Source organism: Lysinibacillus parviboronicapiens, assembly GCF_003049575.1.
Taxonomy (GTDB): Bacteria; Bacillota; Bacilli; order Bacillales_A; family Planococcaceae; genus Lysinibacillus; species Lysinibacillus parviboronicapiens.
The window spans coordinates 1-57,671 of the sequence record NZ_PYWI01000021.1 but is presented as its reverse complement, the minus strand read 5'-3'; the positions used below and the strand labels follow the sequence as shown (position 1 = coordinate 57,671).

The window sequence follows — 57,671 nt, the reverse complement described above, 5'->3', positions numbered from 1 at the left end:
TTTTCTTCTTCCAACTAGTAAACCAGCTTTCGGTTTTCTCATTCGGTTCTAGAGCTAATTGCTCCTCTAGCATTTTTTGCAGCGCTAAGATTGTTTCTCCACAGCAATGGTATTGTTTAATGCTTCATACAATTTCATAAGTGTAAAGTAACTATCCTCTTCGTCTGGGTGAATAAACTGTCGCCTTTCCTCTATTTTTACGGCAGCCCATTTTTCAAAATACGAACATGAAATGGTGGCTACTGAAATAAATTCTCTTGTAACAAGTCGTTCACACATTCTAATTGTTGATGATGATGCTGTTAATTTGCAGATACTAGCCAACGTGCTATCTACAGAGCCCTATGATATTGAAACTGCATTGAGTGGTACTGAGGCGCTTAAAAAATTGGAAGAAGGAACCTTTGATATGGTCATTTCTGACTTGAAGGTTCTATCCGTCCCCTTCCACCATTCTATCCGTCTCTCCAGTTATGAAAACAGCAGGCTACGGGAAAAATCCATAGCCTGCTCATTATTCTATAAAATTTCATTGTTCATAATAGTATATAAGATACACTTTCCATCAAAAAATATACAAACCATCTACCTATTCATCCAAAAAATGCATAAAAATATCCTAAGCTATGATAAAATTAGTAATTATAGAAATAGGAGGTTCTCCCATATTATGAAACATAAAAGAAGCCTTGCCTTATTTGCTTTAGTAGCAGTTCCTTCGCTCATTTTTACTACACCTACTACGTCAGCATCTGCTGCTGGTATCTCGGCAAATTCAAAGACAGCTTACATATACAATTACAATTACAATTACTATTATTACAACTCTAATGTTTCGAACGTTATTCAGCTCATTAATAACATTAATGATACTGCTTCATCATTCCAACCAACATTAGAGGCAGCTAACAAAGCCTACAATGCTTTAACAGAAACAGAGAAGCAATACGTAACGAATTACAGCACACTGTCAAATCACCAGCAAACAAGGGTGGCCTATCGTCGACTGGCGACTCAGATTGAAGAAAAGTTAGCTTCTGTCGAATCGACATCCATTAATTACTATCAAAACGTGATTGAAACGAGAGATTGGTATAACACATTAAATGCCGCACAAAAGTCCTTTGTTAGCGCAGATACACAAAAAATACTGACATCTTCTATCGCGCCCAATACATCCGTTGATAAAGTTGTTAATAAAATCCAATTATTGAATTCGTCTCGCATTAGCTTCCATAAAGATGTCGCAGAAGCACGAGCTGAATACAATGCATTACGTAGATTTTCAAATGTTTCTTTCCCTAGCGGTACTGAAAAACTATTACTAGATGCTGAACAACTTGTATTAAAGGATAAAGCAGCAGCTAAAGAAGTTGAAAACGCCATTGCTGCTTTATCGCCAAAGACTTCCACTAATCAAGATGTCCAAGCAGTAAAAACAGCCTTTGAAGCGTTAACACCTGTTCAACAGCAGCTTGTGCCGAATGTAGGGACATTAGTAGACTATGTGAATGGCAAATACAAACTTCCAGCTAAGGGGAGTACGATAAAAACCCCTATATTATCGGACACAGCAGCAGTACCAGGTAAAAATACAGCTATGGCCAAAAGTAGAAATACCTATAAAGCAAAAATCAATGTTGCTGACTCTGAAATCAGCACAGAGCGCTTTGTTTTGACGACAAAAGCAAACATGACCGTCATCGTTCCACCACTAGGGACGCTAGTTAATGGGGACGCTGGCGTAATGGATATCCAGCTCACAAGAAATCTAAATCGTATTACCTTCCAAGCAACTTTGAATAAAAAACCTGTAGAATTCGTGGCAGATATGGAAATAATCATTGAGAATTTACCAAAGGATGCTTCTATTGTTCGTATCAATGAATTCGGTGATCACGAACCGGCTTCTTACTCAGTCAATGACAATCAACACATCATTCAAACGAAAACATCTGGTACGTTCCAAATCATTAGAAATTAACATCCCTGTAAAGCGCCAATATCACAATCACAAATTGAGGAGAGTATAATGCATGCCCTCCTCTCTTTTTACATTCACTATTTGCATCTAAACATTTTCTTTGAAGATGGTGCTTGATAAATTTCACATGTAGGGTAAATCAAATTATTTTATTCCAAATGAAAAGAAGCACCATCTGCCATAAAGCTAACAATGGTGCTTCTTTTTCAATTACTCTACTTCTAATCACTAATTTTAATTTTTTGATTTGTTAGCCACATTGTTAATTCCTCAACCTGAGCTAAAACAGCGGTCGGATCGTAGTACCAAGAACGCTCCTCCGGCCAAACATAAAGACGATCGTTTTTTACCGCAGGCAAAGTTCCCCATAGTGGATCCGCCTTGAAATCTTCAACCGTTCGACTGTTAGAAGTCATAATAATATAATCACCTGCATAGCTTGTCAACAATTCCTCTGAAATTTGAGCCCATTGTTTCTCCATAATTTCATCTGCTATATTTGCAGGAGGCTTACGTCCAAGCGCTTGATAGATGGGCTGTCCCCCACGACCGAAATTATCTCCATACACATAAGTCTCCTTATCAGTGTATTCCATGATAGAGAAGCTTAACCCTTCGTCAAGAACTGCATCAATCTTTGCTTTAGCATCTGCAATCTTTTGATCGTAATGATCTAACCATGCTTCAGCTTCTTTTTCTTTTCCGAGTAATTGACCGAAATAAGTTAGTTCTTCATGAGCATTTTTTAGTTCACCATATGGCACAACAACTGTAGGGGCTATTTTACTTAACGCCTCATAGTTATCTCCATTCCCAGTTATGATTAAATCTGGGCTAAGCGCAAGAACACTTTCAGTAGATGGCGCGCTGTAATCACCTATATCGTCAATTCCAGTTAGCGCATCTTTGAAATAATAATTTTTAAGCGTTAATCCAGGGGCTCCTACTGGAATTATGTCTAATGCGATTAGACTACCTATGTATTCCACGGCTACAATACGCTTCGGGTGAATAGGGATTGTCACCTCTCCATTTACTGTTGTAATCGTTTTTGTCACGGCAGTTTCTTGTGTTTCTTCACTTGCTTTAGGTTTCCCCGTATTATTTGTTTCTCCACATGCCGTTAACATTAATAGCAAGCATAGAAATAACGGAACGATGAATTTCCTATATTGATATTGTTGTAAGCGCAATTTAAACCCTCCATTTCTAACTATTGATAACGATTCTCAATTGTTATTGTAAATTGGCGAGTAAACATTGTCTATGCACTAAAATGATTTATTACCGTTCATTATTATGATGTTAACACCTTCATTAGTTCATATAGCTGTGCTTTCGAAGACAACGGATCATAGCCATAAAACATGTTTGATTGGTTAATCACATATACTTGCTTCCGCTGCACAGCCTCCATCTTAAGCCAAGACTCTGATTGAAACAAATGACTCACACGCTTTTTGCCTGCTTTATTCAATGGAAGTGCTGTAATAAATATATGATCAGCGGGGTAATTTGCGATAGCTTCAATATCTATCTCAATATAGCCACTTTTTTCTATATTATGATGAAGCATAGAAGTAGGTAAATGAAATCCCATATCGTCATACAAAATTTGGCTTCCTCTTCCAAAGCTGCTATTTATACAATATGCGATATTTTCACCGATTTCCCACACAATGGCTGTCCCCCTTATGCCCAGATAGTGATCAAGTTGCTCGTTACATTGCGAAACCAATTGATCATATTGGCTAAACCAAGCCTCCACTTGTTGCTGTTTATCTACAATATCTGCAATAAGGCGAAACTGTTCGCGCCAACTGATATGCATAAAAGGAATTTCAAGTACAGGAGCCACTGAAAGTAAAGACTTATTGTTCTTAGCTGTATTATAGTTGATGATTAAATCAGGTCGAACTGCTGCGATATTTTTATAGATGGATGTTGTATCCTGTTCATAATTATTTAGCTTGTATACGGGACTTACTTGCTTAACATCGTCTAGCCACTCAGAATACACCCCCAATTCAGGTATAATACCAAGTGCAAGTAGACACGCAGTATGATTCGTATTAAGAGAAACCACTCGCTTTTTCTTATTATAAAAAGCGGAAGGAGACATCCCCACTAACTGCTTAAATTTGCGGCTTAAATAGGTACCTTCTTTGTAGCCGACTTCCTGCGCCAGATTATCTAATTTAGGCATGTTATATAGCAACTTCTGCTGAGATTCACGAATCCGTAGTAAGGCAAGATATGCACTAAAAGTTAGGCCTGTCTTTTTACGAAAAGCACGTGAGAAGTGCTCTGGGCTGACTTGTGCTAATTGGGCAATCTGTTCCCGTGTTAAATCTTCATGAAAATGTCTATCCATATAATTGAGTATTTGTTCTAGCCAGGAATCACTAGGTCGAATTCTATCTTCCATTTCTTTGTAAAGTGCTTCAAGAAGTTCTAAAAATAATTTTTGAAAATGAAATGGGTTACTGTTCATAGATTCGCTCGATATTATTTCTAACTCTGAAGCCATACGAATTATCTCGTAAGAGCAGTCCGAAAGCGGTTCGGAATGCTTCAATATGCTCGGTTCAGATTGGTCGTTCGTTAAACCATGGTATTGGATTAGCGTTCCTCGAAGTCCAGCATGTAACTTGGTTGTGATGTCTAATTCTTTTGCATTATGCCAAAGTACCACGCATCCACGTGATAGCCTGTATTGTTCTCCCTTTAAAGTAAGAAATCCATGTCCTTCATAAATAACTAAAATAGATGGTAACGAAGAAATTTCCTCAGATTTACTAACGACCTTTTCTAACCTAGCAATTTGTATCGGATAATAAAATGTTTGCGATAAAGGTGTTGCATCTTGTGAAATCAGATTAGCCATCTATGTCCTCTACAATCCTTTTACCTCTAACAAAATTGCTAGGATTGATTCCATATTTATCTTTGAAAGTTTGTGCAAAATAACTAGGGTTAGCGTAGCCTACTTGACTAGATACTTCATTCACATTCATCTTCCCTTCCTGTAATAATAAATACGCCTTTTCCAAGCGTTTTTCTCGTAAATAACCAAAAACCGTTGTGCCAAACATCTCTTTAAAGCCCTTTTTTAATTTAAAATCGTTAAGTCCTATTGAACGTGATAATTCCATTAATGTAGGCGGATCTATCATGTGTTCAATAATCATGGTCTGAGCTAGTTTGATTTTTGATATATCACTTTTTGAGAATTCTGATGGCCTTGGAGAATTATCTAACAGGAAAGAACGAAATGTCATAGATAGTAGTTGTAATGCACAACATTCTAACTCTAGATTTGTCATATGTTTGCTGTCTACTGCATCCAACATTTGCTTAACAATAATAGATACGGATGGTTCCATTTTTTCTTGAAAAATTCGGTACGATTTCTCTCCAATAACATGGGAAAATTTTTTCACACTACCTCTACCGCCACCCGTTGCTTGCATAAAATGATTGAAAGTTGAAACCGGCATACCAATCCCTACCATTTTATAACATTCATTTTTATGAAAAGAAAAATTTGCTGCTACTTGCTCTATAAATTGAAGAGAGCATGTCCCTGAAGCCATTTCGTGCTCTAATCCCGAAATCTGAATTCCTCTAACACCTTGCATACAAAAGCTAAGTTCAATCATTGGCTGTTTCGTAGACATTTGCATCTGATAATTTTGATAAAAAGCATAGTCAGAGATGACCACTTCTAAATCTGAACGCGGAATCAAGCGATGTATCGTTCCCTCTTTAACATTGGATTGGAATGCCATATACTCTGTTGGGGCGCCGTGTTTCTTTGATATGTCCAACGCATTGAAAAAATGGCTAAAGTTCTGATGAAAGTTAGTTGTCAATGTTTCATCACACCCTTCACAACTCTTGTTGAGAATGATTTTCATTATCTGTTGAAAGTATAGCAAATTCAAAACTCTTTTGCTATTAAATAAAAATAAAAAAGGAATAGGTCAGAGTGCTTTATTGTTACTAACAATGCCTTTACTGCACTTCTTTCGATTGAATCATCATGGCAAGAAGTACACACAAGAAGAACATAACTGCACCGAAACCGTATGTAGATATATAACCACCAGCGTATTCTATTAGTCCACCAGCAAGCACAGGGCCAATCATTTGGCCAACTGCATAAAAAATAGATATAAAACCAATTGCAGTCGCAACATACTTAGGTTGCACTTGTTGACTGGCTTTCATTTGAATTAGCACTAGAACACCACCAAGTGAAGAACCCCAAATAACTGCTGATACAATAAATCCTGCTATAGTTCCGTATACAATTGGAAGAATATCTCCAACCACAGACATTATTAAAGCAGCAAGTAACGCTGTTTTTACACCTATTCGATCAGCGAGCATTCCCCATAACGGAGCACCTCCAATTGAAACAATACCCGCTATCGCATAGGTTCCTGCCATTGCGTTAGAAAGTCCAAGCTCTTTCATATAACTTGTTTGATATAAATTCGGTATTAAATAGACAATACCAACAATAAAATAGAGCACTGCAATGAAATACAGTTCTTTACTTCTCCACCCCTTCGTTTTTTCGTCACCATTTACATTTTCGTGTGATGCATGTGGAGTTTTTAAAACAAACGCTGCAAGTAGCACTACGATGATTGTTATGCTTGCAAATATTAGCCAAGGGCCTCGCCATCCAAGCTGTGGCAATTGCTGTAACATTAATGGCACAAGTATTCCAGATAATAGCATCCCAATACCTGCCCCACTCATTAACAGTCCCATCACTGTTCCTCTTTTCTTTGGAAACGAGCCAACTGCTATTGATAGAAGAGGTGTATAAACTAGTGCACTACCAGCGCCTGCTAAAAACAAACTTATAGCTGCCCACCAAAAGTCCGTGACAAATACAAGACCTGCTAATCCTGCAACAACAAGTCCACTACCTAACAGCAGCACTTTTTTCGCCCCTATACGCAGCGTCAAAATGCCTGCCATCCCTACAGTTAACAAATAACCTAAAAATAACATTGTTCCTAATAATCCAGACTCTGTCGTAGTGAGTGACAGACCCACCTGCATGAAAGGTAATATAATTCCATAGGCCATCCTGGCGAAACCCGTGGTTGTAATGATTAAAAGCATACCTGTCAAAACGAACATCCAAAAGTGTTGCCTTTCTTTCTTTAATTGACTATTCATTTCTCAATTCCTCCTATACTCTTACTACAAATAACAATGTAAACATTGTTATCGTACCCCCTTACTTATTTGTTCTCTACCAATTGATGGATAAAATAGTGGTTTGCTGGTTTTTTATGATTTAGCAATTTCCATAGCAACAAAAAAGCTCCCATACCTTATGTAGGCACGAGAGATTTTTAAAGGCTTATTCCTTTTTAACTAAACATATTATTTTCCCTTTCCAGTAAACTATTCACAATAAATTCAAGCTGTTTATCTAAGGAAATAGGATCACTGAAGAAAGAATCATATTCATCTATGATGAATACACGGTTATTTTTTATAGCCGGCAGGTCCTTCCATAAAACCCCAGATGTTGATTTTTCAAAATCGGCGTTATCTTCAACAAATATATAATCTCCTGCAAACTCTGGGAGTCGTTCTAAAGAAAAGGAAACCCATCCACCCTTTAAATCGATTGCTTCTTTTTGAATTAGCTCAGGCGCCTTTAAACCAAACTCTCCGTACATGATTTCTCCGCCTCTTCCAAATTTATCACCATATGCATATATTTCTTTTTCACCCACACCGAGAATTGCTATTGTTTTATTGCCTACTTTCTCTTGAATAAGTGGTTGGTACTCTGCAATTTTTCTATTCCAATTAGCAATCCATTGTTCTGCAACTTCTTCTTTCCCAAACATTTTTCCAAATTCAAGGAACTGTTCTTTAAAATCCTTTTCTTTCGGCTTAATGGCAATGGTTGGGGCTATTTTTTGTAGGTTTTCAATATTTTCGGAGGACGTTTTTGTAATAATTAAATCTGGCTTTAATTCGAGAATTTTTTCGAGTGATTCATCATCTCCAATATTCTCGACACCATCCACTAGTCCATCAAAGTATCGATTTCTTAAACCAAATTGAGACAATCCAACTGGTTTTATGCCAAGTGCTAGTAAGTAACCAGCATAACTTTCTGCAGTGACAACAATTCTCTGTGGATTTTCTGGGATTTCAACTTCGCCATTACCAGTATTGACAATTTTAGTTCTTGTTTGGACTTCTTCGGACTGAGAAGTTGTTGTTTTTATGCTTCCGTTTGTTGAACTATTTTCTATTGCTCGCTCAGAACATGCACTCAATAACAAAGAGAAGCATAAAAATAAAGTTGCGAGCATGTGCATTTTTGTAGGTTTAACCATTAATAAGTCTCCTTTTTCAGTATATTGATAATGATTATCACCAATATATCGTTGAGAGGCTTGTCCAACAATGGAGAATTCTATGCAATTATCTGGAGAATCTTCTGTTTTTCGCTGATTTAATGTTATTTTTCTATATTTTGCAGGTGAAACATCTTTATATTTTTTAAAAAGGCGGCTAAAGTAATACGAGTCTTTATATCCTACACTTTTGGCAATCTCACTGACAGTCGCATCTGTTTCAACTAACATCATTTCAGCCTTTTCAATTCTGGTGAAGATTAAATATTCAATTGGGCTAAATCCCGTCCTTTTTTTAAATAGAGAAGATAAATGAGGCACACTGTAATTCAAATTTTCTGCAAGGGATTCCAACATGATGGACTCAGCATAATGCTCTTGAATATAGACAATGACTTGATCGGCAAGCTCTGGTTGCTTCACCTCAACCCCCTGAACGTGGAGCTGTTCCAAAACACTATACGTAAATTGATAGAATAGTGTCTTCACATGGAATCGACCAATCGGCTCTGGTTGTTGCCATCTTTGATTCATCAATTTCACATGATAAAAAAGGGTGCTAGGATAATGCGGCAAAAAACTATATTGCATATGGAATGGATTACTTTTCTCCATCTTCTCTATGATGTTCTTTGCACATGGTAGTGGTATTGTTGCTCGATAATATATCATATAAAACTCAAATTCTGCTTCTGTTAAGGATATGCTCAGGTGAATTCCTTTGCCGCTATGTATCACTTGAAATTTTCGGGAAATATATTCAATTTTATTCAGTTGCACCACAGCACTGCCGCGTGTTGCAAAAAGAAATGCACTAGCAGGCAACTTATAGGCATCCAAAGATTCACCCTTTTTTAACCTATTATGACGTACATCCAATACTTTAATAGAGGCACGATTCCATAGAAAAATATGATGATTAATGTCCAATGCATTCACTCATTTCTTTTGTTTACAATTACTAGCATAGCCATTATAAATGATAATGATAATTATTATCAATTATTCATATAATCTTTCCATTAATGTACGTCTACCTTTTTTAGAGCATTTTGTATAAAGATTAATTAGACTACTTTAGTTTCTCCATTGTGCAAAATAACCGGCTACATTATGCTGTCTTATATCGATAATGATAATCATTATCTATTTCATTTTTATACGGAGGAACTCACATGAAAAAGTTAAATCGATATATGCTTATTTGTAGCGTACTATTAATATTCGGGGTATTGCTAACTGCTTGTGGCTCAAAGAACGCAGCAACAGATAAAGAAGAAACTCCAGTGGAAGAAGCAAAAGTACGCGTTTATAAAGACACTGTAGGACATGAGGTTGAAATTCCTGTTTCACCGGAAAGAGTGGTTTATGATGGTGAAGGCTATGGTGATTTACTTGCTTTAGATATTAAGACAGTAGGGGCTGGCTTCTCATGGATTACCAATTATGCATGGGCAGATCGTGTACAAAATGTAGAGGATGTAGGCTTCCCTATCAATGTAGAAAAAACATTAGCTTTAAAACCTGACCTTATTATCATTGCAACTACTGATGAAAAAACGTATTCACAGCTTGCTAAAATAGCTCCAACTATAGTGATCGATACATTTGCTCCTTTAGACAAACGTTTATCCGTACTTGGTGATATATTTGGAAAGAAACAACAAGCAACAGAATGGTTAAACAACTATAATGAAAAAACTGAAAAAATGTGGAAATCACTAGTTGATGACGGCACAATACAACCCAATGAAACAGCTTCAATTTTGACTTATTATCCTGGCGATCGTTTATTTGTCATGGCTCGTACTGGACTATCACAAGTACTTTACGATTCGAATGGTGGCTTTAAACCAGGTAAAAATATTCAACAAATTCTTGATGAAGAGAAAGGCTTTGTTGAAATTTCCACTGAACTTCTCCCTGAGTATGCCGGAGACCGAATCTTCATACTGACACCAGTAGATGATGAAGCGAAACAGTCAACTAACGATATGATGGAAAGCAATATGTGGAAAAATCTACCTGCGGTCAAAAATGGACATATCTACACGATTGATATCCAAAAGAGTGACAGTGATGCTTTTACAAGAGAATGGTTATTAAAAGAAATCCCTGCTATGTTAAAAAAATAAATAAAATATAAAGGGGCATTTCACCTAGTTGAAATGCCCCTTTATATTTTATACAATACTATTAATTGATAATCATTTTCATTTACATAAAGGAGCGAAAAAGTTGGACCATAAAAAGCCGATTTCTTACGAAACAGCATTGCTTTTTCATCTATCCGATATTGACTATTTTACTCGCTCCGTACAATGGAGTTGCCAGCAAATATTGGCTAAGCAACATACGTTAATTATTTTTACTACGGGCTGTGGAACGCTAACTATTGACGATAATCCATACGTTGTTGCACAGGGTAAAATTTTTCTCCTCCCACCTGATTCCGTCATGGATTTTTCAGATATAGATAAGCATCATTATAGTTTTTATAAAATATCATTTACGACTATTCAATTACAACAACAAGTACCTTCTACATACAAAGAAAGTCTATTTTCTAACCTGATAGAGTATCCAATCTATCCTTACGCTCGCTTAATTCGACTCGCTGAGGAGCTTTACAAAACACATCTTAATCCAATCAAACAACAAAGTCTTTTATATGAATGCCTTAGTGTTTTGTTTGACTATCAACTTCAAAAAGATCATACATTTGATGCATCAAAAGCTGTCGAGCAAACCATCGAATATCTACATGAGCACTTTCAAATGCCGCTAACAGTCAAACAATTAGCAAGTTTAGCTCATGTTGCTCAATGGCAGTACAGTACAATCTTTCAAACATTAACAGGTAAAAAACCGCTTGATTATTTAACTGAATTACGATTAGAGCACGCGCAAGTACTACTTCAACAAACAAATGAACCGTTAAAGGATATTGCGCAGCTGGTAGGCTTTAACGATGAATATTATTTTAATCGACGCTTTAAACAAATTATCGGTATACCACCAAAGCAATTTGCCCGCAAGCAAAAGCAAAAGGTTGTTGTACAGGACTGGACCGGTCATGAGGTTGAAATCCCTTCCTCTCCTAGCCGTGTTATTTATCATGGCGAGACATTTGGAGATATGCTCATTTTTGATATACAACCGATTGGTGGAGATAAAACTGCCATTAATAAATCGTTCTATAGAAATCGTGTTCCACTTGTTCAAGATGTAAACTTTCCGATTGATTTTGAAAAATCCTCTGAATTGAATCCTGATTTAATTATCTTTACAAATGCTGACGAACAGCAATATCGAGTTTTATCAGAAATTGCTCCTACTGTTACGCATAACTCATGGGACACCCTTGAAAAGCGTATTGCTCTATTAGGACAATGGCTTGGCAAGGAACAAGTGGCGCAAGATTGGCTTTATCGTTTCAAAGAAAAGGAAGTTATGATGTGGCAACAATTACAAACAACTCTTGCACCTGGTGAAACAGCCTCTGTTTTTATTTTCGACCGAGGGAAACGTCTATTTGTGATGGGATGCACAGGTCTATCAACTGCTCTCTATCATCCATATGGTTTTCAACCAAACCACTTAATTAAAAATTTAATTCAATCCGGCGAAGGCTATGAAGAAATACCGTTAAATTTAATGCCTGCCTATGCAGGTGATCGAATCTTTCTGCTGTTCTCAGATAATCTTGAATCAAGACTAGCTACAGAGGCACTCATCAACAGCTCCCTCTGGAAAAGCCTACCTGCAGTGAAGAAAGGTAATTTTTATTTAGTAGACGCGAGAAAATGGAATTATAGCGATGCTTACACAAGGGAAAAGTTACTTGGGGCTTTGCCTCGATTGATTGGATATTGAAAGTTACTCAATTAATGCCGCCAATATTTAACCTGATTATAGATTTTTGGCTGAGAGGTGGATTCGCATGTTGCATAACGAGAAAACTCATAGCACTAAAATCGGGGACGTTGTACAGATGTCTCTAGACGATGTGCGAATTTTTATGGCAAATCATTTTGATCTACCATTAACTATTGATTATCTAGCGTTGATAACAGGCTTGAGCCCAAACTATTTTGGCGAAGCGTTTAAGAAATCATATGGACAAAGTGCTACCGATTATTTGACCGAACTTCGTATCGGACAAGCGAAACAGTTGCTTCGTGAAACAGATTTTTTGTTACGAGACATTGCACAAAAAGTCGGCTATAACGACGAGTTTTATTTCAGTCGAAAATTTAAGAAAGAAGTTGGTGTTTCTCCATCCTTATATAGTAAGGCTTTTCGAAAGCGAATTTCTACCTTTTGCGTTTCAGTAATCGGTAACCTACTAGCACTCGGTGTCATACCAGTAGCTGCCCCACTCAACGCTAAATGGAGTCCCTATTATTACTACTATTACCAGTCTAAAATTAACATCCACTTAAATATTTTTGATGCTGAGTCACAGGAAAATTTTAAAAAGCTAGCATCTGCGAAACCAGATATTGTTATTGTTCATGAAAAAACCTCTGTAAGTATGACTAATTGGCTTGAAAAGGCAGGTATCCAAATAATCAGTATAGGTAATGGAAATTGGAAAACACAGCTTAGAGAAATAGCTTTTGAAGTAAAGAAACAAAGTCAATGTGAAGACTTCATTCAATCTTACGAACAAAAAGCTTTGCAGGCACAGAAGGCTATTAAACACAATGTTGGAGAAGATCGTTTTGCTGTTCTCAGATTATCAGGAGATAAACTATATTTATATAGCAACAATGGGATACGAGATGTTATTTCTCAAGATTTACAGCTAAATATCATCGATGTACAGAAGGAACCCTGTAATGAGCAAATCTCCATTGACCAGCTGCTGGAGTTGAATCCTGATCGTCTGCTAATTCTCCTTTGCCCAGACACTGATACTCGGGTTTATTGGCTTTCGCTACAGCATCTTATTCACTGGAAAAAACTGAAGGCCGTACAAAATGGTTATGTTTATCTCATACCGTCTAATCCTTGGTTCGAGTATTCCGCCATTGCCATAAATCGGATGCTGGACGAAATGCTGTTAATGTTAACCGAAAAAAATCCAAATCCCTTTCCTGTTCCCGTCCATGGAGTCTTACCTAACACTGATTTATAATTCTATGTGAGAATCATTATCAGTGAAGGGAGATTTTAATTTTATATGCACCAAATTCTTAGCAATAAATACAGTTCGATTTTTAGGGCTTTCTGCATTCTAACAACCCTGTTAATTACACTCGTAATGCTCACTGCCTGCAACTCTAAAACAGTAGATCAGGAAGATACATCAGCCAACGCAATGGAAGCATCAACGGTTAACAATGCCGAGGAAAAAAACATCTATCCACTGACGGTAACAGACGAGCTTGGCAACGAGATAACACTCACGACTAAACCAACTAAAATTTTTGCACCTGTGATGGAGGACTCCTTGCTTGCTATAGGAGTTAAGCCGATTGTGCAATGGTCGAACGGTGTTAAGCCGCAACTCTATTTACAAAATCAGCTAAATGATGTTCCAGAGATTAGCTTTGCAAGTGGCCCCCCATCTGCAGAAGCAATTCTGGCTTATCAGCCCGATTTAATTATTTTGCACAACGCCAATTATGCCGAGAAAGGTGTATATGACAAATATGCAAAAATTGCCCCGACCTACGTGTTCAAAAACGCACCTAGTGATTTAAACAATTCTATTAAAATTTTGGGCCAACTAGTCAATGAACCAAAAAAGGCAGAACAAGCTCTACAACGTTATCGGGAAAAGGTTGATGCTGCGAAGAAAAAGCTGACTGCTGTGGAAGGGAAGAAAGTAGCTTTAATGCGATTTAATGCAAAAGGTATGTTTTTTATGAATGATGACTATTTTGGAGGCTATGTGCTAACACATGAATTAGGATTTGAACAAAGCAACTTAGTGAAAAGCGGCGCCTTTGAAGTATCGTTGGAAATATTACCTGAATTGGACGCAGATTATATTTTCCTTATTAATGACGGAAATCTAGGCGATGAATACTTAACAGAATTAAAGGAAAGTAGCATTTGGCAAAGTACAGCTGCCGTCAAAAACAATCAAGTTTTTGAAACTTCAGGTGATTACTGGCTGAATGGCGGAATTCAAGCTCAAGGCGAAGTGATAGAAGACGTATTGGAGTTCCTAGCGCCATGAGTAACATGACTGGACTACCTTATAGACAAGAGAGCTATTTTGAACTGCAAATGACATCCCGTAGGAAACTTGACTACAGAATTTTGGTCGCGGCTCCAATGGATGAACCCCCTCCCAATGGCTATGCAGTTATCTATGCCTTAGACGGGGATGCCCTTTTTCAAACGCTTGCCGAAGCAGTAAAACTACAAACAAGAAAACCTAAAGGCTTTGATCCGATAGTAGTGATTGGTATCGGCTATCCTTCGCGTGAACCATTTGATATGGATCGACGATGTCGTGATTTTACAATGCCAGTAAATGAAGCTAGCCTACCATCCCGTTCTATAGGCAAACCATGGCCAACTAGTGGCCATGCTGATGACTTTCTAGACTTTATTGAGCAGGAACTAAAGCCTGCAATTGCCAAGGAATGGCCAATTAATGCTGGAAAGCAAGCTATTGTTGGTCATTCACTAGGCGGGCTTTTCACATTGCATGCACTGTTTGCAAGACCTCACTTATTTACCCATTATGTAGCCGGTAGCCCCTCTGTTTGGTGGGGAGAAAATGAAATACTAAAGGAATTAGACATGTTTAAGGAAACATGGAAAGGTGAGTATCCACTCAACCTTCTGTTAACGATCGGCGCGGAAGAGCTACCGGATATGCTGGATGGAGCCGAGCAGGTTTTTGAGCGAATGAAGGGTCTAGCGGCCAGTGACATTCACACGAACTATGTAAAATTTGCTGAAGAAGAACATGTTAGTGTGCTCCCTGCAATGCTTAGCAGGCTTCCTCGATTTCTAAATTCCTAATGCAGGACAAAACCCAAGTGGCGGTGACTCCACTTGGGTTTTTACACTTCAAAATATTGTCGACTGTTAACCTCGCTCAAAGTATATAGCACGAAACAATCTGGGTTTAATCCTGAATACCTGTTACTTTTGATGGCATTAAAATGTTGGAAATAGCGTAGGACTAACGCTATTTCGCTAACATATTCGGCAATTCCTCCAACAACATTTCACTCGTTGTCATATCATCATAATTCCATTTATCCTCTATATAATATACTTGATTGTTTTTTACGGCAGGCAAAGAGTTCCACAAGGGCTTGTTGTAATTCTTCAAAAGCTTTTTGAGCTTCTTTATCCGCAGAAAGTAATACAAATAATTAATTACCAACAAGCGTATCATGCATGGATTCTTCAGAAATGTGAATATACGGCCCACTGTTCGGCTGTAACGCTTGTACCTTTTCATCCATAGCAAAACCTTCAGGTTGATACAATAAATCAGCTACCCCACCTGTTTTCATCACATACATATTTTATTCCAAAAATATTGAAGTACCACAGCAGTTTCGCCTTCAGCCACTGTACCATTTATACGAAGCTTCTGCATCTTCTTCATACTGCTTCAGTTGTTGCTTTCCTTCTGCTTTTTTACCAACAATATCAGCAATAATAGGGAAACGTTCCTTTAATGGGAGCATACCATCGAAAAAACGACCATTTTACTAGTTGCGACATTTACTCATGATAAGTAAGCGGTTTATTCCCCACGATCGAATATGTCGCTGTACTTCTGCCTCTTTGACCAACGAGCAATAAGGTTTATCACAACAAACTTTTGCATAAAAATTAAATTCTAGTGGTCTAAGTTGATATCATAAAATAGTATTTACTCATGTACATTACGCCGTTCTTAAACTGTATGGTGAGTATAACGAGATTTAATCTTGAAGAAAATCAAAAAACCCGAATAGTCCACTTTAAGTGTCCACTATTCGGGCTCTGTCCGTAATGAGATGAATGTCTTGTTATATTGTCTACTTTATAGGGTTTAGTTTATTATTAGCGACTTATAGCCTTTTCGATTTCCTAGTTAAATCTTTATATACTATAATCCACTATACCCAAAAAGGAATGGGTATTATTTCGATATCTTATCCTGCACAAGATGCTTATTTCCATATTTATCAACTATAACGATGACAATATAATCTCCCTCAATGAATGGGAATATATTATTTGTAATAGGCTGCACTGTTCGACCATTTGTAAGTGGTGTTTTGCCTTTACCATCACTGAGGCTTGTTAATGCGCCTGAAGTGTTTGGATCAATGACCTCAATTGGTTTTACTTTATCGATGTCGGATTGTGAATATGTCTTACTGTATACTTTGTAGTAGAAGTTGACCTCTTCTCCTGGTTGTACAGAAGGATCAGCAAACGTAAAGTCAAATGTTGCATTAATTTTATTACTTCTATCTACAGAAATTGGTTCTTGAAGTTTAGCACTTTCAATATTCGTCGTAAGGGTTCTATAGATATAAGATGCCGTTGGTTTACCATTCGCAAATGGTAGTTGTGTATTTGCAATCACTGCACTGCCTTTATCGGTAATATTCGCATTAACCGTTAAAGCAAAACTTTGATTCACTTCACTATTAAAGGTAATAATCATCTTACGTGGCTTCCATGTTTCTCGTGTCGAAGCACCATCTTCCCATGCCCATGCATAGCTTGGTAAGGTAGCTGTTGTCCCATCTAAATTAGTTAAATTAAAGATTGGTTGGTTGTTAGCAATGATGCTTCCTGGACTGGATGGGTCACCAACTGCTTCAGAGAATGTGATCTCAAATGTTTTCCCATCGATTCGCTTGAAGATAGGGTCTTCTACACGCGGTGCTGTGCCATCTGAGTAGAAATCTTGCTTCATCCAACCTGCATTCGTTTCATCATGATTGTCTCCTGCTGCATTGGCTTTGTAGACCGTGATATTACCGTAAGTATCCTCTGCACCTAAATAGACAACGTAGTCTGTATGTGGCGTTGCTGTGAAACCTGAGGCCTCTGTTAATGGGAATGTCCCTTTACCACTCTTTGTCACAGATGGACTAGATTTAAGTTTTTCCTCTAAGAATTTGCGTTCTGCCGGCGTGTTAATTGTTAAATTAGCTGAATCATTTGTTGTGCCATCTGTATTTTTTTTCGGTACAAACCAATAATGGAGTTTTGTCGTTTCATCGGTATTGAAACTAATCATAGCCTTTGTATCATCGTTTTCCTTTGGTTTCACTACTATATCTTTAATTAATGGTGCTTTCGTATCGCCAAGTATTTCTTTTGATGCTATTTTCGAGATTTCCCCACCACGATCCTTTAAGACCATATAAACAGAATAGCTTAAGAATGGATTAAGTTTGTCTTTTGAAATAGAAATTGGGAATTTTTTTGTTTCTTCCTCTAAATCTGCTGGCCCAGAGCCACGTTCAATATAAATATCCTGCCCGCCAAGTTGGAAGTAACCAGACTTTAATGATGATTCAATCGCAAATTCATTAACGAAATCGCGCTCTGTAATACCCTTATCTGTTAAATATTGCTTAAAGGTTTTTGTTTCACCATTGTCTACGACTATATCCGGTAACACCATGTAATAGTACGTACCAGCCTTGTTTGGTTTAAATTCAACTTCTACACGTTTAAAATTATCAGATTGGTCGGGTTTGCTAACAACATTTTCAATTGAAATAACTGGCATATCTAGTTTTTCATGCACGTATTCCGCATAGTTTCGAATATTTTTACCAGGCTGAACTGTATTTGCATTTTCAAAATCATTATCCGCTAAATCTTTTACGCTAGGTAATACCGTTACCCTTAATGTATCACCATAGACAAACCCTGTTCCAGATGGGATTGTTAATAATACTTTTTTATCGCCTTCTTTATATTCCACTGCAGAAGGCTTAATTTTATTTTGACCAGTTGTATTTACAATGACTGTTCCAGATAAATCATAGTTATTTACATTTCGGGCACTTTCAGGATCTAATGCTTCGTTAAAATACACGTAGAATTGGTTTTCCTTACCGGCTGGTTCGAGTTTCGTATTTTCCACAAACGGATGAATATTATCCAATGCACCTGTCTTGAATTCTTTTACAGCCTCTTTTGGAATCGGATCTACTGAGTTATTTCCAGAGTTGTCCTTCATTACTACATAAAGTTGATATTCTGTTTCAGCCTCTAAGCCTGTTAGAATTTCCGTAATTGCTAAATCACCTGCAACTGCCTTACCTTTTCCTGTTGGATTGGCAATGACATCTGCGGTTGTCGGATCTGCAGCGGTTGTTTTCTTACGTACATAGTAATAGTAATCTCCTGGCTCACTTGCTACGAATTTCATTTCCGCCCGTTTACCACCATGAAGAGGTAACACGGTTAAACTACTCACTTTCGGCGGCGAAGCATCCTTCATTTGGAATGTTTGCGATACAATGTCGGAAGCATTTTTCGCACCGTCAACTACCATCACGTAGATGACATATTCTTTTTTCTCTCCTAAATTAGATACTTTGATGGTATTCGTGCCGTTTACTGCTGCACCTGTTCCGTTCGCCACATTCTCAACAGAATGACGGTTTACCATTTCTCGTTTTGTCGGTACTTCAGCGCCTTTTTCACGGACAATATAGTAGTACGTACCGACTTCGTTGGAGTGGAAGTCTGCTTGAATCTCACTGCCGTTCAGTACCTTGACACCTGAGATGCTAATAATTGGTTTCGTTTTATCTGACGGTTTTTGATTGTCGATATCGTCCTTATCGATCGGTTTGCCGTCTGGGTCAGTAATACTTCCTACGTTATCTTTGTCTTCTAGGAAATCATCGAATATATTATTTGGTGATTCGCCCTTCGGAATAATGACTTTGTCAATATACGTATAGTCGCCGATATCAATCCAACCATAGGCATTATCAACGTATAACGTACCTACTCGACCATCTATGTATAGCTCTAAATCTGTAAAGCTATTGTAATTGATCCAGTCGATATTACTATCTCCGTATATTGTCAGCTTTGTCTCTGTATCAAGATTGAGTGTACCAATATTACCTTGAATTTCGAATTCACGGACATTGCCGATAATGTCTACACGCGGTAATTTTGTATTCGTTTCGATCTTCGTACCACTTTGAGACACGACAAGGCGTGACACCGAGCTATTGTAAAATTCGATGTGCTTTTCAACATTTTTCATCGTCACCTTATCTTTTGACCAGTTGACAAATGGCTTGTCTTTATCAGGGTTCTGATTTGTCCAATTTTGCAGATCTGTTGATGGATTATTATTTGTCGAATTATCCTCTTCTGGTTTTTCTGGGTTAGACCAGTTGATAAATGACAGATTATTGCTTGCCACACGGCCAATGGCTAATGGCTTATAGGTAGAAACATTTAAATGTAAAGGTGGACGTACAGTTTCATTGACAAGCATGGTGCCTGTTAATGTTACATTGGAGAATTCAATATAGTTGCCATTGACAACGATTGTCGCGCCAAAGGATCCATTTTCTCCATCTAGCTCTAAAAATCTTGAACTCGTTCCGCTTGCATTTAACGTTAACTTGGATACAGAGTACAGCGTTTTACCTGAGAGGTCCCCCTCAATAAGGGCACCCTTTAGCACATCTGCATTATACTCGTTAAAAATATGAGCAAGGCTTTCTGGTACTGTGTATGGTTCAGCATTTATGTAGATAATGTCATCTTCAACACCTGTAACCTTGTACGATGTGGCATTACTCTTTTTGTCTTGAGAACGCACTATAAATGATGCAATTTGTCCACGTGTTACCGCATTGAATGGAGAGAATGTGACAGGTGTTGTCCCTTCCGTCACTTTTAAATCTACTAGAGTTTGAATATAGGCTGCGTTACTTGTTTGACTCGTGACGTCTTGGAAACTGTGGTTGTAATTAGAAGCCACTTCAAATTTAAAGCCAAGTACTAAAATTTTTGCTAATTGCCCTCGTGTTACAACTTCATTTGGCATAAATGTTCCATTTGAATAACCAGACATAATTCCTGCATTTTGAAGAGCAGCAACATATTTATAGTATTCGTTACTTTTTGGAACATCTTTAAAGTAGGGATCTTCGACATTTTTTACATCCAATTTTAACACCGTCGCCAGCATTTTAGCAGCTTGGCCTCGTGTTACATTTTGATTTGGACGGAAAGTTTTATCTGCAAATCCACTGATAGCACCCTGTGAGTATAATTTTAAAATATTTTCATAATGGCTAGAATACTGGTTAATATCTATAAAGGGTGAAGTAGCAGCCGCTGCCTTTTGCGGTGGGGGTATCACAACTGCAATTCCACTTGTAGCAAAAACAGTCGCAATAAGCGCCTTGTTTACTTTTTGGATTTTTGTTTTATCCATCTCACTCTTCCTTTCGATTAAAGATTGATGCGTGCAATATTATTTTCATCATACCCTTTATATCGACAGGTTGATAGCGTACCTTCATAGATAATTCTAAAATAATAGTAGGAAAAGCAAGGATACTTTCCTAGGTGTAAGTGGATTTTCTACCACCTTGCATTAGCTAATAAAGCTGTCGTTCCTAGCCAATAAAAAAACAGTTTGGACACTGTACACCGCAGTAATCCAAACCGTTCCACTAACCAACCACTTATCTTTTCCCGTATTTTAATCCCTTCAATCTAAATATACATCAGCCTGTATTGCACCAAGAGAATATTCCGATAGCTGTCCGAAAATGGCTAAATCGAGTTACACGAGTTTTTTGTGCAATATAAAAAGCCAAGAAGCATCGGTGCTCTCTTGGCCTTTACGATATATAGGCATACATCTAGTCGTCCTTGTAATGTCATAAGGGAAAGGGGGATAACCTTACGTCTTGCCAAGTCGATCGAGAGATGTGTCCCGAGTTTACGTATTATTTGAACGAAGTTATGAAGTCATCTGGTGAATGACTAAAAATAGCTTGCCCAAATGATCGCCGCATTAATCATGTACCCCATAATTAGAGATGTAAGCCTATCTATTTTCATTATTTTGCATTTGGTGTTGTCCGGGCCACCATAACTTGATTTCGTCCAGCCTGTTTTGCTCGATATAAGGCACCATCTGCAGCCTCGATAAGCCCTTCAATCGTATCAGCCATCTGCGGATACACAGCAATCCCTGCTGATAACGTTACTGGGCGGCCACAAGGACTTATGGAATTAGCTAAATTTCCACGTAGTTGCTCTGCCACTTGTGCCGCTTCCTCAGCTGTTGTATTAGGCAATAGCATGATGAATTCTTCACCACCGTAACGACAACAAATATCTCCATCACGTGCAACGGTCTTCATATTTTGCGCTAAATATTGTAGTACCTTGTCCCCCACGGCATGACCATACGTATCATTGACACTCTTAAAATGATCTAAATCCAACAAAATAATTGCATGTGGTAACAGTTCTTCCTGCCATTTTGCAAGTACAGTATCCATTGTCCGGCGGTTTGTTACACCTGTTAAAGGATCAGTAGTAGATTGATCCTTAAAGTAAGACACTTGTCCCTGTAAAAACGACAAGCTTCTAACCAGCGCACTTTTCAAATAATAGGCTTCAAAATACCAGCTGCGAACAGATTTCAATCCCTCTACATTTTTCTTATTCAAGCTCTCCTCTGTTAATGTCGCTAATTGTTGCAATGGATGTGCAATACGTGTTGCTGCCCAAAGTACAATAATGATGGACACCAACATAAGAGGTAACGCTTTTATCCCTACATCCTGTACCCGATCGAATGACGGTTCTAATGCAACATTTAATGGTCGCTGTGAGACGACACCCCAGCCTGCTAACGGAACTGCACTATAACCTGCAAGCATTTCCACACCTTTTGTATTAACAACCTGTTGTGACCCGTTGTTTCCAGCAACCACCGCCTGAACAACTTTATTTTCAATCGCGATATCATTAATGCGGCTAGGATTTTGGTGATAAATAATACGTCCATCCGCGTCCACTACATACACATAAGAGCCATCATGGTAAAAATGCTCTCCAAGGAGGGAATAAAAGACGTTTTGCTCCTTCAAATAAATTGTTCCAGCCACCATCCCTAAGTATTCATCCGTCTCTGAAAAAATCGGATACGAAATAAAAATAATCAGTCGTCCTGTTAGCCCCTCATAGGGCTTGGAAACAAGAGGTTTTCGCTTAGATAATGCTTCTTTTGCTCCAACAGAAGTTAACACTTCCCCCTTCACTTCGACAGAAGGTGGAGAAACCGATAACACAAGACCGTCTGCATTGGTGACAAGCACTGAATTAAACATATTATTTTGCATTTTTAGGCGTTCTGTTACTTCATTTAAAGCATTTTCATCATCCATTTTAGACTTAATGGTACCAGCACTATAGCCTAAGATCTGAAACGATTCCTCTAAATACGAACTCGCAGTTGTCGCTAACTTTTGCGCATATACACGATTTGTTTCTAGAGAATTTTCCCTTATGGAATCGACATTCATACGATAGCCGCTCCAAATGCTACCTATACTCGTGAAAAAGAATGCAGCCATCGCCACACTCATTATCAAATGCTTCAATTTTATTTGTCTTGATTTCATCTCTATTCTATGCCCCTATTTATAGTATTTCATTTAATGTATGATCATCTTTCCATAATAAAAATTCCGAAAATCTTTTCACTATTCCTCTATTAAAACACAAAATATTCCCAATTAAGCACAATTCATTGTTTTTTGTAGAAAAGAATATGTCAAAATAGTGTTGTTTTTAGAATGATGCTATAACCAAAGTCATATAGTTGGAGAAATACCAAAATCTTTTTATCGTATATCAGGCAAAAATATAGTAATTTTATATCTATAAAGCTACTATACTTTTGATATATTTCTATTATAATTTGTAATTTTACAAAAGAGGGTTTGATATATATGTTGCGTAAAACTGCTCCAATGCTTTTCAGCTTTAGTATGGCTTTTTGGGCGAACGCTTCGCTTGTTCAGAAAAAAGGCGCAAATTCAAAAATGGCCGGAAACAATAGTCAATCTTTGGCATTCATGTCTCAACCGCTTGTAAGATACCAAAGTGAATACAACATGGTATGGAATCGTTATTATGATGATTACGCTCAATTTCATCTTATTGGTACTCAACATGGTAAAGCGGTTGGTGGCTATGAAACACGTCCTAGGTATAAAGTTTTTGGTATTCAAATTGGCGCTAATCGTACGGATGTAGAAAAGAAATATGGCTCGCCTCTCACGGCCATTCACCGTCATCGCACGAGTTATTTGCTTACTTATCATGATCCATCTGGTAGCCCTACCCATGGAACTTACCTAATTGATCAACACTATGTCACGTTTTTCTATGATTTGCATAAAAGTGATCTTGTTCGTTCTGTAACTTGGGTATCCACTGCAACTGAAATGACCAAGTCTGGTTATTATAATGGTCCTTCAGAAATTTTGCGCACAGGGTTTGAAGATTTGATGGTTGAACTCATTAATCATGATCGTGTATGCGAAGGATTGCAGCCTCTAATTTATGAAAGTAAATATAAACGTATTGCTCGTCAGCATAGCAGTAATATGATTACACATGACTTTTTTAGTCATAAGGATCATCTAGGTAATCATTCCAATGATCGCCTAGCGGCTGGTGAGGTAAACTACTACTGGTATGGAGAGAATATTGCTTATGGTCAGTTTAATAGCATCTTTGCCCATGAAGCATTGATGAATTCAACAGGACATCGGAGGAATATTTTGAGAAAAGAATTTACACATTTTTTTGTCGGGGTTTCTTTTAAGGATAATGGTGCACCGTATTACACAATTAATTTCTATTCTGAGTAAAGGTACTATTTACGATTTTCACAAATCTATAAGCGATGATTTACGCTGAGCGTTACATCTGAAAAATCTCTATGTACAACCCTATACCTAGAGATTTTTGTGTCTATTGCGTGACTGAATTTTCAAATAATAGACATTTGTTGTCTGAATTTTGCCAGAAAATCTATATTCTAAATTTTTTTACTTTTATTGTTATGCTGACATATAATTTTCTGACAAATTATTTTATAATGAAATTTAACATAGTCAAGTCAATTGCACATCTGTTATAATACTGATAAATTTATAATATTCTGTATTAATACAGATTTTAGTAAAATACGCTTTTCACAATATGGGGATAATGAGAAAAGCGCTACAATGGCTTCTTGCTTTTGTAGCCTACACAAAAAGGGGTTGGGAGATTTGGGTATTTTAAAGGGGTTAAAAATTCTCGATTTTTCTGCATTACTACCAGGGCCAATGGCGACAATGATATTTGCAGACCTAGGTGCCGAGGTCATTCATGTTGAATCTTCTAAACGAGTAGATTTAACACGTATTATGCCTCCATACGATGAAGATCATGAGGCTTTTATTCACCAACATTTAAACCGTTCCAAAAAGTCTCTTACATTGAATTTAAAATCACCAGAGGCTGTAGAAATAGTAAAATCTCTTGTTCAAGAGTACGACGTGATAATTGAAGGATTTCGCCCTGGAGTCATGCAACGTCTTGGCATCGGCTATGAAGCGTTAAAAGAAGTGAATCCTAAGTTAATTTATTGTGCCATTACAGGTTATGGTCAAACAGGCCCCTATAGCAATCGGCCTGGGCATGATAATAATTACCTGTCACTTGCAGGGGTACTCGATTATTCACGTCATAAAGACAAAAAGCCTGTCTCCATGGGCATTCAGCTTGCAGATATCGCAGGGGGCACAATGCACGCGGCAATTGGGGTACTTGCTGCTGCATTACATCGTGAAAAAACAGGGGAGGGGCAGTATGTCGATATTAGTATGACTGATGCTGTCTTTTCACTCAATGCGATGTATGGCTCGGCCTATATAGGCGGAAAACGTGTACCACAACCTGAACAAGAAATTTTAAACGGTGGCAGCTATTACGATTTCTACAAAACAAAGGATGGACGCTTTTTCTCCGTGGGAAGCTTAGAGCCACAGTTTCGTAAGCTACTTTGTGAGGCACTTGATATTCCTGAGCTAATTGATAACACGTTTAATGATTCGTACTACACACAAATACGTTTTAAAGAGGCAGTTCACGATGCATTTTTATCAAAAACCTATGAAGAATGGCTTGAGGTCTTTAATGAAAATTTCGAAGGTTGTGTGGAACCAGTATTAACCTTCCCAGAGGCATGTAAGCATCCACAGCTACAAGCTCGTGATATGATTGTTGATATTCCAAAAAACGACGGCTCAACGCAAAAACAAATTGCCTCAGCTTTTAAATTCGACGGTTATCAGCCTGTATACAAACATGTTGGCGCTAAACTTGGCGCGCATAATGAAGAACTTCTTAGCGCACTTGGCTATAGTAGTGAAGAAATTGCTGCACTACAAGAAAACGGTGTTTTAGAATAAAAACAGAGTGTCCTCGGACGTCTTGATAGGACGCATTGGACACTCTGTTTTTTTAAAAATTACACATACGCGCTTATAAACGTTCGAAGCTTCCCAAAATGATCGTCAATGAGTAAATATTTTTTATATACTTCCATTAATTTTTCAAATAGCTCATATTGTTCAGTCACAAATAAAACCTTTAATATATTCACCATGTGTAAAGACGAACTCTGCGCTACCAAATAATAAGGTGCATCTGGCTCACAGTAATTTTGACGCCACTCCTCCACAGATAGACCAATGTGTTGCAACGAATTGTTTACTTGTAGAGCAATATCTTGTTGTACTGACGCCTCCATCGCTATAAATTGCTCATTACTAAAGTTTTGTTGCACTAATGCCGCATGTATTTTTTTGTTAGATGCTAGCACATTCTCTTTGATAAGCGTTAACCCTTCATTATAGCGCTCCATTTTCACATAATTATCAAGTAATACAGCATACATATTTTCTAGATAATTGAGCGCATAATTTTTTATAATCGCCGGTGGTGTTGGCTTTCGGTTGGGCAGTAAATCTTTATATTCTAGCATAATCTCTATTGCGTAATTATTCAGTCGTTCATCCTCTAGTAAGTACTCCCCATAATGAATAACAGTTTCATGATCCTGCTCCCCATGCCCCATATGCAATAGAATGTACGCAATGAGTACTTTCTCTTTTTCAGTTAACGCATACATTGAATAACGCCAATCTGCTTCAAAAGAAGTAATCAAATCCTTCACACATTGAAAATCCCCTGCCGACAAACGGTAGTGCGTCACAATTTGATAAAGACGAAGTTGCTTTTTTGCCAAACAGCTAGCATTATGGTTATCCACAAAAGTTATGCACTTATCCAGATTTTTTCTGTAATTATGCACAAAGTTATTCACATGTGCATAAGTTATTTGCGCTGAATGTTCAAAATGACGCATCATTTCGTGGATAAATGTGAATTGTTCTAATGGTTTGTGGATAAGCAGTGAATAAACTTTTTTAGTAAAGAGCCAGTGCCAAAATAAAGCTTCTTCTTTATATATCATATGCACAAAATACTCATCTTTAAATTTATATAAAAATATTGTTTGTAAGTCATTCACAGGCAGCGTTACCTGCCAACGCTTTCCGAAAATAAGCCAGATTAACCGCTCTAAGTCCATCGTATGCTGTGCGAAAAGTTGCTCAAAAAAAGTTTCTTTCCCTTTTTGCGTATAAAAAAAGGCATTGAGTCGGTCATGGACAAATTTTTCATCAAGTCCATGCTTCTCAAAAAAAAGTTGCAGTTCGGTGGATACTCGTCCCCAGTATTTTCGAGCTGTAGAGAAAGCAATATTCATTGCCGCTTCTTCATTGACCAAAAATAAGTTTGGTGACAGCGTCATTCCTAATATTTTGGGATCCTTTTGTGTGCTGATTTCCGCCCATTTTGAAAGTAATTTTTCTGCACCCTTTTCGCCACTTTGACTATATGTCATGAATAAATGCTCATCACAATCCAACAGCATACAACCGGAGCCCCCCATCAAATTCTCCCAACAAAGATCTTCCCCTGTCATGTAAAAATACGTTCTTCTAAAAAACTTGAATACTCTTTCTCCAATATATCAAATCTTATCCAACATATGCTAAAAAATTATGGATATGCCTAACAAAAGTGCAAAAGCGCTTGTTCAAATTCGACAAACTTCTTCAAACACACAATAAGCCATCTAAAAGCATGCATATGCACCTCATAGATGGCCTACTTAATATAATTTTTAAAATAACATATAGCATAAAAATAAGGCAATGAGTCCGTTGGACAGTTGCTCATAAGTTGGTAGCCCAATCACATTGTCACAAATAGCTCATTGCCTATGTGATATGTACAACTTCAAAAAAGTTATACACAATACCCGAATAACATCGAGAAACACTCATTCTCATAGCAGTAGACGTACAATAAAAAAAATAGTTACAAAAAAAGTGACTCAACTGAGACACTTTTTTCTGCACCGAACAGGAAGTGACACGGGCTATCGGCTATCATTTTTACTAGCGAATACTAGGCTTCCATACGGTAAAATTTCACCAAAACATCGGATATTTTCGAGTTTCTCGTAAATTATTTATCAGCACACCAAAGATTACAATAATAAGAGCACCAATTAGTACAGGCATGACTAAATAGCTCCAACCATAGCCCCCTAAAATAATAATAATCGGATTGGCTCCAGCCGGAGGATGTATCACCCCTGAAAGTGCCATACAAAAGATTGTTAAACCCACACCGAGGCTAATGGATACAATACCCGATCCTAACAGTGAATACATAGACAACCCAATTACAGCCGATATAAAATGCCCGCCAATAATATTGCGTGGTTGCGATAATGGTGCATTCCATACAACAAAGACAAGAACACAGCTGCCACCAAGAGATGCCATTAACCACGGTGCTCCTGTATAATTTGTTAAACAAAGCAAGACAAAAATACAGATTAAGCCACCAAACGCACCTGTAGCAGCATCAGCAAAATTTGTTCTTGAGGGAGCATGCCCCCCTCCGTTCATTTTGGATATGTATGTTTTTATACGTTGATTTTTTTCTTCCTTTTCCTGCACTCGTACGAAATTTGCCATAACCAGCCATCCTTTATTTACAATAATTCTGTCGAACATAGTCTTTTTTCTAGCTTTTCTGAGCATTTTCTATTATATCAGCTAGTGAATAGAATTCAATTTCTATTTGTCATATTTTAGACAAAACTAACCTTTATTAGCAACTCTATCAATTACTCGAGAGATATCTTACAGTGCTCATGTCTTCAATCTGAAGCCTATCATTATGGGTTGACTCCAGATTGAAGACAAAAGGTTTCGGAATGCTGGGAATTCCTGAAACCTTTTAATTTTTCATTCAAAATAAGGATTGGTCAAGTAAAGTCAATGTCTCTTACAAGCACTATTACGCTGTTTGTGTTTCTCGCCATGTCAAAGTAGCGAGTTTTTTCAAATTCATGGCAATAAAAGTAAGCATCGCCTGCATGGACAATTTTTTGAGACCTCGAAAGGTTGTCCAACGCATACCATGATTTCCCTTTGCAACTGTGCAATGACACGTTCAAATGTTTCTTTGCGCTTAAGATTTGACACTTTAAATATATACCTGAAACTAGATATAATTCTGACCATTTATATTTTACAAGATGAATGGTCAAGCATGTGGTAGCGATCTACGAAAATTGTTGTCAATTTTCTATGTATTTAAGGGAATTCCAAGAAGCAGTCTGGAGATTTAATTCATATTTATGAGAATCGGACGAGGTATTCAATGGCGAATTGATATGATCGCGTATTGGCATGTTGGTTAAGAAATTATGTGGTAACAAAACTATAATAGTAAAAATCTATATATTATTACAAAAATACCAAATAATAATCACTATCAACCCTAAAATATTAATAACAATTATTCTTTTAAAACTGAATCTCTTGAAAATGAATCCTAAATTAAAAAAAATAGCATCTTTAATGATGTTAAAGATAAAAAATAATCCAGCATATATAAATATAACATAGCCTTCTGATTGTCCTATAAGAAATAATGTAAGAAACAAAGAAAATCCCAAAATGATAAAATAATAAATACTCATCTTATTTTGACTCATTTTTTCTACCTCTTTCATGATATTAGCGAATGTTATTACTATCTTAGTACAAAACACTAAGCCCAAGTACGGTAGTATTTGGTTTGACTTCCAGCTTTTTTAGTATAATCGGGGTCCCAATACATTTGGACAAAATACTCTTGGGCAAGGCTACCTAAAGTTTGATGATCCCATCTCTTTTTCTCATAAAAAATAGCCTGTGCATTAATATTAGTTTCTATCGCATATAAAATTAAACCAGCTGAGAATATTGTTCCAAGGACTGGATTTACTATTGATATAATAATAGCTAAGGCACCTGAAGTCATGTTTTGAATATTTTGTTTCAACTGTAAATTGCCTTGTTCCGTCCCTTTGTACTGAGTATATTCATGAGCAGGATAACCGGTATCTGAAACATAGTAGGACAATGGTTGAATTATATTCTCATCCATTCCTATGAATTCTCTTTCTAAAGTAGCTATAACCTCTCCAGTTTCATCGTATATTACCTCTTTAATTATTTCAAAACTCTCTTTATCACCATCTGGACTGTATACTTCTGCTTTAATAGATCCATCGCTTTGTTCATACTTATATACCTCATAAACCCCATCATCAAACTCAATAGATTGCTTTTTCTGAAATTGATCTTTTATCTGCTTTGAATCTATAAACTTTGTTCCTCAATTGTTGAAGTATTAGCTAAGGCTTGAGACATTGGAGTTAAAATACTAAAAACAATGATAGAGAGATAAATATTGGCTTTTTAAACATAGTTTCCCTCCCTACAAATTAATTAATAATAACATTCGCATAATTTTATTTTAAATTAAAATTTCTGAAAATTATATAAAATTTACAATTTTCAGTATATTTATGCCACCTAGCTACCAAAGATTTTTTCGCTAATGTTGCCATTAATCGGTCCTGGTTGACCTTATATCCTTCCTTCATATAACCTTTCGCTTTTCGGACTGCGTCATCAGCACTTCGATTTGGTCGGACCACAGAAAAATTCAACTTAAAATCCACAAAGCCAGAACGGCACACTTTATTTGTTTGAATAAACTTATAAAAAATCCAAATTAAGGGCATCTTAGCTAAGAGCTACTTTATTTTGGGTTTATTTGTTATGCTCTTTTTTTGAACATATCTTATTCTAACCACAAAACACTCATTTGCAACACTAAATATTCGTAAAAATAGTAAGAATATAAAATTTGAACCTTACTATCCTTCTTAAGTACACGGCTATGAGGCGGCGACTTCTGCGGGAATAGCATGAACTGAAGACCCCGCAGGAGCGGAGTGATGAGGAGTCTGAGGCCATGCCCGCGAAAAGCGTCCGCCGTAGCGCAAATCAATGGTTTCATATAGTTACTTCCATTTGAAAAGAAAAAAGCCTACCACTTAAGGCAGGCTCTGTATTAATCATATTGTTTTTTCACTGGTTTAAAAATTCGCGCTTTCTTCAGCATCGTTTTCGGCACTTGGAAGGTTGCCGTTACTACGCCAGGATGACGACCGATTTCAATAGAACCTGTAATCGTCGCACGATTCATGACCTCCGGCTCGCTCATCTCGAATAACCGTGCAGCTCGACTAATAGCATTATCTGTTGCCTCATTCAATGTTGTACCTGACCCTACAACTGATACTGGGAAGGCTTCCTCTACCTGCTTAACACCAAATTCTTCAGCAAGCTCACGAGCACGTTTTTTTTCTTCTTTCGTAAACGGCTTCGCTGTATATGGCAAATCTTCTTCATTCGGTAAGATAATTGGACCTTCTAATGTCACTTTTTTCAAAACATTCACCTGAAGTTGAACTATTCCTGCTACATCTGTTGTATGCCCAGCAATTTCTCCATCACCCTGCATCGCATGCATATCACCAATATACACACCGCCACCAGTTACCTTAACAGGGCAAATAATCGTAGCGCCTTCGCGTACACGGCTAATATCCATATGACCATCTGTTCGATGTGTATCTAGTTCAGCTTGTGTAAACGCATATTCATGTGGTGCACCAATCAAAAACGACCCAAAATCACCAGCATTATGGGAGTCTGGCATCGCCTTCGAGGGCGTTGTCCCAAGTTGACCTAAAAACGGGCGCATTCTTGCCATAATACCAATTAAATCGCTTGGTGCCAAAGCAACAGCTGGATTTTGCACAGAATTTTCAGGTGTGCGCATATAATTTTTAGCATCGAGTGCAATGCGACGGGCACCTTCGCGACCAACCGTCACACCGATATTGCCCTTTTGATCTAATGCCATTGTGTAACCATTTGTCATTTTAAATGGTGAAGTTTCTGTATCACAAGTTGAACAACGAATTGCCTGTGGTCCAATACCTTTAACTACAGTACTTGGATGAAGCTTACCGCAGCCTGGGCATTTCACTGACACAAAAGGATCGCCAATAAATCGATCGATAATTGCCTCATCATGACCAGATGACGTTGCAAGAGATGTTACCTGAATCGACTTAATTGTAATGGCAATGGCATCTCCTACCTCAGCACCTTCTACAAAAATAGGCTTTGTTACTTCATGGCCGCCACGAATCCTAGGTGTTAGCATTGGCCCCCAACAACCTGGCGTTGTGTTAGCAATAATCATGCCCCCATCTTTTACAGGACCAAGCATTTTCTGCTGGGGATCTAAAATACCATCAATAAACTCATTTACGAATAATGTTTCCACGGCTTGCGGCTGCTGTACAATGACCTCATTTTCCGGTTGTTTAACTTTCTCATGTATTTGTAATTCGGTTATCATGATTACCCACTCTCCAATTCCTAAAATTTTTATATGTAGTAAATTTACTCCTTAAATAAGGGTAAAAGAGAGCTCTCCACTTAAACGAGCAGAGAGCTATAATCATTATTTATTAATATACAAATCGAAAATATGTGAGAAGTCTTCCTTAACGTACTTTTCTTTATGATCTATCATCCATTTACTTGCGAAGCTTGTAATTTCTTTGAATGACGACGCGGGTGATATATTATCATTACCAATGCGTCCCATTGATGCTGAGGCAATAGTAAGGCTCTGCTCCGCTACATTAAACTTGTACGCATTTTGCTTTTGCTCGTAACCAATGGCATGTAACGCCTTATACAAGTCCTTAATTTCATCAATAAAACGCTTATGAATGTCGATTGATAGCTTTATATCGCCTATTGTAAACTTAATTTCGACATCAAGATCAATAGTTCCTGCTGTTTCGAGAAAAACCTCACTAACTTTAAACATTGAATAGTCATAGCGACGTAGTAATCGCTTTTTACTCATCGCATTGGCACCATCTACATGGATGAGGGCACGGTTTGTAAAGCAATATTCATCTGCTTTGGTTTTAATCAAAAAATAGATTTTCTCGTCTATTTCATGCAGGATAAAATCATCCGCATCTGTTTTGTCAAAATCTTCATGAGATATGACTACCCCAATATCTGAAAGCCCTAGTGCATCTGCCGCTATTTTTTTAAACATCGTCATTCCTCCTGAATTGTTAATACTATTACTACGCTTAGGCTACCTGGAAAGTTTCATATAATTAAAAGGCCTTTGTGTACGTTTATACACAATTGACTTTAAGTTAATGCGACACACCTTAAGGACGAATAAGAAGTACAAAGCCTGAATAATGTTCAATGACGTATTCAAGTGATCTTCCTTTTGTTTTAGTAATTGACTTATCCTTACATCCGATCTGTTCGCTACCCTTAACTATATCGAAGCCCATTTACTAAAATACTCATTTAATTTTTAGTTACATTCCACTACATTTCGTCTTCTTAGCAGGTTTCATTTATAATGAATTTTATAATGACTAATTGCGCTCCAAGCAACTTCCTAATATACAGGCGAAGCGCAATTATTCAGGATCTATCAGTTATGAACATAAATAAAAATGAAAGGACGTGTGAAAGCATGCAGGAACCAATTATTTTAGTCGTGGATGATGAGGCTGACTTAGCAAATCTTCTAAAGGCTAGTTTACAAAAAGAGGGCTTCAAGCACATATATACCGCTGGCTCAATTTCAGAAGCTTGGGCGAGCTTTCAACAGACTTCGCCCAATATCGTGCTACTCGATGTGATGCTACCAGACGGTGAAGGCTACGATTTATGCCGACGTATTCGAGAAATATCACATGTACCTGTGCTTTTTATGTCGGCTAAAACAGAGGAGATTGATAAAATTTTAGGCCTTGCCATTGGTGGGGATGATTATATTACAAAGCCCTTTAGCCCAAAAGAGGTAGCCTATCGTGTGAAGGCACAGCTACGCCGCGCAGGATATCAAACACAAGACGAACGGCCAACTCATACATTGGAAACCTTGCAGGTTGGACCTTTTCTGCTCAATAGTGATGAAACCGAAGTACATAAAGACGGCGATTTATTGGAACTAACTGCTAAGGAAATTGGTTTAATGGCCTGCTTTATGCACAATCCAAATCGGATTTTAAGCAAAGAAACGCTGTTTGAACGTGTATGGGGTGAGGATTTCTTCGGCTCTGACAACACTGTCATGGTGCATATTCGGCGACTCCGCGAGAAGATTGAAATCGATGCATCAAAGCCTGTTTTCATTACGACGGTCAAAGGACTTGGTTATAAATTTATGGTGCCTAAAGAGGCGCAGACATGAAGTGGAGACTTACAGCTCGTTTTCTATTTTCAGTAATCTCCATTGTCATCATTGTTATTTTTGTGAATACAGCAATTCTCATAGGGCTCCTTATCTATCAGCAAGTAAGACACTTTGATAATGCTACTACCAGTAATGAGGAAAGCTTTGTCCGAGCGTTTGAACAGTATGTTGATGAGTCTGGTAATGTCAGTAATGAGGGACTTCAACAATTACATCAACAAAACGCATGGATTCAATTGCTCGATACAAACGGTCAGGTCATTGCCTCACATTTCGCTCCAGAAAATGCCCTTTCACACTATGCACCTGTGGAGTTAATTCAAGTTTACAAATATAAGGAGTTCGATGTTGATACAACGGTTTATGTAGGCAGTAAAGATGATATTAATTATTTAATCGGTATCAAAGGTAGTGGTGTTTCAAGGTATGTCGCCCACATATCTGGTGAATCGACTTTACAACTTGTCGGTAAATATGGGCTCCTTATCGTTTTCGCAGATTTGCTGGTGGCGACTCTTGTAGGTTGGCTATTCGGTCGTGCTTTAACCAAGCCTCTTTACGCAATGATTGAACGCATTCAACATTTAAAAAATCATAAACACGTACCCATTAAAACGCCCAAGGGTGTCTATCAGCCTGTATTTGAAAACTTAAACGAGGTGTCGAGCGAATTAGCAGTGCATGAACAAGAGCGAAAACAGTTAGAAATAATGCGCGAGGAATGGATAAGTAATGTCTCACACGATATGAAAACACCTCTTTCTTCTATTAGAGGTTATGCAGAACTATTGAATAATAAGGATTTAACACCTCAAGAGCAAAGTGAATACGCCCAAATTATCGAAAAACAATCATTGCATATGCAAGATTTACTCGATGATTTAAACTTAACGATGCGCCTAAGACATCAGCAGTTACCGCTTACTTTGACTGAGGTAAATATGGTTCACTTTATACGTGAAATCATAATCGACACTCTCAATATGCCTCAATACGAGCAAGCCCATATTGATTTTGATGCTAATGCCGACGTTATCCAGCACAATATTGACCTGCACTTTATGCGCCGTGCTGTCATGAATTTTTTACACAATGCATTGCTCCACAATGCACCAGGGGTAAATGTTCGTGTCCTTGTCGAAGAGAATTCTATTATAATTTCTGATGATGGCCACGGTATTTCCGCTGAAGATCTTACTCATATTTTTGAACGCTACTATCGTGGTACAAATACCGAGCGCACACATGGCACGGGACTAGGTACGGCTATTGCACGTGATATTATAGAAGCTCATGGAGGATCCGTGACCATTACTTCCGAAGAGCAAAAAGGGACAACGGTTAATATTCAATTAAAAGAAACAATCCAAGATGCCAAAACGTAGTAAAAATACGTGCCAAAGCTTTCACTAAACTTCTGCCCAGAGCTTGAATGTTGCTGGCACACTTTACATTCATACAAAAGGTATTCGAAATGATTATATGCCGAATACCTTTTGAAATTTTATCAGAAATATTCGTTGCAAATTGCCCCTATTTTATTAATGACCGTGTACGCTAGGCGCAACTATTTTCTGCCGACTTTTCCATGTCCAATAAGCTAGCTTCTCAATAAGTGAGCTTCACCTGCATGAACAACTTTTTAATCCCTCGTAAGGGTGCCCAACACTTACCATGCTTTTCTTTCGCATCTGCACATACACGTTCAATTGTTTCTTTTCAACGTGCATAAATTTGTTTCATGTCTCTTTGATAATGTATATGAACGGCTTCTTTCACCTATTACGCCCAAATAGGACGTTCAATGATTTTTCGATGTCAGCATTTCTAATGGATGTCATTCATTATTACTTATTGTTCGTCATCCTATCCATCGCCTCGATGACACTAGCTGATTGGAGTGCATGCGGATGACGGCATTCGCCTTTCACTACAGAGCAAAGCTTCCTACGGGAATAGCATGCGAAGAGGGGACTGAAGCCATGCCCGCAAAAAGCGTCTGCTAGGGGATATTAAACAGCTTCATATAGATGCTTCTATTTGATAAAAAAAAAGACTGAAGACAAACCCGTCATCAGTCTGAAAGAAGGGTTCTCAGAAATTAATTCTGAGACACCTTCTTGCTAGTTTTTACTTTAGTTGTTTTTGTACCTTTGCAGGCATATCATCGAACTGTACTTCATCATATGACGATACTTCGTTTTCTTTTTTCACATAAAGCTTTAAATACGCATCATGGCGTAAATTTTTCTGTGCAGAAAACCTCAATGTCATTTCTTCACCCTTCTCATTAATGGCTGGAAGCTCGTACCAATACAACTCGAAAATTTGTCCGTCACTCGCCTTGTATTCCTCTACTTCGCCATCAGAAGTAATATGAACATAATATGTGTCTTTATTTAAACGGTTAAAGTCAACTGTCATAAGCACGACTAGACCTGCCACGAACAGTATAAATAATGCTCCGATACCCAAGAAAACCTTCTTCATTTTATTTGGCCCCCTGTCTCACAATTTTATAAAATGATCGTACTGTGAAGATATAATATAAACCATAGATTGCTGAATATGCGACCATCCATAAAATAACTGGCTTAGTCATATTCATATTAAATAACTTCGAAAATGCTATCAGGGCAAATGAACTATGCACGATGCCCACAACGAGAGGAGCTCCAAATATCACAGCTACCTGCCCCGCAACAGTTTTCAATATTTGTTTACTGTTGACACCAATCTTATTTAAAATGGCATATTTCGCCTGATCTTCTTCTGCTTCAGTTAAGATTTTAAAGTAAATGATGCTACCAGTAGACGCTAGGAATACGAGCCCTAAAAAGCTCCCCACAAATAGTAGTGATCCAACTGTAGCGATACTGTCTTTATAGCTTTGCGGTACGCTTGAAAATCCCTCTTGGTGATCACTTGAAAGCTGTTGGTAAATCTCCTTAGACACGTTCAGTTGCTTTAAGTCATTGTCCATACCCACTACCTGCAACTTAACATCATCTGCATTTGCTGCTGCAAACTCTTTGTCATTGACTACAAGAACCGTACCAGCTGCAATAAAGTTTAACACACTATCTGTATACATTTCATCGACATGGAAAGAATCACCGTTCTGTAATTTAAATTTTTCACCTGTAAAATCATGCGAAAAACGTTCATCATAACTAGCATCCAGTAGGATTGTAGAACCATCTGCAATTTGTAATTCACGGTCTTTTCCCTGCAATTTTGCTAAACGATTGTAATCAGATTCCTTTAATAATGTATATTCAAAAAATGCAAATTCATTATCAACGCGTAAGCTTTTCGCGGTAAGTGATTCATTGTACAACACATTTTCTTGCGAAAACTCGACAGGCTCGCCTTTCCACATGAACGTATTTGGTAACATTTGACGTACTGACGCTTCTGTATTGTAATACATTCCAAAAACGCCACCACCTGCTGTAATAGTCGTTGCACTTAGTATAGCAATGATAGACAGCGATTTCGCATTTGCTCGAATACGATACAATAGTTGCGATACCCCAATTAGATTCAAGCCTTTCCACGACCATGACGTCGCCTTTTTCAACGCTGTAAGAACAAACACGCTGACACTGTGGAACAGTAAATATGTCCCTGCGATTGTTACACCAATAACCATAAGGGGTGTACCTATTATTGTGAATAAGCGCCAAATTGAACTCGTAAAAATATCAGCAGCCGCGGTATAATACCCAAATGCAATGAGCGCCGTCCCAAGAATAGCCGCTACGAATGATGCACGAGGAATTTTCTCCCCCTGCTTTTCTGCATGGAATAAATCAATCAGCTTAAACTGATAAATTACTCGATAACCCTGTAATGAAGTGAATAAGAACAACAGTGCAAAAATCCCTGCAGTATTTAGCACTGCTTCAGATGAAAACGGTAAATTCGCTACGACCTCATAACCCATAAGGCGTACCAAGATTGTAAGTAGCACCTTTGACATAAAGAAACCAATGACAATGCCTAATACTAGTGATATCAGCCCAATAACTAGATTCTCAAAAAATAGCATTAAGCCAATTTTTTGCTTACGCACGCCAAGTAGCGAATAGAGCGCTACCTCTTTTTTTCGCTTCTTCATAAAAAACGAATTCGAATACGCAATAAAAATAATTATAAAGAATAATAGTACAACCGATGATGCACTCATCAGCCCTTTAATTTGCTTTGACATTCCTGTTACGGAAGAAATATCTTCATTATATTTTAATGTTACAAATGTGAAGTAAATCACGATACTAAATACCATCGAAGCAATATATAAAAAGTAATTTGACAAATTACGCTGTATATTTTTTCGAGCTAAGCTAAATAACGTCATTTACTCCACCTCCGATGCTAGAAAGCACCTGTAAAATCTCTTGGAAAAATTGCTTTCTTGTTTGTGTACCACGATGAATTTCTTTAGAAAGCTGCCCATCCTGGATGAATAAAATACGTTGGCAGAAGCTTGCCGCAAAGGCATCATGCGTAACCATCATAATTGTTGAGGCCTGTGATTGATTTAAATCACTCAAACTTTCTAGTAAATCTGTCGCTGATTTTGAATCCAACGCCCCTGTTGGTTCATCTGCAAAGATAAGCTTCGGCTCAGTTACTAATGCTCGAGACGATGCCGTACGTTGCTTTTGACCACCAGAAATTTGATACGGGTATTTATCGAGCAAATCGCCTATGCCAAACAACGCTGCTATCCGATCAACTCTTTCGTTTATTTCCTTAGTTGGCACTTTCGCAATTGCTAGTGGTAGTACTATATTTTCACGAACCGTCAACGAATCGAGTAAATTATAATCTTGGAAGATAAACCCTAGATTGTCTCGACGAAAATCTGCGAGTTCTGCATCTTTCATGCGTGCTAAATTTACATCACCGATGACAATATCGCCTGTCGTTGGCGTATCAATTGTCGCTAATACATTTAGCAAAGTGGATTTTCCGGCACCCGAAGGCCCCATTACACCAACAAACTCACCTTTATCTACTTGAAATGTTATATTTGATAGCGCTGTAAATGTATTCGCGCCCTTACCATACATTTTCCCTACATTTTGCACCTTTAATAATGATGTCATATACGCTCACCTCTTCTTTCTGACTAAAGTATACGACCCCAAACTTACATCAAAATTGTCGTAAGCTTACATCAACCTTAAATCAAATTCAATTTAACAAGATATGATAGAATTTTATCGAAATACATTTGAAATCCATCAACCTCCCAAGGCTATAAAAAAGATCCACACACAAAATTGTGTATGAATCCTTCAAATCCTATACTAGGCTTATTTCTAAAACTTCAACTGAAGCCGTAAAATCATATTTTTGATGCCGCATACACTATTAGCCTAACTTTGTCCTTTTACAGCAAAGATATATTTTATTCAATCTACCTGAATATCGTAAATGCCGATTTCTTTCTGTCTTCTGTCATTACAATATCACTCTATAAACGCCCATTCATTCTTGCGGCCTGCTGTAGCGGGTCCCAGACCCCATTGTATGGCGGCGCATACGCTAAATCTAAATCTAGTAAATCAGGTAAGGTCATTTTGTTGTATAACGCTGTTGCAAAGACATCTATACGCTTATCGACGCCTGCTGGTCCCACAATTTGTGCACCAAGTAGCTGTTGGTCTCGCTTCCGTACAACAATTTTAATATACAACCGTTGAGCTCCCGGATAATAACCCGCGATATGACGTGCAGATAATTTATATGCTTCATATTCAAAGCCAAGTTCTTTTGCCATATACTCATTAATACCAGTTGTTCCCACGGATAGATTAAAGAACTTCATAATAGACGTACCCACAATGCCACGGAATGGCGCACATTTCCCGGCCATATTCAAACCTGCTAGTCGCCCCTGCTTATTCGCTGTTGTTCCAAGTGGTATATAATCCAAGCGCTCCTTCACAATGTTGAAATGCATCGCGCAATCACCTGCGGCATAAATATTTTCAACAGAAGTTTCTAGATGTCGGTTGACGATAACTGCACCATTTTTAGCAAGGACAATTCCTGTCCCCTCTAAAAATTGCGTATTGGGTTTAATGCCAGTCGCAACAATCACTAAATCAGTAGCTAGCGCCCCAGACTCTGTAATGACACGCTCTACTCGCCCATTTCCCTCAAATGCTTGCACTGTTGTATTTAGTAATAATTCAATGTCCTGCTTTTTTGCTTCGTCATGGACATGTTGTGCTAGCTCGGGGTCCAGGATTTTTGTAACATGACTACCACGCTGAATAAGCCGTACTTTTTTGCCACAAGCATGTATGGTTTCCGCTATCTCAAGTCCAATATAGCCCCCACCCATGATTGTCACGTGTTCAATATCAGATGTTAAATCTGAAAGTAAATTTTCTAGTTGTGGAATGGTTTTAACCGTGTGCACACCCGCTAAATCGGCCCCTTCTTCCACTGGCATCGTTGGGGTAGCTCCCGTTGCGATGAGCAGCTTATCGTATGCTATTGTGAACGGCTCTCCGGAAGCGTTTGTTCCAAAAACAAGCTGTTTATCTACGTCAATCCGTTCCACCTCATGGCCAACGCGTGCATCAATGCCATACTTATCACGGAATGTCTCTACATCTCTAGCAATAAGACGTTTTGTCGATGAAATACGACCATCTACAACATAGGGCAATCCGCATTGTCCATATGAGTATATAAAGCCACGTTCTAAGGAGGTAATTTCTGCCCCCGGTACATTTCGATAAATTTCCATTGCGGCTGACATTCCAGCCGCATCTCCCCCGATAATTACGTATTTCATCGTACAAGCCCCCTTATTTTTTTCTCGTCGCTACTAAGTTTGCATATTCATCTATATACAGTCGGCGTTTTCCGCCACTCACAATAACACGTACGACATGTATGGCGATAACTAGTCTTAAAAAGAACGCTAGTGTAAAAGCTAAGATTGTTAAAACAATTTGCAGTACGTAAAACGGTGAATCCATATCTAATTCAATTTGCCCCAGTATACGAATAATCTCAAAGATAGTGATTGTCGCTATAATTGCCACACAACGGCGCCATGACTGTACGACGATACCTTTCGTTTTATCGCTTGTCATCGTAAAGCGCATAACCCTCATCCCAATGGTTGCGCCGTTTGTGATGCTCGGTACAACACCAAAAATAAGAATATATAATGCGATTTGCACGATAAACTCAAGTATATCGCTATAACCAGTTACTGCACCAACTATGAACCATACCACGTGTACAATCATCACATCTATAACAAGTGCTAGTAAAATAGACAAAGGCTTAACGATATCTTTTTTTGCAACTTCAGCAGCTTTTGCCTCAACAGCCTCTTGTGATGGAAACATTGCCCACACAATTGGTGCTAAGAAGAAGCCAATAAGTGCACCTATACTATTAAGCATTAAATCATCCACATCAAAAATACGATATGCACAATTAAAGATGCCATAAATACCAGTTACTTGTGTTGTCTCATAAAACAATGTTAACAAAAAGCTCAACATAAATGCACGTTTCCAGTACTTACGATTTTTTAAAAAATAACGCAAGTATACGCCAAATGGCATCAACAATAAAAAGTTAAAGAATGCCTGGAAAAATGCGGGCTGTTTCGTCAATAAGAGCCATGTCTTCGGACTTGTCAGCACAATACCACTATCTTTCATAATATCCGCCATAAATTGAAACGGCTGCAAATTATAATGGACAGTGTCCGCTGACTGTAATGAACAGGTATCACGTGTTTCTGGAAACGGTAGCAATACCAAACATAGGGCTGTTAAAAAATAAAAAATAAATGAAAACATAATGATTGTTTTCGATACGGACAAAAAATTATATTTACGATACGTATAAATGAGCCATGGCACAAATAACACAAATGACAATAGTATCGTTATCAATGCTGCCACCACTATGGAATTGGTGTAACTTGACATATATGCACCTCTTCTGTTTAAAAAGAGCACGAAATGACTTTCAGTGCCCTCCGTTTAATATCTCTGTTTTTTATTCTAAATCTACTTCAAGCATAATCTACAAATACAACAGTACTATTTCATCAAACTTAAATAATTCTTAAATTACTTTTGTTTCAAAGGACTACAGCAAGTTGCTAGCTACTAAACATCTTTGCTAAATCGAAGAAATAAACCCGCTTCTTTCAGGAAGAACGAAAAGGCAGGTAATGAAAAACCATTCGTTTTCCTTACCTGCTTTCATAGAAACTTATGCTTATGCTTTTGTTATTTCTTCTTTACAAAATGCTAATATCTCTTCTAACTCGTCATCCTCAAGTGCAAAGTCTAAATACTCGCCCTTCGCCTTTTCCATAATGAAATAATTTAAAATAAACGGCTCACTATCTTTTTCGCCAATTAGTACACGAAACTCGATACCTGCCTCATGGTACAACTCATCTTCTTCATCAATGTCTACATCTAAAATGAACTCAAAGCGTTTACCCTCAATAATATTTGTCGGATCTAAAATTTCTTCCATAGAAAATTGTGTAATATTCATTTATACTAGCTCCTTTTTCTTTACCTGTTCTTTTATATAATAAATCAATTTCAGCATGGGTCAACTAGAAAACCCGTATACACCTACAAGCAATTATGCCACAATAAAGTGAATCATCCATTAATAGGCTGTGTGAAATGGTGCCTATTGGTATCAAAGGATTGCGAGTAACGTATTATCCCTCTATTTCCACTAGCCTTGGTATAGGAAGGTTTCCAGCCCGCTTATTACACGATATAACTTATATAAAGGAGGCTTTTTACAGTGAAAGAGCTACTATATTATCAGGATGCAATGCTACGTGAATTTGACGCAACAATTACACGGACAGGTACTGATACAGACGGCCGTAAATACGTTGTACTATCAAACACTGCCTTTTATCCTACAGGTGGTGGTCAACCACATGATACTGGCACCTTAAATCATATTCCGGTCGTTGATGTCGAAAAAGTTGACGATGAAATCCGTCATTATATCGCGTGTGACACTTCAACTTTAACTGGCTTAGTTCATGGCAAATTGAACTGGCAACGACGCTTCGACCATATGCAACAACATGCTGGTCAACATATTTTAACTGCAGCATTTGTAGAATTATTCGATGCGCAAACGGTAAGCTTTCACTTAGGAAGTGAGCAGGTAACAATCGATATTGCCGTAGATAGTCTGACAGATGAACAGCTTGTTGCGGCTGAAGCGAGAGCAAATGACATTATTTTAGAAAATCGCCCAATTGAGACGAAATGGATTACTGAGAAAGAACTTGCAAATTTCAACTTACGAAAAGAGGTAGCAGTCACAGGAGATATCCGTCTTGTCATTATTCCTGACTATGATTACAACGGCTGTGGTGGTACGCATCCAAGCTCTACTGGGCAAGTTAACGTTATTAAAATTCTAGGTACTGAAAAAATGAAGGGCAATGTACGTGTCTCTTTTGTCTGTGGGCAACGTGTATTAACTGAGTTAGCCATGCGAAAAACAGTGCTAGCCGATGTTGCACGTCAACTGAGTGTGCCTGAAATTGAAGCAGCGAACGCTCTCACTAAACTACTAGCAACACAAAAAACGACTGAAAAGGCACTTGTGGCAGCAAAAGAAGAATTACTGAACTTTGAAGCGAAAGCATTGGCATCTAGTACTGACCTCATTATTACGGCATCATTTAGTCAACGAACTGTGCAAGAACTTCAAAAATTAGCACGTTTTATCGTAGCTGAACGTACAGACGTCACTGTATTACTTGTCTCACAAAATGAAGACAAGCTACAGTTTGTCGCAGCTCGAGGTGCTCATGTAGAAACAAGCATGAAGGACATCGCCGCGCATGTACTTCCGTTTATTAATGGCAAGGGCGGCGGTAGTGAGCAAATGGTCCAAGGTGGTGGCGAGTGTATCATTTCTCCAGCACAGCTGCTCGTTGCAATGCAAGAAACCATTTGTTAACTACTTTTTAAAAATAATCGATGCTCAATTGACATCATTTAAAAATGGAGCTGCCCAAGGTGTTTGGACAGCTCCTTAATTCATTTATAGGGTATTGTATCATTTAACACTTTAGGCACAGTTTTACAGTTTGGTCGTTCATGGCCATCGAACTTACCAGTTGCTTAGCTAAAGCACGATGTACGTGTCTATAGATTCCCCTATTTTATGGTTATAGCAGTCACTTTCCTCTATAAAAGCTAAACCACTCCCCATCGAAGTGTACGCTTAGATTATTTGCATTTACTTTTATCCCTACAAACATCATACAATAATGCCATTATATGTATTTTAAAACACCTCATCCTACAACGTTAAATTTAATTCACCCGGTTTTTTCCACGGATTTAGCTTGCTCTTTTTTCGAGAATACGCCCCTAGTGCAAATAACTTTCTACCCAAAAATCAGCTTATGGTAATTGTGGTTATATTGGCAATCACTTACTGGATAAAATTAAAACTTTTCCCATGTGCAAATGATTATAATTTACTTTTTTTGCTGATTATAAATGATAGAACATAATTTCTTTATTTTTGAGGGGAGGATTTTATATGAGTACTGACAATAACGTTTCACGTCGTGACTTTTTAAAAACAACAGGTATTGCTGCTGGTACATTAGTCGGTGGTGGCTTAATAGGTGGGCTTGTAGGCTATAACATGAATGGCAAAGGAACTTCAACTTTAGATCATGGTAATGGAACTACAAATGAAGCTACTGGAGCACCTAAAGCTAAAATGTTTTTCATGAACGACCGAGATTTTAGAGTTTTATCGAATGCTACTGAACGCATTTTCCCAGAGGACGATTTAGGTCCAGGTGCGATTGGTTTAGACGTACCCTATTTTATAGATCATCAATTAGCCGGGCAATACGGCAGTAACTCCAAGGAATACATGCATGGCCCATTCGCTGAAGGTTCACCAACACAAGGCTATCAAAGTCGACTAACACGGGCAGAAATCTTCAAACAGGGTGTTCAAAAAATAGAGGCAGAAGCACAAAGTCGATTCAAAAAAGGTTTTAGTGATTTAGAAGGTAAGCAAATGGACGAAATTTTAACTGCCTTCCAGAAGGGAGAAGTTCAGATGAGCGGTGTCACATCCGCATTCTTCTTTGCTTTGCTACGTGCAGCTACATTAGAGGGTGCTTATGCTGATCCGATGTATGGCGGGAATCGAAATATGGATGGCTGGCGTATGAAAGGCTTCCCAGGACATCAGATGGCTTTTATTACACAAATTGAAGATCCAAAGTTCCAAAAAATTGAGCCTAACCCATTAGGCAACCATTAGGGGGTTTTTTAGATGGTAACAACATTACCAAGTGTAGACGTTGTAACAGTCGGCGTAGGGTGGACTGGGGGCATTGTTGCTGCAGAGTGCTCAAAGGCTGGCTTAAAGGTTGTAGGTTTGGAGCGTGGACAAAAACGTGGAACCGAAGATTATTTAAATGTTCATGATGAGTATCGTTATGCAATTCGATATGACTTAATGCAAAACCTTTCGAAGGAGACTGTATCCTTCCGTAATAACAGCAAGATGAGAGCATTACCAATGCGCCAGCTTGGTTCCTTTTTACTTGGAGAGGGTCTAGGGGGATCTGGGACACACTGGAACGGTATGTCTTATCGCTTTTTACCGTATGATTTTCAGATTAAAACACTGACCGACGAACGCTATGGTCCAAATAAATTAGGACCTGATTACTTACTGCAGGATTGGGCCTTAACCTATGATGAACTAGAGCCTTATTTCGACAAATTCGAAAAAACAGCAGGTATTTCGGGGGATGAAAAAAATCCTTTTGCTGGTAAACGCTCAAATCCTTTTCCAACACCTCCTATGAAAATGACACCGATGCTAGAGCAATTTGAAAAAGCAGCAAAAAATCTAAAATTATCACCTTATATGGTTCCTTCTGCTAACGTATCAGAAGTCTATAAAAATCCTGATGGTGAAACGATTAACGCCTGTCAATACTGCGGATTCTGTGAACGTTTTGGTTGTGAGTATGGCGCAAAATCCTCTGCAGAAATTACAGTTGTTCCGACTGCTTTAAAAACAGGAAACTTCGACTTACGCTTTAATTCCAATGTTGTTGAAATTCTGAAGCAAGGAAACAAAGTAACAGGTGTCAAATATGTCGATACCATATCTGGCGAAGAATTTATTCAACCTGCTAACGTTGTTGTCTTAACAAGCTATGTTTTTAATAATGCCAAATTATTAATGCTTTCCAATATAGGGCAAAAATATGATCCAGCAACAGGAAAAGGAACACTGGGTCGAAACTATTGCTATCAAATTTTACCGGGTGCTGCCGGATTCTTTGATGAGCAATATAACACATTTATGGGCGCAGGCTCACTCGGTATGACCGTAGACGACTATAACGGTGATAACTTCGATCATAGTGAATTAGACTTCATACATGGTGGTAATATTGCCTTAACACAAACTGGTACGCGTCCTATCGGCTCAAATCCAACCCCTCCAGATACACCAACATGGGGACCAGAGTTTAAAAAGCAATCAATCCATTACTATACACGTTCATTCGGTATTGGGGCACAAGGTGCTTCTATGCCACATAAAGATAACTATCTGTCACTTGATACGGTATACAAGGATGCTTACGGTTTGCCATTAATGCAATTAACCTACAACTTTACTGACCAGGACCGTGCACTTCATAAATTTATCTCAGCGCGTGCGGCTGACATCATGAAAGAAATGGGTGCCAAAACAATTGTCCCAAGTGCAGAAATTACGGATTACAATATTGTGCCATATCAAACAACACACAATACAGGTGGAACGGTGATGAGCTCAACGCCTGAGAATGGTGTTGTGAATAACTATCTACAACATTGGGACGTTGAAAATCTGTTCGCTGTTAGTGCCGGGAATTTCCCACATAATAGCGGCTACAATCCAACAGGCACTTTAGGTGCACTTGCCTATCGCTGTGCAGAGGGGATTATTAATTACAGCAAATCTGGTGGATCTTTAGTTTAAGAAAACGTATCCTCGCTCATCATACTATCGCATGGGACAGGGACTACTTAAAAAACAATGCTGAAAGCGTATAGCGATTTCGCATACGTTACGAATAACGATAATTTAATAGGAGGCATGACATATGGGAGGTCTTGGTGCAATTGGTGTTCCTGGATTAATCATCATTTTGGTTATTGTATTAATTGTTTTTGGTCCGAAAAAGCTACCTGAAATTGGTGGTGCAGTTGGTAAAACTTTCGCAGAATTTAAAAAGTCAACGAAAGGCTTAATAGATGATGACGATGAACCGGCAAAAAAGGTAGAAAAAAAATCTGACGTTTCGTAGGAGGTGTTCCTATGGATCCATATGAAGAAAGAAAATATTTAAGTCCACTTGATAAAGCACAAGACGAGCCTCCCGTAGCTGTGGAGGCTTCTATTGAAAATCTGACAATTGACACTGAACAGGAAGTGGTTACGAATAAGCCTCTTATTCCTGTGGACTCTTTGCTTGAGCATATTAGCGAACTACGTAAGCAAATCATTAAAGCACTCGTTGTATTTATACTATTTTTCATTGTCGTGTTCTCGACAATAAATTTTTGGTTTCCATACGTGACTCGTGGACATTCACTCATTATCTTAGGCCCACTTGAAGTTGTTAAATTTTATATGACAATTTCCACAACATTGGCACTTGGGCTGTCCATACCGTTTTTTGTTCACTTTCTTTGGAGTTTTGTTAAACCAGGATTAAAAGAAGAGGAAAGTCGATTTCTTGGTCTCTATGCGCCTGTTATGTTTTTGCTTTTTTTCTTGGGCGTGGCGTTCGGTTATTTTGTCGTCAACCCACTTAGCTATACTTTTTTAGTAAGCATAGGTGCGGCTAATTTTAATGTCATGGTTTCAGCGAGCGAGTATATGCATTTTTTAATTATGACAACAGTGCCACTCGGACTGTTATTTGAGTTACCCATTGTTGCAATTTTCTTATCATCCATTGGCCTATTAACTGCGAACTCCATGAAAAAAATACGGGGCTGGTCATATATTGCTATGGGAGTTGGCTCTGCAGTCATTACTCCACCTGATTTTATTAGTCAGCTACTCGTCTTAATTCCAATGATACTTTTATACGAAATAAGCATTTTGATAGTTAAGCGCTTGGAACGTAAGCAAGTAACCGGAGCTGTCCAATAAGCTACAAACGTATTGTTAGAAAGTCGAATTCGCGTCTGACATTGCATTTACGAGCATAAAAAGAGATAGTCTCAAAATTGAGACTATCTCTTTTTTGTCTTTAATTCCATGACAACAATTTCGGGTAAATTAAATATCCGATATGGTACAGTGCTATTGCCTAAACCTCGACTCACGACCATTTTTGTCTCCTGTCCTTCGTAAATACCGGCTGTATATTTCGGGAGCATGCCCTGCCCCGGCGCAACAAGTCCACCAAGTCCAGGGATACGAATTTGTCCACCATGTGCATGCCCTGTGAATGCCAGGTCAATACGGCTTGCTACATACACATTAAACACTTCAGGTCGATGGGCAAGTAACAGCTTTAGCATATCTTGCGGGACATATGTTGTCGCAAGATTCAGCATTTCTTCTGTTGTTCTGCCCATTAACGGATCTTCAATACCAACAATCGCCAAGCGCTCCCCGTTGCGCTCTAATACGGTCGATTCATTGGCCATTATATGTACACCTAACGATGACAGCGCCTCATAAATTTCACTAACCTTATTGGTCGCCACTTCATGATTCCCGAGTACATAATACACATCCGCTAATTCAACTAGCCCTTGAACTGCCTGCAAGCTCTGCTCCAAATCATAGCGATTGCTATCTATGACATCACCCGTAATAAAAATAATGTCCGGCTGTGTCGCCTTAACCTTTGCTATTAGCTTCTCTTGCGTGTCACCAAAGAGGGCATCATGTAAATCTGATATCTGTACAATACGTAGCCCATCAAAGCTTTCTGGTACCTTTTCTGATTCAAATACATGCTCACTTACAACCAGCCAGTGATTGTTTACGTACAAAAAAATGACTATAAAGACAAGAAAGAAACCTACGTATAATAATTTTTTCAATCGCAATCGCTCACTTCGTGGCTACTTATTCAGAAAATCTTCTGCATCTACTATTATAAGCAAAAAACAATGCGATTGTAAGTACATACTCCGAAAATCCACTAGTTTGCGAAAAAGACTAACCCAGGCTGTAACTTCGGCTAGTCTTATCTACCAATTTTCAGGGAACTTATACGATTTCCACAGCCTATTGCTGCCATTTCTCTACACCTTGTTCCAGCGTATACTCATGGACTATAGAGGCTACTTGAATTTCAAAGAAAGCCCAATAATTACTTGGTATATCTGAAAACTTCATGGTAAGTCCTTGTGTTTTCGGTTGACGAGTAAATAGTTGATTTAGCACTTTAACCGCTTGTGCACGTGTTAAATAATCATTCGGTTTAAAGGTGTCTGCACTAACACCTGTCATAATACCAAGGCCACTGACTTTACTAATCTCTATTGCTGCCCAATGACTTGGCTCCACATCTTTAAATGAGATTCCTGGCGAAACTGCTGTACAGAATGCGGCGTCATGACCTTCTGCACATTGCTTTTCTATCCAACGAGCCGCTACGGTTGCCATTTGTGCACGAGTAATCAAGCCGTTAGGATTAAATGTTGTAGCTGTCGTACCATTGAATAACCCCGCCGTCCGCACATATTCGATGGCATTTTTTGCATCGTGTGTTACTGTATCCGTAAATTTTGCATTGGCATTGGGAATGTCGTTATTTGTTAAGTTACGTGCCATCATACTCGCCAATTGTGCACGTGTAACATTTGCGTTAGGACGGAAGGTTCCATCTGCATAACCTCGAATATAAGGTGTATGTGTGCCCTTAACAAGGCTAGGCTCTTCTATAGCTATCTCGTTTTCTGGTAAATATAGAATCGAGAATGCCGAAAACTTAGTTACTACAAACTGCAAACCAAACAATCCTTTATCAAAATCTACGATGTTCCCCCGAATAACCTCTTTTGTTCCATCACTATGCTCAATAAAAATCGCTAAGTTATCCAGTTGTTCTTTTGTTAGTGGAGCTGGAAGAGGTAGCGTTAACGTTACAGGCCGATTATGCATATTGGTTTCTATCTTCATCGGACGGCCTAAGATTTCTATGATAGCACTACCTACTAATTCCTTAACGTGTGCTTGTTGTTTCGCTCGATGCTCTATCTCCTGTTGTTCTACCCGTTCTTTTACAGGAACAAGGCGGAAATACAGGTCATCATTAAACAAGTCTAATGAATTTTTAGGCACTTCAATTCTCACATTATTTGTGGCAATTTCAAGATTCACTGCACCCTTTTGTAGAATAGACAATGCGTTTTTCGGAATCGATACATTGACTTGACTTACTGTATCCTGCGCATCCGGAATTACGATGAGTGCTTTATCGGACGCTTGCTCCTTTAGCTTAGCAATCGTTTCGGTTGCACTTTTTTCAGTTAATGTCACATCATCGTTTTCAGTACCATTTACAGCTTTTGTTCGTTTGATAGTTGTTTTCGAAACAGTATCACCATTGCCCGACTCTACATCTACAACAATCTCCACTACAGTAGATGACGATGTTGATGAAGATTCAGATGAAGGCGTAGATGGATAGCTACTACTTTGACCTTTCACCGTAATAACAAATTGCTTCGTTTCCGTGGCATTTCCTTTTACAAACGTTGCTGTTAGTATCACTGAACTATCACCTATTACTGGTCGTAGTACAACTCCACCGGCTGTCACAACAGTTGGATTACTGGATGTCCAGCTAATCGTTGTACCTCCTATACCTGTTAATGGTAGTGTAAGATTTTGTGTTACATATGTAGCACTAACTCCTATTCCATAGCCTATTACTAGCGCTTCTTTGGCATTTGCTACTGCCTCTCAGAAACTCACAATATTGGGTATTTTAACTTTCATGTGCATTCAGGAAAAGTGTTTATTGGCAATACATTGCTTGCGCTATCTACCAAAGAGTTTCAAATTCTATTTTTCCTTGCACAACACCCTGAGCAAACCTTTCACCCATCTGAGCTTTATAAGTCGATATGGGAGGAAGAGAGTATCGGACAAACTCAAGCTTTAAAAGTGCATATAAGTAATCTTAGAAAAAAATTAGAGTCCACCCCTGGGCACTCGGCCAAAATTTGTACCGTAAGAGGCTTTGGTTATCGACTTCTATTTGATAAAGACGTGGCCAATAATTAATAAAGGGTTGTATCACAATGAAGGTAAACTGTGATACAACCCTTACTATTAGTATGTACTTGAAAATATTATACATATATAACGAAATCTTTGTCTTTATGAGCAGAGCCGTTTAAGGGGGAGCAATACCCATCTATATTAGTCTAATTGAAATCGCGAAAATAATTTCCATACTAATTCATATCGATTTGTGACATCGACTTTTTGAAATATTGCCTTTAAATGATCTTGCACCGTGTAGTTTGAAATAGCAAGATGTTGAGCTATCTCTTTTGTTGGAATGCCTTTTATAATTTCAAATACTACTTCTTTCTCTCTTGATGTAAGATTATAGGCCATCATTAAAAAAGCGAGCATTTCTTTGGAAGATGCTTCATTAATAAAGATAGCTAACTGCTGTTCATTGCTAGCCGTCATCAGGAAGGATGCACGAATTGCCATATAACCTGTATCTTTAATTGGTACAAGTAACGATGTATATGAATTCAATTTGTCAGCCAAGAGTTTGGCACACATTGCTTGTATCGGTTTAGGCAATTGTGATTGTGATAATCGTTCGTTTTCTCTTAACATTGACAGCATATTTGAAGCCTTGGCATTGATGGACATAATAGTTAATTCCTTATCAAAAATAATAATGCCCTTCTCTCCTTCTTCTGTAGGAAACCGCTCCTCGATAATTAAATGATGGTACTGCTTTAATGCCTCCCCCATTACTGGAATAAGCATAGTGACTTGTGCCAGTTCAACATCTTGAAATAGTGGTTGCACATTACTAGCCTTTTTAAAAAGCGTTATAAAGCCGTAACATTGCCCTCGAAACATCAACGCTGCTCTTATTTCATCACTAAAGCCATGTGGTTGAAGTACCTCTATAAAGCGTAAACTTTGTGATAAATGCTGGTTGGCAGCGTCACTCAATCTGCCTATTAGCTGACCACTCTGTACCAAATGCTCATATTTATTGACATCCGCCGACTCATACTCTAACAACATTATTTTATGATGAATAGCCTCTACTGAGTGCTCTGTTATTGCACCGACTGAAAAAAGCGTATGACAATCTGTTAAAGTACAACAATACGCATCAAAATTAACGTGCTTTTGAAGTAATTCAATCATCGATTGTCTGTAGGCAATTGAACTCGTACTTTCCTGTAAATATTGTTTCGATTTTCTTCGCCAAAACTGTATGTCTTTCATCAACTAATCCCCCTTCCTTATATCACCGTTAAATTAAATCTTTATGATACCCATTAAGTTCTTAACGACAACCTCATGCCCCCAGATTTATGGGATAGTACATTTTAAATAGAAATTTATAATTGAGAATAGTTATTGATTATATTGTACAAGAGTACAACTCTAAGAAACACAGTTAGCTATCAGTACTGGAGAAATAAAATTAGTAGGAGGTTTTTTATGACCGCACAAATGCAAAGTTGGCATAATCCAACTGTTTACACATATCAACAAACCATTCGCCAAAAAATTATAGGCTATGACCTTATATATGATCTAATGACTAATATGCTTCAAAATGTTCCTTGTAAGGAACGCATGCTCATTGTTGGTGCAGGAGGCGGACAAGAACTGCAAACGCTTGGTAGAACATTTCCATTAACCAAATTTACAGCGGTTGATACTTCAAGCTCCATGTTGCAGTTAGCCAAACAACTTATAAATCAGCTTCATCTTCCACTCGATATTGATTGGCATTCAACTGATATACATTCATTAAAAATTGATGAACCCTTCGATATTGCTGTTTGTCATTTAGTATTACATTTTCTTGAAGGCCTTGATGAAAAGAAGGCTTTGTTAAAAAAAATTGCAGAAAGTTTAAAGGATGGCTCTGTATTATTCCTGTCATCTATAAATACTGATTTAACGGAGCCTACTTTTAAACAACAGCTACGCCATTGGCAAAGTTCCATGCTTCAAAATGGTATATCTCAACATGATTGGCAACGTTTTGAGCAATCATTTGGAGTAACTACTCACCCAATTAACATTGAAACACTTGTTGATTTACTGCATGAAGTGGGTTTTACAACAGTGATTCCTTATTTTAAATCACATATGATAGATGCTGTAATTGCTACTAAAGAACATGCTAAAAGAGGTATTTAAATGCTAAAAGAAAATATTTTAATTGTAGGTGGTTATGGGGAGGTCGGTGGGAAAATTGCAAAATTATTGCTTGCAACGTACCCAAATCGACTATGGATAGCTGGTAGAAATATCGAAAAAGCTAAACAATTTTGTGCACAGCTAAATAACATGGCTACCCCTATTCAACTGGATGTTACGAAGAAAATTGATGGTCATCAATTAGCCAATATAGCCCTTGTCATCATGTGCTTAGAGCAAGAAAATACCGAATTCGCTGAACGTTGCCTTGAAGAAGGGATTAAGTATATTGACATTTCAGCTAGCAATTCCTTTTTGCAAAAGTTAGAATTGCTAAATCCCGTCGCTGTGCAACACAATACAACAGCCATACTTAGTGTCGGTTTAGCTCCTGGATTAACAAATTTAATGGCCATGCATGTGGCGCAACAATTTTCCTCCATGGAAAAACTTCATATTTCTATCCTACTCGGGGCAGGAGATTCTCATGGCTCAGCTGCTATTCATTGGATTTTAGATCAGCTTAATAGCAGCTACACAATCACTTATCAAAATGACATCCATGAAATCAAGAATTTTACCAATAAACGCGTAGTACATTTCGCAGGTCTAGGAAATCGTAGTTTGTATCAATTTAATTTTTCTGATCAACACACACTTTCTAAACATTTTCCCGCAAGTCCTATCATTACTAGATTGGGCTTTGATATTGAATGGCTCAATCTCCTTGTGTCCTTGTTACAAAAGAGTCATCTATCCAAATTATTAAAATGGCCGTGGCTAAAGAATAGATTTGCATCCCTCATGCAAAAGATGAAGATTGGTTCTCCTATTTGTGTTATCAAAATTGAGGCTACAGGAACAAGACAGCAGGAAGAAATTTCAGCATCGTTAACCTTCGCTGAAAATGATGAATCCTTTGTTACAGCAAAAATAGCCGCAACTGTCGCTCAGAAAATGCTTGAACAAGAGCAACCTGCAGGCATATATCATATCGAGGAGCTCTTTAATTTTGAAATATTAACAGACCAATTTGATTTACCTCCGGTGCACATCATGCATAATTAAAGCATGAAAAAACGCATTTAGTTGCTCGTATAAAGCAAGTCTAAATGCGTTCTATATTCATTCCGCCATAGAGAACCCTGTCTCTAGAGGAAAAAACAATAATCTGGAATTATAGTACTTTTTCTAAGAAATCTTTTGCACGTTGTGTTGATGGTGCTGAGAAAAACTCTTCAGGTGATGCATCCTCAATAAGCTTACCACCATCAAGGAATAAAATACGGTCTGCTACTTCACGTGCAAAGCCCATTTCATGTGTCACGATTAGCATCGTCATTCCTGTATCTGCTAGATTTTTCATAACAGCCAATACTTCTTTGACCATCTCCGGGTCAAGTGCTGAAGTGGGCTCATCAAATAACATTACCTTTGGATCCATGGCAAGTGCTCTAGCAATCGCAACACGTTGCTTTTGGCCACCAGATAGACGGCTTGGATATTCGTTACGCTTTTCAAAAAGGCCCACCTGCGTTAGTAAATCTTCAGCTTTCTTCGTCGCTGTCGCTTTGTCCACACCTTTAACATTAATTGGCGCATATGTTAAATTTTCAAGCACTGTTTTATGCGGGAATAAGTAAAAATGCTGAAATACCATGCCGACTTCTTCACGCACTTTCATTATGTTTGTTCCTTTATTTGTTAACACTTCACCAGCAATTGTTATGTTACCGCTAGTAGGCTCTTCTAATAGGTTCAGGCAACGAAGAAAAGTAGATTTACCGGAACCCGAGGGACCAATAATGGCGATAACTTCCTTTTCTTTTACCCCTGTAGAAATCCCTTTTAGAACTTCATTTTGTCCATATGATTTGTGTAAATCTTCAATTTTAATCACTTTTTCTCATTCCTTTCTCGATTCGTTTACCAAGGAACGTTAACACAAGCGTCATAATGTAGTAGATTAAACCTGCAACTAATAATGGCTCAAGATAGCGATATGTTGCTCCACCTACAATATAGGCACGACGCATAATATCAAGAGCGCTAATAACGGTTACAACTGCTGACTCTTTATTTAATGTAATAAATTCATTCATTAATGAAGGTAAAATATTTTTCAATGCTTGGGGAATAATAATGTCCTTCATCATTTTTCTGTAAGGTACGCCCAGCGCCATTGCTGCTTCTTGCTGTCCTTTATCGACTGCATTTATACCAGCACGAATAATTTCAGAAATATAGGCAGAAGAGTTTAAACCAAACGCAATAATTGCGGTCGGTACAGGGTCAATCTGAATATCTAATAATTGCGGTACAGCATAGTAAATAATCATTAATTGTAGGACAAGCGGTGTCCCACGGAAAATTGACGTATAAATATCGGCAAACCAGCGAAGTGCCGTAATCTTACCAATTTTGCAAAGCGCTAATAATATACCTACTATAAAACCAATGATGGTTGCACCAATTGTAATTTGAAGTGTAACACCTATTCCTTTTAATATATAAGGAATAGAGGGAATTATAGCTGTAAAATCTAAATTCACAGCATTCCCTCCTTTCTTTTTATCGATTAAACCTTAAGGGAGGTCTGAATTTAGTTAACAAGAAAAGCACAAGCGATAGCCCTATATAGAGCTATCGCATTTCAATTGAATTATTCAGCTTTTTCTAACCATTTTTCTTCAAGTTCTTGAATTTTGCCTTCATCCGCTAATTCCTTTAAAGCTTGGTTAATTTTATCTTTAAGGTCACTACCTTTTGGAACAGCAATTGCTTTGAAGTCTTCAGGTTGCTCTTCTACAGGGAACGCTGCTAATTTATCATTTGTTTTAAGATAACCTTTCGCTACGCCACCTTCTAAAATTGCACCGTCTAAACGTTTAGACATCATGTCTTGAATAATTTCAGGAATACGAGTGCGTCCTTCAACTGCTACATCTACCTTTTTCGCAATTGTGTTTCCTAAAGTTTCTTGAATCGAAGCTGTTTGCACGCCGATTTTTTTGCCAGCTAAGTCAGCTTCTTTTTTAATGCCACTATCCTTCTTCACAACGATCACTTGCTCTGTTTCATTGTATTTATCTGAGAAATCCACAACTTTTTCGCGGTCTTCATTTGGTGTCATACCAGAAATAACAACGTCAATTTTACCTGCTTGTAAAGCTGGTACTAAACTGTTGAAATCCATGTCTTGAACTTGCATTTCTACACCAATCTTTTCACCAACTAATTTAATTAAATCAATATCAAAACCAATAATTTCTTCCCCTTTTGCAGCATCCACATATTCAAATGGTGCATAGTCAGCAGATGTTCCTACTTTTATTACTTGTTTTTCTTCCGTCCCGGTACCAGCGTTTGAGCCTGTATCACTTGTGTTATCATCTTTTGTACCACATGCTGCAAGTACACCGATGACTAGAACGAGCATAAGTATAAAAATTTTATTCTTCATATTTAAACACTCCTTTGTATTTATTGTGTATTATAATCCAATTTCTAGAAAATATCAGATTGGATATTTATTCATATTACAGAATAAAAAATCTATCTGCTAATTAAGATATACTCTTTCAAAATAATTTTCAAGCTAAAAGTTAAAATTTTTTGCAAAATATTTTAAACTAAATTTTCTAATAAATCAATTTATTTTTATTTCTCTGTTAATATTTAAACTTAATGCCAACCTCCATCTACATAAAATTAGCGTTACTATACTATTTTCCTTCTTTTGAACATTTATGCTTGCTTCAAGTAAATTCTAATTTTTCCCTTGCCTTGAGATTATTCTAGACTATAAAAAAACAAATCTCCTAAAAGGAGATCTGTTCAGACTGTAGACAAACTCAATGAATTGAGTTTGCCTACAGTCTTTTTTCTTTTACAATGAAATAAAGTAAAGCCGTTGATTTCCACTACGGGCGGACGCTTTCCGCGGGCGGGGTCGAGCTGCTTCCCTCGCTTCGCTCAGTCCAGGATCT

45 protein-coding genes and 4 pseudogenes are annotated in these 57,671 nt (G+C 37.9%); 19 read left to right on the top strand and 30 right to left on the bottom strand.

Annotated elements, in window-relative coordinates; genetic code table 11:
- Positions 1 to 84 precede the first annotated feature (84 nt).
- Complete coding sequence (locus tag C9J35_RS23725) at positions 85 to 324, bottom strand: hypothetical protein (protein WP_167395992.1); 240 nt, start codon at positions 322 to 324, stop codon at positions 85 to 87.
- A gap of 1 nt (position 325) precedes the next feature.
- On the opposite strand from C9J35_RS23725, the pseudogene C9J35_RS24895 reads away from it, so the two are divergent.
- Both C9J35_RS24895 and C9J35_RS16700 read left to right on the top strand, forming a co-directional pair.
- A pseudogene (locus C9J35_RS24895) lies at positions 326 to 370 on the top strand (hypothetical protein); the annotation flags it as partial.
- A gap of 300 nt (positions 371 to 670) precedes the next feature.
- Positions 671 to 1,984 carry a hypothetical protein gene (locus tag C9J35_RS16700; protein WP_235616342.1) on the top strand — a complete coding sequence of 438 codons (1,314 nt, stop codon included), beginning with the start codon at positions 671 to 673 and terminating at the stop codon, positions 1,982 to 1,984.
- A gap of 221 nt (positions 1,985 to 2,205) precedes the next feature.
- Here C9J35_RS16700 and C9J35_RS16695 read toward each other — a convergent pair whose 3' ends face one another.
- From C9J35_RS16695 to C9J35_RS16675, 5 genes are all read right to left on the bottom strand, one after another.
- Positions 2,206 to 3,114 carry an ABC transporter substrate-binding protein gene (locus C9J35_RS16695; protein WP_107925385.1) on the bottom strand — a complete coding sequence of 303 codons (909 nt, stop codon included), beginning with the start codon at positions 3,112 to 3,114 and terminating at the stop codon, positions 2,206 to 2,208.
- Between the two features lie 167 nt (positions 3,115 to 3,281).
- On the bottom strand, positions 3,282 to 4,871 hold the full coding sequence (locus C9J35_RS16690) for an ABC transporter substrate-binding protein (protein WP_107925368.1): 1,590 nt from the start codon (positions 4,869 to 4,871) through the stop codon (positions 3,282 to 3,284).
- Entirely contained in the window at positions 4,864 to 5,859 is a 996-nt protein-coding gene (locus C9J35_RS16685; protein WP_235616341.1) for a helix-turn-helix domain-containing protein, read from the bottom strand. Before C9J35_RS16685 ends, C9J35_RS16690 begins: the two co-directional genes overlap by 8 nt.
- Positions 5,860 to 6,001: 142 nt before the next feature.
- Entirely contained in the window at positions 6,002 to 7,186 is a 1,185-nt protein-coding gene (locus tag C9J35_RS16680) for an MFS transporter (protein WP_107925367.1), read from the bottom strand.
- 197 nt (positions 7,187 to 7,383) lie between these two features.
- Entirely contained in the window at positions 7,384 to 9,330 is a 1,947-nt protein-coding gene (locus C9J35_RS16675) for an AraC family transcriptional regulator (RefSeq protein ID WP_107925366.1), read from the bottom strand.
- 236 nt (positions 9,331 to 9,566) lie between these two features.
- Here C9J35_RS16675 and C9J35_RS16670 point away from each other — a divergent pair, with 236 nt between their 5' ends.
- The 5 genes from C9J35_RS16670 (at position 9,567) to C9J35_RS16650 (ending at position 15,381) form a co-directional block, all read left to right on the top strand.
- Positions 9,567 to 10,526: an ABC transporter substrate-binding protein gene (locus tag C9J35_RS16670; RefSeq protein ID WP_167395994.1), complete on the top strand. Its 960-nt coding sequence runs from the start codon at positions 9,567 to 9,569 to the stop codon at positions 10,524 to 10,526.
- 103 nt (positions 10,527 to 10,629) lie between these two features.
- Complete coding sequence (locus C9J35_RS16665) at positions 10,630 to 12,267, top strand: helix-turn-helix domain-containing protein (protein WP_107925365.1); 1,638 nt, start codon at positions 10,630 to 10,632, stop codon at positions 12,265 to 12,267.
- Positions 12,268 to 12,334: 67 nt separating this feature from the next.
- Positions 12,335 to 13,534 carry an AraC family transcriptional regulator gene (locus C9J35_RS16660; protein WP_107925364.1) on the top strand — a complete coding sequence of 400 codons (1,200 nt, stop codon included), beginning with the start codon at positions 12,335 to 12,337 and terminating at the stop codon, positions 13,532 to 13,534.
- A 45-nt stretch (positions 13,535 to 13,579) separates the two neighbouring features.
- Positions 13,580 to 14,584, top strand: a complete 1,005-nt coding sequence (locus C9J35_RS16655) for an ABC transporter substrate-binding protein (protein ID WP_107925363.1) — start codon at positions 13,580 to 13,582, stop codon at positions 14,582 to 14,584.
- Entirely contained in the window at positions 14,581 to 15,381 is an 801-nt protein-coding gene (locus tag C9J35_RS16650; protein ID WP_054768212.1) for an alpha/beta hydrolase, read from the top strand. Before C9J35_RS16655 ends, C9J35_RS16650 begins: the two co-directional genes overlap by 4 nt.
- Before the next feature lie 359 nt (positions 15,382 to 15,740).
- On the opposite strand, the gene C9J35_RS23720 is transcribed toward C9J35_RS16650, so the two are convergent.
- The 4 genes from C9J35_RS23720 to C9J35_RS16640 form a co-directional block, all read right to left on the bottom strand.
- Complete coding sequence (locus C9J35_RS23720) at positions 15,741 to 15,893, bottom strand: hypothetical protein (protein ID WP_167395993.1); 153 nt, start codon at positions 15,891 to 15,893, stop codon at positions 15,741 to 15,743.
- A 42-nt stretch (positions 15,894 to 15,935) separates the two neighbouring features.
- On the bottom strand, positions 15,936 to 16,061 hold the full coding sequence (locus C9J35_RS24590) for a hypothetical protein (RefSeq protein ID WP_268807933.1): 126 nt from the start codon (positions 16,059 to 16,061) through the stop codon (positions 15,936 to 15,938).
- 440 nt (positions 16,062 to 16,501) lie between these two features.
- A complete protein-coding gene (locus tag C9J35_RS16645; protein ID WP_107925362.1) occupies positions 16,502 to 20,806 on the bottom strand; it encodes an S-layer homology domain-containing protein in 4,305 nt (1,434 codons plus the stop codon).
- Between the two features lie 634 nt (positions 20,807 to 21,440).
- A complete protein-coding gene (locus C9J35_RS16640; protein WP_107925361.1) occupies positions 21,441 to 23,015 on the bottom strand; it encodes a sensor domain-containing diguanylate cyclase in 1,575 nt (524 codons plus the stop codon).
- A 330-nt stretch (positions 23,016 to 23,345) separates the two neighbouring features.
- Here C9J35_RS16640 and C9J35_RS16635 point away from each other — a divergent pair, with 330 nt between their 5' ends.
- Positions 23,346 to 24,272: a CAP domain-containing protein gene (locus C9J35_RS16635; protein WP_107925360.1), complete on the top strand. Its 927-nt coding sequence runs from the start codon at positions 23,346 to 23,348 to the stop codon at positions 24,270 to 24,272.
- Positions 24,273 to 24,677: 405 nt separating this feature from the next.
- Complete coding sequence (locus C9J35_RS16630) at positions 24,678 to 25,862, top strand: CaiB/BaiF CoA transferase family protein (protein WP_107925359.1); 1,185 nt, start codon at positions 24,678 to 24,680, stop codon at positions 25,860 to 25,862.
- A gap of 59 nt (positions 25,863 to 25,921) precedes the next feature.
- Here the strand turns inward: C9J35_RS16630 and C9J35_RS16625 are convergent, their stop codons facing one another.
- The 6 genes and pseudogenes from C9J35_RS16625 to C9J35_RS16585 form a co-directional block, all read right to left on the bottom strand.
- Positions 25,922 to 27,391 carry a hypothetical protein gene (locus C9J35_RS16625; protein WP_107925358.1) on the bottom strand — a complete coding sequence of 490 codons (1,470 nt, stop codon included), beginning with the start codon at positions 27,389 to 27,391 and terminating at the stop codon, positions 25,922 to 25,924.
- A gap of 562 nt (positions 27,392 to 27,953) precedes the next feature.
- The gene (locus tag C9J35_RS16620) at positions 27,954 to 28,508 is read right to left on the bottom strand and encodes an HPP family protein (protein WP_107925357.1); all 555 of its coding nucleotides are present in this window, start codon (positions 28,506 to 28,508) and stop codon (positions 27,954 to 27,956) included.
- Positions 28,509 to 28,833: 325 nt separating this feature from the next.
- Positions 28,834 to 29,009, bottom strand: a pseudogene (locus C9J35_RS16615) (transposase); the annotation flags it as partial.
- A gap of 583 nt (positions 29,010 to 29,592) precedes the next feature.
- Entirely contained in the window at positions 29,593 to 29,970 is a 378-nt protein-coding gene (locus C9J35_RS16605; protein WP_107925355.1) for a hypothetical protein, read from the bottom strand.
- Between the two features lie 975 nt (positions 29,971 to 30,945).
- The gene (locus C9J35_RS16590) at positions 30,946 to 32,307 is read right to left on the bottom strand and encodes an acetamidase/formamidase family protein (RefSeq protein WP_107925353.1); all 1,362 of its coding nucleotides are present in this window, start codon (positions 32,305 to 32,307) and stop codon (positions 30,946 to 30,948) included.
- 105 nt (positions 32,308 to 32,412) lie between these two features.
- A complete protein-coding gene (locus C9J35_RS16585) occupies positions 32,413 to 33,027 on the bottom strand; it encodes a PH domain-containing protein (RefSeq protein WP_107925352.1) in 615 nt (204 codons plus the stop codon).
- Between the two features lie 441 nt (positions 33,028 to 33,468).
- On the opposite strand from C9J35_RS16585, the gene C9J35_RS16580 reads away from it, so the two are divergent.
- Together C9J35_RS16580 and C9J35_RS16575 are read left to right on the top strand one after the other, a co-directional pair.
- Positions 33,469 to 34,191, top strand: coding sequence for a response regulator transcription factor (locus C9J35_RS16580; RefSeq protein ID WP_054768219.1), 723 nt, complete (start codon positions 33,469 to 33,471; stop codon positions 34,189 to 34,191).
- Positions 34,188 to 35,579 (top strand): sensor histidine kinase, encoded by a 1,392-nt coding sequence (locus C9J35_RS16575; RefSeq protein ID WP_107925351.1) that lies wholly within the window; start codon positions 34,188 to 34,190, stop codon positions 35,577 to 35,579. The genes C9J35_RS16580 and C9J35_RS16575 overlap by 4 nt, the downstream gene beginning before the upstream one ends.
- 156 nt (positions 35,580 to 35,735) lie before the next feature.
- On the opposite strand, the pseudogene C9J35_RS24280 reads toward C9J35_RS16575, so the two are convergent.
- The 7 genes and pseudogenes from C9J35_RS24280 to C9J35_RS16545 form a co-directional block, all read right to left on the bottom strand.
- A pseudogene (locus C9J35_RS24280) lies at positions 35,736 to 35,973 on the bottom strand (transposase); the annotation flags it as partial.
- Positions 35,974 to 36,324: 351 nt separating this feature from the next.
- A complete protein-coding gene (locus tag C9J35_RS16570; RefSeq protein WP_107925350.1) occupies positions 36,325 to 36,684 on the bottom strand; it encodes a YxeA family protein in 360 nt (119 codons plus the stop codon).
- Between the two features lies 1 nt (position 36,685).
- Positions 36,686 to 38,557: an FtsX-like permease family protein gene (locus C9J35_RS16565; protein WP_107925349.1), complete on the bottom strand. Its 1,872-nt coding sequence runs from the start codon at positions 38,555 to 38,557 to the stop codon at positions 36,686 to 36,688.
- A complete protein-coding gene (locus tag C9J35_RS16560; RefSeq protein ID WP_054768220.1) occupies positions 38,544 to 39,311 on the bottom strand; it encodes an ABC transporter ATP-binding protein in 768 nt (255 codons plus the stop codon). The genes C9J35_RS16565 and C9J35_RS16560 overlap by 14 nt, the downstream gene beginning before the upstream one ends.
- A 371-nt stretch (positions 39,312 to 39,682) precedes the next feature.
- Positions 39,683 to 41,017 carry an FAD-dependent oxidoreductase gene (locus C9J35_RS16555; protein ID WP_107925348.1) on the bottom strand — a complete coding sequence of 445 codons (1,335 nt, stop codon included), beginning with the start codon at positions 41,015 to 41,017 and terminating at the stop codon, positions 39,683 to 39,685.
- Between the two features lie 13 nt (positions 41,018 to 41,030).
- Positions 41,031 to 42,176, bottom strand: coding sequence for a VanZ family protein (locus C9J35_RS16550; protein WP_107925347.1), 1,146 nt, complete (start codon positions 42,174 to 42,176; stop codon positions 41,031 to 41,033).
- Between the two features lie 295 nt (positions 42,177 to 42,471).
- Complete coding sequence (locus tag C9J35_RS16545; protein ID WP_054768221.1) at positions 42,472 to 42,759, bottom strand: DUF6509 family protein; 288 nt, start codon at positions 42,757 to 42,759, stop codon at positions 42,472 to 42,474.
- A 264-nt stretch (positions 42,760 to 43,023) separates the two neighbouring features.
- On the opposite strand from C9J35_RS16545, the gene C9J35_RS16540 reads away from it, so the two are divergent.
- From C9J35_RS16540 to tatC, 5 genes are all read left to right on the top strand, one after another.
- Positions 43,024 to 44,208: an alanyl-tRNA editing protein gene (locus tag C9J35_RS16540; RefSeq protein WP_107925346.1), complete on the top strand. Its 1,185-nt coding sequence runs from the start codon at positions 43,024 to 43,026 to the stop codon at positions 44,206 to 44,208.
- 591 nt (positions 44,209 to 44,799) lie between these two features.
- Positions 44,800 to 45,543 carry a gluconate 2-dehydrogenase subunit 3 family protein gene (locus tag C9J35_RS16535; protein WP_107925345.1) on the top strand — a complete coding sequence of 248 codons (744 nt, stop codon included), beginning with the start codon at positions 44,800 to 44,802 and terminating at the stop codon, positions 45,541 to 45,543.
- A 12-nt stretch (positions 45,544 to 45,555) separates the two neighbouring features.
- Positions 45,556 to 47,268, top strand: coding sequence for a GMC family oxidoreductase (locus tag C9J35_RS16530; RefSeq protein ID WP_107925344.1), 1,713 nt, complete (start codon positions 45,556 to 45,558; stop codon positions 47,266 to 47,268).
- Positions 47,269 to 47,392: 124 nt separating this feature from the next.
- Positions 47,393 to 47,596, top strand: a complete 204-nt coding sequence (gene tatA, locus C9J35_RS16525; RefSeq protein ID WP_107925343.1) for a twin-arginine translocase TatA/TatE family subunit — start codon at positions 47,393 to 47,395, stop codon at positions 47,594 to 47,596.
- Positions 47,597 to 47,607: 11 nt separating this feature from the next.
- The gene (gene tatC, locus C9J35_RS16520; protein WP_107925342.1) at positions 47,608 to 48,450 is read left to right on the top strand and encodes a twin-arginine translocase subunit TatC; all 843 of its coding nucleotides are present in this window, start codon (positions 47,608 to 47,610) and stop codon (positions 48,448 to 48,450) included.
- A gap of 83 nt (positions 48,451 to 48,533) precedes the next feature.
- Here tatC and C9J35_RS16515 read toward each other — a convergent pair whose 3' ends face one another.
- The 3 genes and pseudogenes from C9J35_RS16515 to C9J35_RS16510 all read right to left on the bottom strand — a co-directional run.
- Positions 48,534 to 49,355, bottom strand: a complete 822-nt coding sequence (locus tag C9J35_RS16515; RefSeq protein WP_107925341.1) for a metallophosphoesterase — start codon at positions 49,353 to 49,355, stop codon at positions 48,534 to 48,536.
- A 187-nt stretch (positions 49,356 to 49,542) separates the two neighbouring features.
- The gene (locus C9J35_RS24750) at positions 49,543 to 50,091 is read right to left on the bottom strand and encodes an S-layer homology domain-containing protein (protein ID WP_369122297.1); all 549 of its coding nucleotides are present in this window, start codon (positions 50,089 to 50,091) and stop codon (positions 49,543 to 49,545) included.
- Positions 50,092 to 50,100: 9 nt separating this feature from the next.
- Positions 50,101 to 51,207, bottom strand: a pseudogene (locus C9J35_RS16510) (immunoglobulin-like domain-containing protein); the annotation flags it as partial.
- Between the two features lie 54 nt (positions 51,208 to 51,261).
- Between C9J35_RS16510 and C9J35_RS16505 the strand changes: the two are divergent.
- Positions 51,262 to 51,549: a winged helix-turn-helix domain-containing protein gene (locus tag C9J35_RS16505; protein WP_327323804.1), complete on the top strand. Its 288-nt coding sequence runs from the start codon at positions 51,262 to 51,264 to the stop codon at positions 51,547 to 51,549.
- A gap of 138 nt (positions 51,550 to 51,687) precedes the next feature.
- Here the strand turns inward: C9J35_RS16505 and C9J35_RS16500 are convergent, their stop codons facing one another.
- Positions 51,688 to 52,752, bottom strand: a complete 1,065-nt coding sequence (locus C9J35_RS16500; RefSeq protein ID WP_107925338.1) for a helix-turn-helix transcriptional regulator — start codon at positions 52,750 to 52,752, stop codon at positions 51,688 to 51,690.
- A gap of 219 nt (positions 52,753 to 52,971) precedes the next feature.
- Here C9J35_RS16500 and C9J35_RS16495 point away from each other — a divergent pair, with 219 nt between their 5' ends.
- Together C9J35_RS16495 and C9J35_RS16490 are read left to right on the top strand one after the other, a co-directional pair.
- Positions 52,972 to 53,682, top strand: coding sequence for a class I SAM-dependent methyltransferase (locus tag C9J35_RS16495; RefSeq protein ID WP_107925337.1), 711 nt, complete (start codon positions 52,972 to 52,974; stop codon positions 53,680 to 53,682).
- Positions 53,683 to 54,750 (top strand): saccharopine dehydrogenase family protein, encoded by a 1,068-nt coding sequence (locus C9J35_RS16490; RefSeq protein ID WP_107925336.1) that lies wholly within the window; start codon positions 53,683 to 53,685, stop codon positions 54,748 to 54,750.
- A 109-nt stretch (positions 54,751 to 54,859) separates the two neighbouring features.
- Here the strand turns inward: C9J35_RS16490 and C9J35_RS16485 are convergent, their stop codons facing one another.
- The 3 genes from C9J35_RS16485 to C9J35_RS16475 all read right to left on the bottom strand — a co-directional run bounded on the left by C9J35_RS16485 (position 54,860) and on the right by C9J35_RS16475 (position 57,145).
- Positions 54,860 to 55,582 carry an amino acid ABC transporter ATP-binding protein gene (locus tag C9J35_RS16485; RefSeq protein ID WP_054768227.1) on the bottom strand — a complete coding sequence of 241 codons (723 nt, stop codon included), beginning with the start codon at positions 55,580 to 55,582 and terminating at the stop codon, positions 54,860 to 54,862.
- Positions 55,575 to 56,234: an amino acid ABC transporter permease gene (locus C9J35_RS16480; protein WP_054768228.1), complete on the bottom strand. Its 660-nt coding sequence runs from the start codon at positions 56,232 to 56,234 to the stop codon at positions 55,575 to 55,577. Before C9J35_RS16480 ends, C9J35_RS16485 begins: the two co-directional genes overlap by 8 nt.
- A gap of 110 nt (positions 56,235 to 56,344) precedes the next feature.
- Positions 56,345 to 57,145 carry a transporter substrate-binding domain-containing protein gene (locus C9J35_RS16475; RefSeq protein WP_107925335.1) on the bottom strand — a complete coding sequence of 267 codons (801 nt, stop codon included), beginning with the start codon at positions 57,143 to 57,145 and terminating at the stop codon, positions 56,345 to 56,347.
- Between the last annotated feature and the right edge of the window lie 526 nt (positions 57,146 to 57,671).

What these genes read in the sequence shown, in the direction of transcription:
- C9J35_RS16700 (WP_235616342.1), top strand. Translation starts at nt 671, where the DNA reads ATGAAACATAAAAGAAGCCTTGCCTTATTTGCTTTAGTAGCAGTTCCT.
- C9J35_RS16695 (WP_107925385.1), bottom strand. Translation starts at nt 3,114, where the DNA reads ATGTTAACGGCATGTGGAGAAACAAATAATACGGGGAAACCTAAAGCA.
- C9J35_RS16690 (WP_107925368.1), bottom strand. Translation starts at nt 4,871, where the DNA reads ATGGCTAATCTGATTTCACAAGATGCAACACCTTTATCGCAAACATTT.
- C9J35_RS16680 (WP_107925367.1), bottom strand. Translation starts at nt 7,186, where the DNA reads ATGAATAGTCAATTAAAGAAAGAAAGGCAACACTTTTGGATGTTCGTT.
- C9J35_RS16670 (WP_167395994.1), top strand. Translation starts at nt 9,567, where the DNA reads ATGAAAAAGTTAAATCGATATATGCTTATTTGTAGCGTACTATTAATA.
- C9J35_RS16660 (WP_107925364.1), top strand. Translation starts at nt 12,335, where the DNA reads ATGTTGCATAACGAGAAAACTCATAGCACTAAAATCGGGGACGTTGTA.
- C9J35_RS16655 (WP_107925363.1), top strand. Translation starts at nt 13,580, where the DNA reads ATGCACCAAATTCTTAGCAATAAATACAGTTCGATTTTTAGGGCTTTC.
- C9J35_RS16650 (WP_054768212.1), top strand. Translation starts at nt 14,581, where the DNA reads ATGAGTAACATGACTGGACTACCTTATAGACAAGAGAGCTATTTTGAA.
- C9J35_RS23720 (WP_167395993.1), bottom strand. Translation starts at nt 15,893, where the DNA reads ATGTATGTGATGAAAACAGGTGGGGTAGCTGATTTATTGTATCAACCT.
- C9J35_RS24590 (WP_268807933.1), bottom strand. Translation starts at nt 16,061, where the DNA reads ATGCTCCCATTAAAGGAACGTTTCCCTATTATTGCTGATATTGTTGGT.
- C9J35_RS16645 (WP_107925362.1), bottom strand. Translation starts at nt 20,806, where the DNA reads ATGGATAAAACAAAAATCCAAAAAGTAAACAAGGCGCTTATTGCGACT.
- C9J35_RS16640 (WP_107925361.1), bottom strand. Translation starts at nt 23,015, where the DNA reads ATGAAATCAAGACAAATAAAATTGAAGCATTTGATAATGAGTGTGGCG.
- C9J35_RS16635 (WP_107925360.1), top strand. Translation starts at nt 23,346, where the DNA reads ATGTTGCGTAAAACTGCTCCAATGCTTTTCAGCTTTAGTATGGCTTTT.
- C9J35_RS16625 (WP_107925358.1), bottom strand. Translation starts at nt 27,391, where the DNA reads ATGCTGTTGGATTGTGATGAGCATTTATTCATGACATATAGTCAAAGT.
- C9J35_RS16620 (WP_107925357.1), bottom strand. Translation starts at nt 28,508, where the DNA reads ATGGCAAATTTCGTACGAGTGCAGGAAAAGGAAGAAAAAAATCAACGT.
- C9J35_RS16605 (WP_107925355.1), bottom strand. Translation starts at nt 29,970, where the DNA reads ATGGATGAGAATATAATTCAACCATTGTCCTACTATGTTTCAGATACC.
- C9J35_RS16590 (WP_107925353.1), bottom strand. Translation starts at nt 32,307, where the DNA reads ATGATAACCGAATTACAAATACATGAGAAAGTTAAACAACCGGAAAAT.
- C9J35_RS16585 (WP_107925352.1), bottom strand. Translation starts at nt 33,027, where the DNA reads ATGTTTAAAAAAATAGCGGCAGATGCACTAGGGCTTTCAGATATTGGG.
- C9J35_RS16580 (WP_054768219.1), top strand. Translation starts at nt 33,469, where the DNA reads ATGCAGGAACCAATTATTTTAGTCGTGGATGATGAGGCTGACTTAGCA.
- C9J35_RS16575 (WP_107925351.1), top strand. Translation starts at nt 34,188, where the DNA reads ATGAAGTGGAGACTTACAGCTCGTTTTCTATTTTCAGTAATCTCCATT.
- C9J35_RS16570 (WP_107925350.1), bottom strand. Translation starts at nt 36,684, where the DNA reads ATGAAGAAGGTTTTCTTGGGTATCGGAGCATTATTTATACTGTTCGTG.
- C9J35_RS16565 (WP_107925349.1), bottom strand. Translation starts at nt 38,557, where the DNA reads ATGACGTTATTTAGCTTAGCTCGAAAAAATATACAGCGTAATTTGTCA.
- C9J35_RS16560 (WP_054768220.1), bottom strand. Translation starts at nt 39,311, where the DNA reads ATGACATCATTATTAAAGGTGCAAAATGTAGGGAAAATGTATGGTAAG.
- C9J35_RS16555 (WP_107925348.1), bottom strand. Translation starts at nt 41,017, where the DNA reads ATGAAATACGTAATTATCGGGGGAGATGCGGCTGGAATGTCAGCCGCA.
- C9J35_RS16550 (WP_107925347.1), bottom strand. Translation starts at nt 42,176, where the DNA reads ATGTCAAGTTACACCAATTCCATAGTGGTGGCAGCATTGATAACGATA.
- C9J35_RS16545 (WP_054768221.1), bottom strand. Translation starts at nt 42,759, where the DNA reads ATGAATATTACACAATTTTCTATGGAAGAAATTTTAGATCCGACAAAT.
- C9J35_RS16535 (WP_107925345.1), top strand. Translation starts at nt 44,800, where the DNA reads ATGAGTACTGACAATAACGTTTCACGTCGTGACTTTTTAAAAACAACA.
- C9J35_RS16530 (WP_107925344.1), top strand. Translation starts at nt 45,556, where the DNA reads ATGGTAACAACATTACCAAGTGTAGACGTTGTAACAGTCGGCGTAGGG.
- tatA (WP_107925343.1), top strand. Translation starts at nt 47,393, where the DNA reads ATGGGAGGTCTTGGTGCAATTGGTGTTCCTGGATTAATCATCATTTTG.
- tatC (WP_107925342.1), top strand. Translation starts at nt 47,608, where the DNA reads ATGGATCCATATGAAGAAAGAAAATATTTAAGTCCACTTGATAAAGCA.
- C9J35_RS24750 (WP_369122297.1), bottom strand. Translation starts at nt 50,091, where the DNA reads ATGGCACGTAACTTAACAAATAACGACATTCCCAATGCCAATGCAAAA.
- C9J35_RS16500 (WP_107925338.1), bottom strand. Translation starts at nt 52,752, where the DNA reads ATGAAAGACATACAGTTTTGGCGAAGAAAATCGAAACAATATTTACAG.
- C9J35_RS16495 (WP_107925337.1), top strand. Translation starts at nt 52,972, where the DNA reads ATGACCGCACAAATGCAAAGTTGGCATAATCCAACTGTTTACACATAT.
- C9J35_RS16490 (WP_107925336.1), top strand. Translation starts at nt 53,683, where the DNA reads ATGCTAAAAGAAAATATTTTAATTGTAGGTGGTTATGGGGAGGTCGGT.
- C9J35_RS16475 (WP_107925335.1), bottom strand. Translation starts at nt 57,145, where the DNA reads ATGAAGAATAAAATTTTTATACTTATGCTCGTTCTAGTCATCGGTGTA.